At 70.3% G+C, this 57671-nt stretch carries 43 protein-coding genes and 2 pseudogenes (1 of these 45 cut by a window edge); 25 read left to right on the plus strand and 20 right to left on the minus strand.

Features of this window, described 5'->3' with window-relative positions:
- Positions 1-79: 79 nt before the first annotated feature.
- Complete coding sequence (locus tag ACFXC1_RS41125) at positions 80-526, minus strand: RICIN domain-containing protein (RefSeq protein ID WP_381252748.1); 447 nt, start codon at positions 524-526, stop codon at positions 80-82.
- 83 nt (positions 527-609) lie between these two features.
- On the minus strand, positions 610-1377 hold the full coding sequence (locus tag ACFXC1_RS41130; RefSeq protein ID WP_381252751.1) for a peptidoglycan DD-metalloendopeptidase family protein: 768 nt from the start codon (positions 1375-1377) through the stop codon (positions 610-612).
- Positions 1378-1540: 163 nt separating this feature from the next.
- Between ACFXC1_RS41130 and ACFXC1_RS41135 the strand changes: the two genes are divergently transcribed.
- Both ACFXC1_RS41135 and ACFXC1_RS41140 read left to right on the plus strand, forming a co-directional pair.
- Positions 1541-2818, plus strand: coding sequence for an SH3 domain-containing protein (locus ACFXC1_RS41135; RefSeq protein WP_381252754.1), 1278 nt, complete (start codon positions 1541-1543; stop codon positions 2816-2818).
- A gap of 92 nt (positions 2819-2910) precedes the next feature.
- Entirely contained in the window at positions 2911-3795 is an 885-nt protein-coding gene (locus ACFXC1_RS41140) for a M23 family metallopeptidase (RefSeq protein WP_381252757.1), read from the plus strand.
- 28 nt (positions 3796-3823) lie between these two features.
- Here ACFXC1_RS41140 and ACFXC1_RS41145 read toward each other — a convergent pair whose 3' ends face one another.
- Positions 3824-5239, minus strand: a complete 1416-nt coding sequence (locus ACFXC1_RS41145; protein ID WP_381252760.1) for a serine/threonine-protein kinase — start codon at positions 5237-5239, stop codon at positions 3824-3826.
- Positions 5236-6021 (minus strand): FHA domain-containing protein, encoded by a 786-nt coding sequence (locus ACFXC1_RS41150; protein WP_381252763.1) that lies wholly within the window; start codon positions 6019-6021, stop codon positions 5236-5238. The genes ACFXC1_RS41145 and ACFXC1_RS41150 overlap by 4 nt, the downstream gene beginning before the upstream one ends.
- A gap of 455 nt (positions 6022-6476) precedes the next feature.
- Between ACFXC1_RS41150 and ACFXC1_RS41155 the strand changes: the two genes are divergently transcribed.
- On the plus strand, positions 6477-7238 hold the full coding sequence (locus tag ACFXC1_RS41155; RefSeq protein ID WP_381252765.1) for a hypothetical protein: 762 nt from the start codon (positions 6477-6479) through the stop codon (positions 7236-7238).
- 78 nt (positions 7239-7316) lie between these two features.
- Here ACFXC1_RS41155 and ACFXC1_RS41160 read toward each other — a convergent pair whose 3' ends face one another.
- Positions 7317-8891, minus strand: a complete 1575-nt coding sequence (locus ACFXC1_RS41160) for a peptidoglycan-binding protein (RefSeq protein ID WP_381252767.1) — start codon at positions 8889-8891, stop codon at positions 7317-7319.
- Positions 8892-10059: 1168 nt separating this feature from the next.
- Between ACFXC1_RS41160 and ACFXC1_RS41165 the strand changes: the two genes are divergently transcribed.
- Positions 10060-10254 (plus strand): LexA family protein, encoded by a 195-nt coding sequence (locus ACFXC1_RS41165; RefSeq protein ID WP_381252974.1) that lies wholly within the window; start codon positions 10060-10062, stop codon positions 10252-10254.
- Between the two features lie 91 nt (positions 10255-10345).
- Here ACFXC1_RS41165 and ACFXC1_RS41170 read toward each other — a convergent pair whose 3' ends face one another.
- Entirely contained in the window at positions 10346-11464 is a 1119-nt protein-coding gene (locus ACFXC1_RS41170) for a fatty acid desaturase family protein (RefSeq protein WP_381252770.1), read from the minus strand.
- Between the two features lie 7 nt (positions 11465-11471).
- Entirely contained in the window at positions 11472-12527 is a 1056-nt protein-coding gene (locus ACFXC1_RS41175) for a ferredoxin reductase (RefSeq protein WP_381252773.1), read from the minus strand.
- 87 nt (positions 12528-12614) lie between these two features.
- Between ACFXC1_RS41175 and ACFXC1_RS41180 the strand changes: the two genes are divergently transcribed.
- From ACFXC1_RS41180 to ACFXC1_RS41195, 4 genes are all read left to right on the plus strand, one after another.
- Entirely contained in the window at positions 12615-13754 is a 1140-nt protein-coding gene (locus ACFXC1_RS41180; RefSeq protein WP_381252776.1) for a PucR family transcriptional regulator, read from the plus strand.
- Between the two features lie 87 nt (positions 13755-13841).
- Positions 13842-14180, plus strand: coding sequence for a thioredoxin family protein (locus ACFXC1_RS41185; RefSeq protein WP_381252778.1), 339 nt, complete (start codon positions 13842-13844; stop codon positions 14178-14180).
- Between the two features lie 434 nt (positions 14181-14614).
- Complete coding sequence (locus tag ACFXC1_RS41190; RefSeq protein ID WP_381252781.1) at positions 14615-16024, plus strand: diacylglycerol/lipid kinase family protein; 1410 nt, start codon at positions 14615-14617, stop codon at positions 16022-16024.
- On the plus strand, positions 16017-16643 hold the full coding sequence (locus ACFXC1_RS41195; protein WP_381252783.1) for a phosphatase PAP2 family protein: 627 nt from the start codon (positions 16017-16019) through the stop codon (positions 16641-16643). Before ACFXC1_RS41190 ends, ACFXC1_RS41195 begins: the two co-directional genes overlap by 8 nt.
- A gap of 236 nt (positions 16644-16879) precedes the next feature.
- On the opposite strand, the gene ACFXC1_RS41200 is transcribed toward ACFXC1_RS41195, so the two are convergent.
- Entirely contained in the window at positions 16880-17785 is a 906-nt protein-coding gene (locus ACFXC1_RS41200; protein ID WP_381252786.1) for an NAD-dependent protein deacetylase, read from the minus strand.
- 401 nt (positions 17786-18186) lie between these two features.
- Here ACFXC1_RS41200 and ACFXC1_RS41205 point away from each other — a divergent pair, with 401 nt between their 5' ends.
- From ACFXC1_RS41205 to ACFXC1_RS41245, 9 genes are all read left to right on the plus strand, one after another.
- Positions 18187-18465, plus strand: coding sequence for a hypothetical protein (locus ACFXC1_RS41205; protein ID WP_381252788.1), 279 nt, complete (start codon positions 18187-18189; stop codon positions 18463-18465).
- A gap of 65 nt (positions 18466-18530) precedes the next feature.
- On the plus strand, positions 18531-19085 hold the full coding sequence (locus ACFXC1_RS41210; protein WP_381252791.1) for a GNAT family N-acetyltransferase: 555 nt from the start codon (positions 18531-18533) through the stop codon (positions 19083-19085).
- A gap of 666 nt (positions 19086-19751) precedes the next feature.
- Positions 19752-20756 carry a chitinase gene (locus ACFXC1_RS41215; RefSeq protein ID WP_381252797.1) on the plus strand — a complete coding sequence of 335 codons (1005 nt, stop codon included), beginning with the start codon at positions 19752-19754 and terminating at the stop codon, positions 20754-20756.
- Positions 20757-21038: 282 nt separating this feature from the next.
- Positions 21039-21251 (plus strand): hypothetical protein, encoded by a 213-nt coding sequence (locus tag ACFXC1_RS41220; protein ID WP_381252798.1) that lies wholly within the window; start codon positions 21039-21041, stop codon positions 21249-21251.
- Positions 21252-21258: 7 nt separating this feature from the next.
- Positions 21259-21525, plus strand: coding sequence for a hypothetical protein (locus ACFXC1_RS41225; protein ID WP_381252801.1), 267 nt, complete (start codon positions 21259-21261; stop codon positions 21523-21525).
- Positions 21525-21659: a hypothetical protein gene (locus ACFXC1_RS41230; protein ID WP_381252804.1), complete on the plus strand. Its 135-nt coding sequence runs from the start codon at positions 21525-21527 to the stop codon at positions 21657-21659. Before ACFXC1_RS41225 ends, ACFXC1_RS41230 begins: the two co-directional genes overlap by 1 nt.
- Before the next feature lie 517 nt (positions 21660-22176).
- On the plus strand, positions 22177-22668 hold the full coding sequence (locus ACFXC1_RS41235) for a YbaB/EbfC family nucleoid-associated protein (RefSeq protein ID WP_381252806.1): 492 nt from the start codon (positions 22177-22179) through the stop codon (positions 22666-22668).
- Positions 22665-23000 (plus strand): hypothetical protein, encoded by a 336-nt coding sequence (locus ACFXC1_RS41240; RefSeq protein WP_381252809.1) that lies wholly within the window; start codon positions 22665-22667, stop codon positions 22998-23000. The genes ACFXC1_RS41235 and ACFXC1_RS41240 overlap by 4 nt, the downstream gene beginning before the upstream one ends.
- 1 nt (position 23001) lies before the next feature.
- A complete protein-coding gene (locus ACFXC1_RS41245) occupies positions 23002-34851 on the plus strand; it encodes a hypothetical protein (RefSeq protein ID WP_381252811.1) in 11850 nt (3949 codons plus the stop codon).
- A gap of 449 nt (positions 34852-35300) precedes the next feature.
- Here ACFXC1_RS41245 and ACFXC1_RS41250 read toward each other — a convergent pair whose 3' ends face one another.
- Positions 35301-35897, minus strand: a complete 597-nt coding sequence (locus ACFXC1_RS41250; RefSeq protein ID WP_381252813.1) for an NADPH-dependent F420 reductase — start codon at positions 35895-35897, stop codon at positions 35301-35303.
- Between the two features lie 42 nt (positions 35898-35939).
- Positions 35940-36758, minus strand: coding sequence for an inositol monophosphatase family protein (locus tag ACFXC1_RS41255; protein WP_381252816.1), 819 nt, complete (start codon positions 36756-36758; stop codon positions 35940-35942).
- A gap of 138 nt (positions 36759-36896) precedes the next feature.
- Between ACFXC1_RS41255 and ACFXC1_RS41260 the strand changes: the two genes are divergently transcribed.
- Positions 36897-37808, plus strand: coding sequence for a LysR family transcriptional regulator (locus ACFXC1_RS41260; protein ID WP_381252818.1), 912 nt, complete (start codon positions 36897-36899; stop codon positions 37806-37808).
- 558 nt (positions 37809-38366) lie between these two features.
- Here the strand turns inward: ACFXC1_RS41260 and ACFXC1_RS41265 are convergent.
- Positions 38367-38921 carry a dihydrofolate reductase family protein gene (locus ACFXC1_RS41265; protein ID WP_381252821.1) on the minus strand — a complete coding sequence of 185 codons (555 nt, stop codon included), beginning with the start codon at positions 38919-38921 and terminating at the stop codon, positions 38367-38369.
- Positions 38922-39016: 95 nt separating this feature from the next.
- Positions 39017-39736, minus strand: a complete 720-nt coding sequence (locus ACFXC1_RS41270) for a helix-turn-helix domain-containing protein (RefSeq protein WP_381252823.1) — start codon at positions 39734-39736, stop codon at positions 39017-39019.
- Between the two features lie 183 nt (positions 39737-39919).
- Between ACFXC1_RS41270 and ACFXC1_RS41275 the strand changes: the two genes are divergently transcribed.
- On the plus strand, positions 39920-40357 hold the full coding sequence (locus tag ACFXC1_RS41275) for a type 2 periplasmic-binding domain-containing protein (RefSeq protein ID WP_381252826.1): 438 nt from the start codon (positions 39920-39922) through the stop codon (positions 40355-40357).
- Between the two features lie 24 nt (positions 40358-40381).
- Positions 40382-41029: a TAXI family TRAP transporter solute-binding subunit gene (locus ACFXC1_RS41280; protein ID WP_381252828.1), complete on the plus strand. Its 648-nt coding sequence runs from the start codon at positions 40382-40384 to the stop codon at positions 41027-41029.
- Between the two features lie 4 nt (positions 41030-41033).
- Here ACFXC1_RS41280 and ACFXC1_RS41285 read toward each other — a convergent pair whose 3' ends face one another.
- The 5 genes and pseudogenes from ACFXC1_RS41285 to ACFXC1_RS41305 form a co-directional block, all read right to left on the minus strand.
- The gene (locus ACFXC1_RS41285) at positions 41034-42344 is read right to left on the minus strand and encodes a HupE/UreJ family protein (RefSeq protein WP_381252830.1); all 1311 of its coding nucleotides are present in this window, start codon (positions 42342-42344) and stop codon (positions 41034-41036) included.
- A 2-nt stretch (positions 42345-42346) separates the two neighbouring features.
- Positions 42347-43348: a DUF3500 domain-containing protein gene (locus ACFXC1_RS41290; RefSeq protein WP_381252832.1), complete on the minus strand. Its 1002-nt coding sequence runs from the start codon at positions 43346-43348 to the stop codon at positions 42347-42349.
- A gap of 339 nt (positions 43349-43687) precedes the next feature.
- Positions 43688-45349 carry a carboxylesterase/lipase family protein gene (locus ACFXC1_RS41295; protein WP_381252834.1) on the minus strand — a complete coding sequence of 554 codons (1662 nt, stop codon included), beginning with the start codon at positions 45347-45349 and terminating at the stop codon, positions 43688-43690.
- Between the two features lie 323 nt (positions 45350-45672).
- Positions 45673-46128, minus strand: coding sequence for a hypothetical protein (locus tag ACFXC1_RS41300; protein WP_381252836.1), 456 nt, complete (start codon positions 46126-46128; stop codon positions 45673-45675).
- Positions 46129-46171: 43 nt separating this feature from the next.
- Positions 46172-46641 (minus strand): annotated as a pseudogene (locus tag ACFXC1_RS41305) (transposase); the annotation flags it as partial.
- 384 nt (positions 46642-47025) lie between these two features.
- Between ACFXC1_RS41305 and ACFXC1_RS41310 the strand changes: the two are divergent.
- Positions 47026-49197 (plus strand): NEW3 domain-containing protein, encoded by a 2172-nt coding sequence (locus ACFXC1_RS41310; protein WP_381252838.1) that lies wholly within the window; start codon positions 47026-47028, stop codon positions 49195-49197.
- Between the two features lie 411 nt (positions 49198-49608).
- On the opposite strand, the gene ACFXC1_RS41315 is transcribed toward ACFXC1_RS41310, so the two are convergent.
- Together ACFXC1_RS41315 and ACFXC1_RS41320 are read right to left on the minus strand one after the other, a co-directional pair.
- The gene (locus ACFXC1_RS41315; RefSeq protein WP_381252841.1) at positions 49609-50289 is read right to left on the minus strand and encodes a polysaccharide lyase family 7 protein; all 681 of its coding nucleotides are present in this window, start codon (positions 50287-50289) and stop codon (positions 49609-49611) included.
- Positions 50286-51008, minus strand: coding sequence for an SGNH/GDSL hydrolase family protein (locus ACFXC1_RS41320; RefSeq protein WP_381252844.1), 723 nt, complete (start codon positions 51006-51008; stop codon positions 50286-50288). Before ACFXC1_RS41320 ends, ACFXC1_RS41315 begins: the two co-directional genes overlap by 4 nt.
- A 618-nt stretch (positions 51009-51626) precedes the next feature.
- On the opposite strand from ACFXC1_RS41320, the gene ACFXC1_RS41325 reads away from it, so the two are divergent.
- Complete coding sequence (locus tag ACFXC1_RS41325; protein WP_381252846.1) at positions 51627-53963, plus strand: glycosyl hydrolase family 95 catalytic domain-containing protein; 2337 nt, start codon at positions 51627-51629, stop codon at positions 53961-53963.
- A gap of 116 nt (positions 53964-54079) precedes the next feature.
- Positions 54080-54409 (plus strand): annotated as a pseudogene (locus ACFXC1_RS41330) (LexA family protein); the annotation flags it as partial.
- Between the two features lie 100 nt (positions 54410-54509).
- Here ACFXC1_RS41330 and ACFXC1_RS41335 read toward each other — a convergent pair.
- Entirely contained in the window at positions 54510-54950 is a 441-nt protein-coding gene (locus ACFXC1_RS41335; protein WP_381252849.1) for a hypothetical protein, read from the minus strand.
- A gap of 718 nt (positions 54951-55668) precedes the next feature.
- Between ACFXC1_RS41335 and ACFXC1_RS41340 the strand changes: the two genes are divergently transcribed.
- The gene (locus ACFXC1_RS41340; protein WP_381252851.1) at positions 55669-56520 is read left to right on the plus strand and encodes a hypothetical protein; all 852 of its coding nucleotides are present in this window, start codon (positions 55669-55671) and stop codon (positions 56518-56520) included.
- Between the two features lie 320 nt (positions 56521-56840).
- On the plus strand, positions 56841-57671 hold the beginning of the coding sequence (locus ACFXC1_RS41345) for an NACHT and WD repeat domain-containing protein (protein ID WP_381252853.1). It continues 2622 nt past the right edge of the window; the window shows 831 of its 3453 coding nt (coding positions 1-831); it begins with the start codon at positions 56841-56843; the stop codon falls past the right edge of the window.

A 57671-nucleotide genomic window follows, 5' to 3' on the forward strand; every position in this document is an offset into this window, starting at 1 on the left:
ACAGAGCGCGGCCCGGGTCCCCCCCGGTGCGGGGGGGTGCCCCCGGCCCGGCGCTGGATGGGGATGGGTGGGGCAGGTGTCAGAACCAGCTCTGGTTCTGACCGGAGTTGCACGACCAGGTGCGGAAACCGGCGCTGCTGTCGTCGATGCAGCGGTTGGTCGCCTGGTTCCTGAGCTCGATGGTGTTGTCGCCCCACTTGTGCACGAGCCAGCTCTGGTTGGTGCTGGAGTCACAGTTCGCGGTCTTGAACCCCTGGTCGCTGTCGTACATGCAGCGGTTGGTGAAGGCGTTCTTCAACTGCACGGTGCCGTCGGCCCACTTGTGGACGATCCAGTTCTGCGGGGTGGAGCCGTTGCAGTCCCAGGTGCGGAATCCGGCGTCGGTGTCGTCGATGCAGCGGTTGGTCGCCTGGTTCCTGAACGTGTTCACGGCGTCGGCCGCCGAGGCTGTCGCGGCCGGCAGCAGCGCGATGGCCGCGGCGGAGACGCCGAGCGCCGCGACGCGGGTCAGGACGGAGACGGACATGGGTGTTCCCTTCGGTGGGGTGGTGGTGCCCCGCAGCCGAGTGCGGCGGGGAGTCGGGTGAAGGCGTTCGGACCGGGGAGCGGTCAGCCGCACTGGCGGCTGACGTTGCCCTTGTCGTCGCCCTTGAGGTAGATCGCGCTGACGTAGCCGACACCGCCCGCGTTCAGGGGCAGTTCGATCCACTTGTCGTTGCTGTAGCCCTCGGCCGTGACGAGCTGGCCGGTCTTCCAGCAGTTCGCCGGGTAGCTCTCGTTGGGGTACACCGTGCTGACGACGGCGCAGGAAGTGGCCGCGCAGGAGCGGACGTTGGCCTGCGCCCAGGCGGTCACGGTGGTGCCCTGCCCGCCACCGCCGCCGGGCGTGCAGGGCAGGTTCACCCCTCGGTCGCGCAGATACGGCACCGGGTCGATGCCGCGCACCGTGGTGGAGGTGCCGATCCTGACCCGCAGATGCAGGTGCGGCCCCGTCGCCTCGCCCTCGCTGCCCATCAGGGCGATGCGCTGACCGGCCTGGACATGCTGGCCGACGACGACGTCCCGCTGGTACATGTGCCCGTACTCGGTCACGGTGCCGTCGTCGTGCAGGATGCGGATCCACTGCCCGTAGCCGCTGGCGGGGCCCGAGTCGATGACCTCGCCGGCGCCCACGGCGTAGATGGGCGTGCCCTGGGCGTTGGCGATGTCGACGCCGTCATGGCTGTCGCTGTACCCCTGGGTGATGACCCCGGCGGTCGGGCACGAGGCGGCGAACGCGGCCGGGGCGGACGGCGCCGCGACGGCGGGCAGGGCCGCCGTCAGCGGCAGCAGGACGGCGGCGGCCGTGACGAGTCCGGCGGACGGGAACAGACGCACGGGGCTTCCTCTCCGGTGACTTCTGGTGGACGGCACGGAAGCTATCCGCGCCCCCTCGGCCGGCGGCATCCGGAACGTTCCGGAATGACACGGCGGCGCGCGGGCCGATAGGGCTGTGGATCGTCAACCGCACCGTTTTCCCGACCAGTTGGAGAGATGCCTCATGCGATCCACCACCAGACGACTGATACGGGGCCTGTGCGCCCTGCTGGTTCTGGGCGGGCTGCCACCGGTCGCCGCCGCTGCCGCCGACGGCCCCGGCCACGAACAGCCCGCCGCCCGGCCGGCCACCGACTGGCGCATCGATCTCGCCGCAGTGTCGGCCGACCAGCACAACATCGCCCATCGCGGGAACGGCACGCTGACCATCGGCGACCGCCGCACCCGCACCACGTCCGCTCCCGGCAGGTCGTTCGCCGTGTACACCGCGCCGGCCCGCGGCCTCGGGCGGCAGGCCGACGCGTTCACCATCCGCCCGCGGGCCCAGATGCCGGCGGGAACGCAGGTGGTCACCGAGGTGCGGGGGAGCGATCACCCCGGACGGTGGACGCAGTGGACGACCCCCGACCGCGCCGGTCGGCTACGGCTGGCGCAGGCCGTCTCCGTCGTCCAGGTGCGGCTGACCCTGCTCGGCACCCGCACCGCCGCCCCCGCGGTCTCGGCCGTCTCCCTGCACGCCGACCTCGCCCAGCCGGCTCCCCCGGCACCCCGCGCACTGACCACGGCCTCCCCGACGTACCGGATCTTCGCCACCCGCGAGGGCCTCGCCGGGCAGACCACGGCCAACGGTCACGTCATCCAGCAGCGCGACCACTTCGTCGCGCTGCCGTCCCGGCGCATGCTCGCCTCCAACGGCGGCCACGAGTACCAGGTGCGGCTGTGCTACCAGCGCACGGGACGCTGCGAGACGGCACCGGTGTGGGACGTCGGCCCCTGGAACACCCAGGACGACTACTGGAACCCGTCCGCGCAGCGGCAGATGTGGCGCGATCTCCCGCAGGGCACGCCCGAGGCGCAGGCGGCCTACCAGTCCGGCTACAACGGCGGCCTCGACGAGTTCGGGCGCCGGGTCGCCAACCCGGCCGGCATCGACGTGGCCGACGGCACCTTCTGGGACGGCCTGGGCATGACCGACAACGACTGGGTGGACGTGACCTTCCAGCCGTCCGGCGACACCGGCGGGCAGACGAGCGTCACGGCGTGGATGCAGGCCAACGTCCGCTCCTGCGCCTCCACTTCCTGCGCCGTGGTCAGCACGGTGTACCCGAACCAGAGCTACCCGGCGAACTGCTGGAAGACCGGCCAGGTCGTCACCGACGAGGGCTACACCAGCGACAAGTGGATCGAACTGCCCCTGAACGCGGGCGGTGTCGGCTACGTCAGCGGCATCTACCTCAAGGGCGACGCGACCGGTGGCGTGACCCGCCAGTGCGGCACCTGACCCCGTAACGTGCCGGAGTCCCTTCAAAGCCCCGGTACGGCACCGTCGTTGCCGCACACCGAGGCGAAGAAGGGACGAGAACCATGAGGCCGATGCCGACGGGAAGAGCGGGCTGGGCGGCGACACTGACGGCGCTGCTGATGACGGCGGGACTGTGCGCGAGCGCACCGGCCGTGTCGGCGGCGCCCACCGCCCGCCCCGACTTCCGGCTGCCGTTCCCCTGCGGACAGACCTGGCAGCTGCAGACGTACCTGGGCCACGACCCCGACGACAAGAAGCTCGACATGTACCACGTCGACGGCCCGACCCTGGGCGCCACCGTCACCGCGTCCGCCGCCGGCACGGTCACGGAGTTCTTCGAACCCGGCGGCATCGAGATCAATCACGGCGGCGGCTGGTTCAGCGTCTATCTCCACATGGACCGTATCGACGTCCACCTGGGCCAGCAGGTCGCGTCGGGGGACCCGGTCGGGTGGCTCGGACTGGTCGGCACGGAGGAGGCCCATCTGCACTACGAGCAGCTCTACGACACCAACGGCGACAACGACGGCGAGACGGACGAGATGGTCCACCCGGTACTCCAGGGCACCGAGTACCGGCTCACCCCCGACGGCCCGTTCCCCCGCGTCACCAGCACCAACGCCTGCGACGGCGGGGGAGGGCAGCCGGCCCGGTACTGGGTGGACACCATCGCCGACGCCACCGGCTATCCCGACGCCGACTGTGCGAAGGACGGCACACCGCGCTGCGCCGCCCAGGGCACCCTGCGCAAGGGCACCAACTACGTCCTGTGCAGGAGGTGGGGCGACGAGGTACGGGTCGGCTCGGCGTACAACCACTGGTGGCTGCTGACCGACCTCGACGAGGTGACACCGGGCGGGCGGGGACGGGCGTACGTCTCCGCCTACTACCTCGACCGATGGGGCAACGACGAGGCGAAGGACAACGACGGCCGGGACATCCCTGTGTGCACCTGATCCGGCTGGATCAGGTGCACATGGCGCCCTATTGGCAGGTGGGCAGGGCGGGCCGGTCCTTCGTCCGCACGGCGGGGAACCACGCGGTGGAGTCGGCCGCGCCGCCCGGCAACCGGACGCGGTACCACTCGGTGGACCGCGTGCCGAACTCGTCGGTCACGGGCAGCCCTTGAGGCAACCGGCACTGCGCCGTGAGGACGTCTCCGTGCCACACGCGAGTGGCCACCACGTTGGTGACGGTGTACGGCGCCAGCGGGTCGATCGCCAGACCGAGGCTGCACTGCTGATCACGGTCGGCGGCATGGGCCCGGCAGGTCGGCTCCACGTTGTACACCGTGATGGAAGCGGGCCCGGCTGTGTCGGAGACGTTCGTGGCATGCACCGAGCCGTCCCGCTTCGCACCGCTGTCGTCCGCGACGTACACCCATCCGGCGACCGCTGCCGCGCACAGGGCGGTGGCCGCCGCCGCGCCGAGAACGGCCCGTCGGCGGCGCCGATCCCCGTGGGCACGTGCTGCACCTGTGCTGCGGTCATGGGTTTCTGCACCGATGCGGGCCAGCAGGACTCCCGCGGTGCAGGCGGCACGTGCCTCGTGGGTGGGGGCGAGGCAGTCGGTCGCCAGATCGCGCCAGAACGGCGGTACGGCGGGATCCAGCCGCAGGGGCACCCGTCCGCCGGCGTACTCCTGCGCCGCGGCTCCCCGAGCGGCCGGGGTCGCGCCGGGGAAGGGCGAGGTTCCGCCGGTGAACATCTGGTGGACCATGATGCCCAGCGCCCAGATGTCGGCGCTCGGCCGCGCCTGCACACCGCGCTCGCCCAGCGGGGCCTTCCAGCGCTCCGGCGGCAGATAGTCGGGAGTGCCCAGGGGCGGCATCCACGCATGCGTGCCGTGGGTGCCGTCGAGCTCCGAGGCCAGCCCGAAATCCGACAGACGAACCGACCCGTCCGCCATCAGGAGAACGTTGTCGGGCTTGAGATCGCCGTGCACCCAGCCCAGTTCGTGCAGATGGGCCAGCCCCTCGCAGATCTGCGTCAGGATCCGCTCGGCCTGCCCGGCCGCCAACCCCGTCTCACTCGCGAGGAGTTGACGCAGACTGCGCTCGGCACGTTCCATCACCAGCACGATCGCGCCGTCGAGTTCGGGATGGTCCGGCTCGTTCAGTACGAGCGAGTCGAGCACCTCGATCAGCCGGGGATGCCGCGCCCTGCGCCCGAACTCGCGCTCGCGGTGGGCGCATTCCAGCAGCCCGCGCGCCTGCTGAGGAGCGAGCCCGGACGTGGGCAGGAATTTCAATGCGACGACCGTCGGGTGGTCGTCCGAACCGCGCACGCTCCGGCCCTCGTAGACCCAGCCCCAGCCCCCGTCCGCGATGGGTTCCCCCACCTCCCAGCCACCGACGCGGAAACCGGCCGGAACACGCTCGGCCTCGGCCCCACGGTTCACCGGCCCACCGCCTGCGCCTGTCCGCCGTTGCCGGAAGCGGCCGACCGTGACGGAAGCAGCCCGAGATGGGACTCGCCGACCACCCCGAAGCGCAGGGCGATTCCGACCAGCGCCTCGCGCTTGCCGTTGCGGCGGGCGCCCCGGCCCACGTCACGCGACTCCGGCAGGACGATGCGGAGTTTCTCCTCGGCGAGGTAGTCGATGTGGGCACTCACCCCACGGGCGGTGAGGCGCGCGCACTGCGGCAGCTGCCGCAGACGTTCGACGATCTCGGGCGTGGTGGGAACGGCCAGCGCGGACTCGTCGCGCAGCCGCGGCTCGCACAGGGCGACCAGAACCAGGAAGTACGTGGCGGTCTCGTCCAGCGAGTACGCGGTCAGGGTCTGGGTGCCACGCCGGCTGCCGACGGGCACATGAGGGTCCAGGTAGACATGGTCGGGGGCGAAGACCTGAAAGCTCACCGGGTGGTCCCGGGTGGGCAGGACCACGCGCGCGAACTCGAAGGGAATGGGCGCCCCGAGGCGGCGTGGCGGCACCCGCAGATACTCGCCCGCGCCCTCCGGGTTCTCCACCAGATAGCTCTGCGTGGCGCTGAGGTTGCTCAGCAGCCAGTGGTCCTCGCTGACCCGGATCTCCCCGGCCAGCCGCGACACCGCCGGATCGTCGAGCCGCAACTCCACGGCGATCGTGTCCGAGCCGCGCCCGAAGCGGGCGACCTCACCCGCGCCGAGCCGTAGCGTCAGCGGCGGGTCCTGCGGCACATGGATCAGTACGCCGCTCATCGCCCCCCGATTCCGACGATTCCGACGCGGATCTGTCGCTCGTTGCCGCCCCCGACCTCCCGGCCCCCGGTCCGGGCCGCTTCTCTTCCGCACAAGGCAGGCACACGAGCGCTGGTCATCGCGCACACCCCGTTTTACCTCGATTCCTTCCGCTCTCTCGCACGCAGTCCGAAGGAGCACACGAGCCCCGTTCGTCAACACCGCTGACGCAGCGCGGCGGTTGCATGCGCGAGGACTCTTGCACAAAGCGCTTCGAGCTGAGCGTCGGAGGCTCCGGCTTTGGCCGATATCCGCTGCTGTCCCGCCCGGTTCCAGCACTGGCTGCGCGGGTACGCCGGCGCGCTCGGCGCCTGCAACTGGCGGGATGTGTCATGCCGATGGCGGCCTGAGAACCATCCAGGTAAGTTGACGATCTTCGGACGCGGAAGCTCCCGGAGTCCCTGAATGCGAACGGCATGATGAACCCCGACCAGCCCTCCGCACGACCTCGCCTCGCCGCCGCACTCGACGGCCTGGCCGCCGTCTTCGGCGGGATGACGGCCCGCCCCGACGAGCACAACTGCGAGTGCCACTGGGGAACCGCCGAAGAACTCGCGCAACTCAAGGTTCCGGATACGGAGCTGGACCTCGACCTCCTGGACCGCACTTGGCAGGCCTCCGACTGGAGCGACCACGCATCCGTACTGCGCCGGATTCTGCCCCAGTTGGCCACGGCTCTGGTCAAAGGCTCCGTCGAGCCGCACGTCGGGTTCGAGGAAGTCGGCCAGTCGTTTGCCCGCGGTCATTGGCAGCAATGGCCCACTGCGCAGGCTGAAGCAGTCAGGGACTTCCTGCACGCCTGGTGGGCCGACACGCTCACCGATCCCGGTCCGGCAGTACCCGCGTACGAGGTCCTGGCACTGATCACCGAGGCATCCGCCACGCTCACCCCGTGGCTCACCACATGGGAAACGCTGACCGACCACCCGGCCGACGACCACCTGGCCGAAGCGGCGGCAAAGTGGGAGTACGACCTGCTCGGAGACCAACTCCCCTGGGACTCCTGGGAGAACGAGGACGAGAAACGCACCGAGCTGACCGCCTGGCTGGCCCGCAACGCCCCTGCCCGGCTCCGGGCCCACGGCGCGTCAGGAGAACTGCTTCACCGAATACGGCTGCTGGGCCTCACTGGCGACGACCGCTGGGAGGACCCTCATCGGCCCGGTTACCGCTACTGATCCACCAGTCCTGGAACGGCCGGCGTGTGCGAGGCGAACGCCCCGCCCCGCACACTCGCCCCCGAAGGGGATCCGCGGTCAGCTGCCGACGAGCATCTGCCAGGTCTGCGGTCCGACCTGGCCGTCCACGCCGAGGCCGTGCGCGGACTGGAAGGCCCGGGCGGCGGTGTTGGTGCCGGATCCGAAGCTGCCGTCGACAGTGAGGCCGTAGCCGAACTTGTTCAGTTCCACCTGGGCGGCGCGGACTGCGTCGCCGGTGGAGCCCTGCTGGACCTGGACGATCAGCGCGGACCAGGTGTGCGGGCCTATTTGGCCGTCCACGCTCAGGCCGTTGGCGGACTGGAAGCTTTTGGTCGCCGCGAGGGTGGCCGGCCCGAACTGGCCGTCGGCGGTGATCGAGGCACCGTGGTAGCGCAGCAGGTACTGCGCGGCCAGCACATTGTTCCCGGTGTCGCCGTCGATGACATTCGGCCAGGGCGGCACGGCGGTGCCACCGCCCGTGGCGCCGGACCCGGTACCCACGAGCATCTGCCAGGTCTGCGGTCCGACCTGGCCGTCCACGCCGAGGCCGTGCGCGGACTGGAAGGCCCGGGCGGCGCTGACGGTGCCGGAGCCGAAGCTGCCGTCGACAGTGAGGTTGTAGCCGAAGCGGTTCAGCTCCACCTGGGCGGCCCGGACGGCGTCACCGCTGGAGCCGTCCTGGACTTGGACGATCAGCGCCGACCAGGTCTGCGGGCCGATCTGGCCGTCCACGCTCAGGCCGTGCGCGGACTGGAAGCTCTTGGTCGCCGCGAGGGTGCCCGCCCCGAACTGGCCGTCGGCGGTGATCGAGGCACCGTGGTAGCGCAGCAGGTACTGCGCCGCCTGCACACTGGGCCCCGACATGCCGTCGGTGATGTTCGGCCAGGACGGCAGGATGACGCCGGTACCGCCGCCGCCCGTGCCGCCCCACTGCCCGTAGTCGGCGGCCATCGCCTGGTCGAGGTCCGCGTCGTGCCCGGCGACCGAGATGCCGTTCTGGACCTGCCGCAACTGCGCGCGGCTGTCCCAGTTCCCGCCGGACCACGCGTACGTCTGCCAGCCCCAGGCTATTTTCCCGTTGTCGAAGAGTTCCTTGATCACGTGGTAGCCGCCGTACGCACCGGTCCGAGACCGGCCGATCACCGAGGCGACGCCGTCGTAGTAGGAGTTGAGCGCGGAATACATGGAGGGCTGAAGGTCGAAGTCGACGCTGAAGTAGATCGGCCGCGACGACGGCATCCCGTTGGCCAGCGCCTGCCGCTGCGCCTCAGTGGCGTGCCCCGCCCCCTGGGCGTACGGGTCGGAGGGGACCCCGCTCTGCCAGTCCTGCAGCCCGTCGGACTCCCAGTTGGAGACGATGCCCAGATCCGCGGCGGTCAGGGCCTGCGCCTCGGACAGGGTGAGGACCTTCGGGTTCGGCAGCCAGCTGAGGTAACGGCATACGAAGCCGTAGCCCGCCGCGGCGACCGAACCGGCGGTGAGCGACGCGTCGGAGTAGTCGATCCCGTAGCCGGTCGCCGCGGACGCCGACTGGGCGAATCCAATGCCGGTCGCGGTCGCCACCGCGGCGCCGCCGACGAGGGTCAGCAGCCTGCGGCGGGACAGTAGTTGGTTGCTGTCAAACAGGTTCATGACACGTTCCCATTTCTGACGTCTGGTTGCGGTGAGCAACGCGGGAGCCGCTGAGCGACGCAGCATTCGAGTCCTGCCGAAGCCAACTGTCCAGCGCTTGGGCGGTGTTGGTCGGAAGCAGCGCTGCAGGTGATCTTTGGGCCCCGGCCCGCACCGCGTCCACAGAGAGTCGGGAACTGGTGGGATCGCGGGACGGCACCGGCGCCGACCTGCTGGGATCTGCGGAAGGCTGACGGTTGAGTGGGACGGTTGGGGTGGGGTCGGCCGCCGAACAGGGCGGCTGTGCGCTGGTGCTGCGGAAGCGGCGGGAAGCCGCCCAGAGGTGCCCGGGGTGTTCGAAGTCGAGCGGTGCGCTGGTTCGGCTTGCTGACGCGGCGTCATGCTCGGTGTTGGGGCGAGGGTCGAGCGGCTGGAGGACAGGACACTCCGGGGCCACCTGGCCACGGCCGATGAGAGGGCTCGGCGGTGGCCAGGCCCCGCGATCTGCCGTATGGCGAGAGCGGGTTGGAGTTGTGCCGGCGCAAGCGCCGTCGGCGGTGCCGGGAGCCCGGCTGCCCGCGTCCATCCCACTGACCGTCGTCCAGCGCATGTCTGCTGCCACGCCGGAAGCAGGCACACGATTCTGAACGGACACAATGCGTCTGTGGAAAGGGTTGCCCGGGCCGGCGGAGCAGTTGGGCGTCGCACGTGGGCCAGAGCCAGTTCCGGGCGCTTCGCCCGGTTCCACCGGTGCGCGATCCGCCGGTGCACACCCGTCAACGGCCGGGCTCCCAGCGAATGTTGATGTGGATCCCGGCTCATTGCGCCTGGGCCAGGAGCCGTGCGATCCCTGCCGGGCCAGAGGTGTCGCGGGTGGCCAGGGGGATCCTGGTGGATCGGCAACAGGCCACGCCGGCCCGACATCACTCATTCAAGTTCAGTAGCCCCATGGTCGGCATGGCGACGACGCCACCGTCCTCCTGGCCGAACGGTGCATCGTCGATCAGCGCGGACGGAACCGTAAATCGTCCATCTGGCGAGCCTCGTCACGCACGCGTCGCCTGTCGGTGCGTGTGGAGTCCGCCCTCCGTCGGCCCGGACAACACCCTGTCAGCCGCCGCAGACGTCTCCCGGGCCCCGGGCCGTCGAGGCGCAGCTGACGCACCGTCAGGCGTCCATCATCGGCTCCATCAGGGAGGCGGCCGACCGGCAGGGCTGTCCACCGTCGATGCGCGAGATCGGCCAGGCCGTGCACCTCTCCAGCAATTCCTCGGTCGCGCACCAGCTGACGGCTCTGGAGAGCAAGGACGCGTCCGGCCCAGGTGGGCGCCAGGAGCGAGGCGCAGGTCGACGTACCGCCCGTCGGAGTGGTGCCGGCCGCTGACCGCCGACGACGAGTGCTTGAAGCCGTACCTGGTCGTGGTCGACGTCAACATCGTTCGCGGCTGCCGCCAGCGGCCTGCCAATACCGGGAGTCAGGCCGCGACGAGCTCCCGCTCGCGGTCCGGCGTCTCGGCCTTGGTCGTCTTGTTCGGCAGCGAGAGCCGGAAGACCTTGTGCCACGCGGAGAACACCTGCTTGGGCAGCGGCCCGGTGACGTACTCCAGCTCGTACTTCTCGAACAGCGCGCGCACCTTCACCGCCACCTCGGCGTACCGGTTGCTCGGCAGGTCCGGGAACAGGTGGTGCTCGATCTGGTGGGAGAGGTTGCCGGTCATGAAGTGCATGGCCTTGCTGCCGCTGATGTTCGCCGAGCCCATCATCTGGCGCAGGTACCACTGGCCGCGCGTCTCGCCCTTGATGGACCGGCGCTCGAAGACCTGCACGCCCTCGGGGAAGTGCCCGCACATGATCACCGAGTGGGACCAGATGTTGCGGACCAGGTTGGCGGTGAACGTGGCGCCGAGGGTGGTGAGGAACGACGGGCCCGACAGCAGCGGGTGAATCACGTAGTCCTTGAGCACCTGCTTGCGGATCTTGCGGCCCACGGCCCTGGCCCGCTCGCGGAACTCCGGGTTCTTGCGGCGGCGCTTCTGCAGGTTCTTGCCGAGCTCCAGGTCGTACGCCGCGATGCCGTACTCGAAGAAGCAGGCGTTGAGGAAGTTCCACAGCGGCTGGCCGAGGTGGAACGGATACCACTTCTGGTCCTCGTCGACGCGCATGATGCCGTAGCCGAGGTCGTTGTCCTTGCCGATCACGTTGGTGTACGTGTGGTGCAGCTCGTTGTGGGAGTGCTTCCACTGGTCGGCCGGCGAGACGTGATCCCACTCCCAGGTGGTGGAGTGGATCTTCGGGTCCCGCATCCAGTCCCACTGGCCGTGCAGGATGTTGTGGCCGATCTCCATGTTGTCCATGATCTTCGCCACGGAGAGACCGGCGGTGCCGAGTACCCAGGCGGGCGGGAAGAACGAGAACAACAGCACGCCCCTGCTGACCAGTTCGAGCCTGCGCTGCGCCGAGATGACCTTGCGGATGTACGCGGCGTCCTTCTCGCCGCGGCCGGCGATCACCTCGTCGCGGATCGCGTCCAGCTCGCGGCCGAGCTCCTCGATCTGCTCCGCGGTCAGGTGGGCGGTGGGGTCGATGGCGGTCAAGATGCTCCTACCGTTCGATGTCACAGGGGCCCGCGGCGGCGGACACGCAGGTCTGGATGAGGACGCCCGGCTCGGCCTCGGTGATCTCGCCGGTGCGCAGGTCGCGGACGGCGCCCGACTTGAGCGGCGAGACGCAGCCGAAGCAGATGCCCATGCGGCACCCGGAGGGCATGAGCACACCGGCCTCCTCGCCGACGTCAAGCAACGGCGTGGCGCCGTCGGCGTCGATGGTCCTGCCGGTGGCGCTGAACGTGACCTCGCCGCCGTCGCCGGTGACGACGATGCCGGGGCGGAAGCGTTCGGTGTGCAGGCGCTCATGTACGCCGTGCTCGGTCCAGTGCTCTTCGGCGGCGTCGAGCAGGCCCGCGGGCCCGCAGGCCCAGGTCTCGCGCTCGGCCCAGTCGGGCACGAGTTCGTCGAGACGGGCGATGTCGAGCATGCCGTCCGTGTCGGTGTGCACCTCGGTGAGGCGCAGTTTCTTGTCCGCGACCAGGCCGTGCAGTTCGTCGCGGAAGATCACGTCCTGCGGCCGTGGCGCGGAGTGGACCATGACGACGTCGTCGAACTCGGTGTCGCGCAGCATGCCCATCACGGGCGTGATGCCGCTGCCGGCCGTCAGGTAGAGCACCTTGGCGGGCCTGGCCCGCGGCAGCACGAAGTCACCGGTCGCCTGGTCGAGATGGATCAGCGTGCCCGGTCTGGTCCTGCGGACCAGGTGGTTGCTGACCTTGCCGTCCGGGATCGCCTTCACGGTGATCGTGACGCGGCCGTCCTGGCGGTCGGTCGGCGAGGTGAGGGAGTAGGCACGCCACAGGCGCACCCCGTCGACGTCCACCCCGATCCGCACGTACTGACCGGCCGTGTGGCCGCGCCAGCCCCGCCCCGGCCTGATCACGACGGTCGCGGCGTCACCCGTCTCCGGGTGCACGGCCTCGATGCGCCCACGCAGGTCGGCGCCCGCGCGCAGCGGGCTGACCAGGTCGAGGTAGTCCGACGGCAGCAGCGGCGTCGTGACCATCTCCAGCAGTTTCCACGCCCTGCTGCGAAGGGCTGTACTCGTCATGACTCCAGCCTGCTGTGCCGGAAGGCGTAAAGTCCTGTCCGTAGGGCGTGAATCTGATCGGCAGAATTGTTCGCAGGGAACAAAATCGTGAGCCATGCAATCCAGAGGGCCGGTGAACTGGCCCTGGACGAGACGACGGTCACAGCACTCCGGGCCGCGCTGACGAGCACCGCCGACGAGGTCGTCCAGGCGATCATCGACGAGGTCCCGCCCTACGCCAACGCCCTGTCGGGCCCCATGGGCGGCACCATCCGCCGGGCCGTCCGCACCGCCCTGGGGCACTACCTGGACCTCGCGAGCGGCATTGCCACGGGCGGCGACGGCGGTGACGCGGCCTACGACCTGGGCCGCGGCGAGGTCCGCGACGGCCGTTCGATGGACGCCCTGCTCAGCGCCTACCGCGTCGGCGCCCGCGTGGCCTGGCGATGCCTGGCGGCGGGTGCCGTACCCGCGGGCCTGCCCGCCGCCGAGGTCGCGAATTTCGCCGAGCTGACCTTCGCCTACATCGACGAGCTCTCCGCCGCGAGCGCCGCGGGCCACGCCGACGAACTGGCCGCCCGGGGCCGGGCCCACGAGCGCCACCTGGAACACCTGGCACGCGACCTCCTCGCCGGCGCGAGCCCGGACGTACTGCTGGCCTCCGCGCAACGGGCCGGGTGGCAGCCCCCGGTCTCCCTGACCGCGGTCCTGCTGCCCGCCGCCCAGGCGAGGCCCGCCTACCGCACGCTCGACCCGAGCACCCTCGTCCTCGACGATCTTCCGGATGCCACCGGTGTGCTGCTCGTCCCCGACGCCGACCGATCCCATCTCCTGCGGCAGCTGACCGACCGCACCGCCGTGGCCGGCCCGGCCCGGCCATGGACCCGCGCGTCCGCCTCGTACGCACGAGCCGTACGCGCGCGTTCCCTCTCCTCCGACATCCGCGACACCGAGGACCACCTGCCCGAGCTGGTACTGAGCGCCGACGCGGAGGCCTACGCCGACCTGCGGGCCCGAGCCCTCGCACCACTGCGGACCCTGCCTGCCGCGACCGCGCGGCGGCTGGAGGAGACGTTGCGGGCGTGGCTGCTGCACCAGGGGAGGCGGGACGAGGTGGCGGCGGCGCTGTTCGTCCATCCCCAGACGGTCCGGTACCGGATGTCGCAACTGCGGGAGCTGTTCCCGGATCTGGCAGCGCCACAGCGGGTCCTTGAACTGACGCTGGCGGTCGGTCTTCGGGGCAGCTGACGCATAGGGGCACTGTGATTCGGGGGCTGCCACAACGCACGAGGGATGATGGGGACGGAATGACGGAACGTGAGGTCAGGAGCTTCCATGGCGCAGAGGGTTCACCGACCCCGTGAGGACGCGGAGTTCGATTTCATCCTCGGGATGAGCCGGGTTCCCGTCCTCGCATACTTCACCGGGACGTGGCCCAAGGCAATCGAGCCCTGCCGGGTGATGGACCTCGTCGTGGATGGCATCGCCGACGACTACACGGGCCGCCTGACGGCCGTCCGCGCCGACATCACCCGTTGTCCGGCTGCGACCGAGCGATACGGGATCACCGGAGCCCCGTCCTACGTCCTGCTGAAGGAGGGAGAGGCGGTGGCGCACGGCACGGGGCCCATGACCGTCGCCGAGGTACGGGAGATCCTGGACGGCCACCTCTGAGCGGCCACTACGGCACGCGGCCGCGACGCCCGTCACGTCGGGAAGTTCAGGGCTTGAGGTATTCCGGTCAGGGGCAGGGCGGAGCGTCGGATCCGGTGTCCGACGGGGTCGGCGGGAGCCGGCCTGTACTCTTGATCCACTCTGCGATGGGTGTCGTCGAGGCTCGGTCGATCACCGATGGTTGTGAGGAGACGGGGTGGCGGACAGGGACAACGAGGTCGGGAAACGGCGGACTCCCGGTATCAGCGGACCGAGACGCCACCGCGCCCTGCTTCCCGGCTTGAGCTCGTGCCGCCGACCGGGCCCGGTCGGCGGCGAGGCGGGACACACCGCGTACGTTGCATGGACACCGACAGGAATCGCCGGAGTGACGGGCCGACTGGGTACCCGCCGCGATGGTGGCCGTCAGCCTCATCCATGACCGGGAAGCGACAGTGAACGAGACCGGAACGACGCGCGAGACGGAACGCCACGGACCCGACGCGGGTCTGGGCTCGGCGCGGGCCCTGGCGCGTCTCGCCCTGCTGTGCGTCGCGGGAGCGGTGGCCGCGGTCGTGGCGGGCACCGGCCATGGGTTCATCCTGCTACTGGGTCTGGCGGGCCTCGGGCTGGCCGGCGCGGGTCTGTGGTGGGCGTTGGCGCACCGCGGAATCGCCCGGCTCCTCGGTGCTCTGCTGGCGGTCACCGCGCCCGTCGGTGTCCTGGTGCTGTACGCCGTGTCGGGCCTGTGGGTGGTCGCGGTGGTCGCCCTCGCGGCGTGGACGGCCGCGCTCGGCTGTGCGCGCAGTGCCCTGCGCCGGCTGCGCAAGCCCCACGGCATGCACACCCGCACGGTGCGCCCGCCCCGCCGGGCCGTGCTGATCATGAATCCGAAGTCGGGTGGTGGGAAGGTCGGGCGGTACGGACTCGTCGAGCGGGCCGAGGCGCTCGGTGCGCGGGTGATCCTGCTCGACCTCGACACGGATCCGGATCCGGTGGCCCTGGCCCGGCAGGCCGTCGCCGAGGGAGCCGACCTGCTCGGTGTCGCCGGCGGCGACGGCACCCAGGCCCTGGTGGCGGGAGTGGCCGCCGAACACGGTCTGCCGTTCATGGTCGTGACGGCCGGCACCCGCAACCACTTCGCCATGGACCTCGGCCTGGACCGGGACGATCCGGTGAACAGCCTGGAGGCGCTGGCGGACGGTGTGGAACTCCGCGTCGACCTGGGTGACATCTCCGGCCGGCCGTTCGTCAACACCGCGTCGTTCGGTACGTACGCGCACATCGTGCAGAACCCCGACTACCGCGACGCCAAAGCGGTTACCGCGCTCGACCAGTTGCCGGACCTGCTGGCGGGCGAGGCGGGCGCCGCACTCAATGCCCGGACCGACGAAGAGCGGTTGGAGGCCCCGCAGGCGGTGCTGGTCAGCAACAACCCCTATGCACGGGCTGATCCGCTGACCGGTGGCCGCAGGGAACGGCTGGACACGGGCGAGCTCGGCGTGATCGCGGTCCGGGTCGGGGGCGCAGTACAAGCCGCCGAACTGGCGCTGTTGGGGGAGCGGGCCAGCGGCATCACGACCCTGACGTCCCGCAGCGTCGTCGTGGAGTCCGACGAGGAGACCATCCCGGTGGCCGTGGACGGCGAGGCACTCGTCCTGCCTCCGCCCGTCGTGTGCTCGATACGGCCCGGCGTGCTGCGAGTCCGCGTGCCGCGGGAACGTCCCGGCGCACCGTACGTCGCCCCGACCGTCGACTGGTACCGCGTCGTGCGCCTCGCCTTCGACCTGTCACCCCGCGCACGCGAGAGCCACGACCGGGCAACCTCCGCACGCGACAAGAACCAGGAGCAGAGCCATGATTGACCGTCGGACTCGGCAACAACGAGTACCGCAGGGCCTGTTGCGCGACCTCGCCAGCCTCGACCAGGCCCTCTACGAGGCCGTGACGGTCACCAGCACACCCGCACTGGACTCGGCGCTGCGCCGGCTGTCCGCGGCGGCCGACCACTCCAAGATCTCCCTCCTGATCGCCGCCACCCTGGCTCTTCGCCCCGGCCGCTCCCGCCGCGCCGCGGTGCTCGGCGTCGCGGCGATCGGCGTCGCCTCCACCACGGCCAATCTGCTCGGCAAGCGTCTGGTGCGGCGGCCACGCCCGCACCGTGCCGAGGACTCGCCGTTCCCTGGTCGGCATGTCCCCATGCCGGCGTCCGCCTCGTTCCCCTCCGGCCACACCGCCTCCGCCGTCGCCTTCGCGGCGGCGGTCGGTCCCGCGTTCCCGGCCGTCACGGTCCCTCTCGGCCTGCTGGCCTGTGCCGTGGGCTACTCGCGCGTCCACACGGGGGTGCACTACCCGGGCGACGTCGTCGCCGGCGCCGTACTCGGAACGGGCGCGGCCGCCGCCGTCCTCGCGGCGGCCGCACACTGGGACCGCTCGGGCGGCGGCAGTGTCGGGCGGCTGACCTGTGGTTCTTCGGCCCGGTGACGGGCCGTGGTCCGGGCGCTCGGGCGCCCGGACGGCAAGCGCCGCCCGAACACCGGGTCACCCCACTCCATAGTTGAGCGCGTTCAACTGGCTTGCGGTGATGGGTCGCGCCACCCGGAGAGGATGCAGGGGGGAGAGGGCCACCGCCGTGACGGGCTCGCTTCTCATTCCGCGAGGCCGTGTCCGCAGCGGAGGTTTTTCGGCCGTCCGTGGTGCCTTCGGCCGGATCGGAGTGATCAACCGGAGCCTTCCGGCTGGTCGTCGAGCGGGATGCCCAGTCGTTCGGCCACGGCGGTGAGCGCCGGCCCCAGCGGCAGCTCGACGCGGGCGACGGCATGCGTGTCGCCCCGGGTCGCGTCCCGGTTGATGATCAGTACGGGCTTGTGGGCATCGGCCGCCTGGCGCACGAAGCGCAGCCCGGACATCACCGTCAACGACGAACCCAGGACCAACAGGGAGGAGGCGTCCCGGACCAGCTCACGGCACCGCTCGACCCGCTGTGGTGCCACGGACTCGCCGAAGAACACCACGTCCGGCTTGAGAACACCGTGGCAGACCGCGCACGACACCAGCCGGAAGCCGGCGACCTGGTCGTCGGTGAGGTCCGCGTCACCGTCCGGATTCAGGCCGGCGGCCACCGGCCGGTAGTCCGGATTGGCTGCCTCCAGCCGCCGGGCGAGATCACTGCGCGGACTGACGGTGCCGCAGGTGAGGCAGACGACCCGGTCCAGGCCGCCGTGCAGCTCCACGACGCCCTCGCTGCCGGCGCGCCGGTGGAGGCCGTCGACGTTCTGGGTGATCACCCCGGTCAGCAGCCCGTGTCGCCCGAACGCGGCCACCGCCCGGTGCCCGGCGTTCGGGCGGGCGCGGCCGAAGACGCGCCAGCCCAGGTGACTGCGTGCCCAGTACCGGCGCTGTGCCTGGGCGCTGCCGACGAAATCCTGGTAGAGCATCGGAGTGTGCCTGCTGAGGCTTCCGCCCTCGCCCCGGTAGTCGGGAATGCCCGACTCCGTGGAGATGCCCGCGCCGCTGAGCACCAGCACACCACCGGCGCTCAGCAGATCGGTGACCACGCCCAGATCTGTGGTGCCCGGAGGGAGGTCCCCGGGTGGGGTCCAGCTGAGAGTGGGACGCATGCGCATTCCGCCAGGGTACGGAAGCTCGCCGCCGTGTGGACCGGTGCCGGAGCCGGTGACCGGTTCCTACTGCGCGGCGCGGGGGCGTTTCGAGATGCGTCGTTGCCCTGTGCCCGTGATTTCCCACGGCACGGTGGTCTGGGGCGCAGGCGGCGTCCGGCGGGTGGCCGTCCGGAGTGTCGGTCGCATTCGGGGCTCAGCCGGATGACCGTGCTGGTGTCGAATCCGCACCACGCCGAGGCGGGCCAGGACGCGGGTGAACTCGGCTGGCCCATCGTAAGTGCGGCGACGGACGGCGTGGATGTGATCGTCTCCGCCAATCAGTGTGCGGGCGGTACGGGGCCTCCAGCGACATCCGTCCCGACGCTGGGGTCGAGGACGTCGGTCGTGCGCTCGGAGCCGGCGCGGTGGGCGTCACCCCGTCGCTGTACGGGATGCGCGTCCGCACGAACGCGCCGGGCGGGACCTGCGACGTACTGGCCGAGTTCGCCCGTGCCCGCTTCGGGGCGTCGTTGGTGTCGGGGGTCGGCCCCGGCCGGGGCAAGGACGTGCTGCCGCTGCCTGTCAGCGGGATCGAGGCCGGCATCGACGCCGTCGCTGTCAGGAAGTCTTCGACTGCGCGGCAGATGAAAACAATGACTCCGTCCGCCACCGGCATTGTCGAGACGGCCTTCACCGCCCCCTGAGTCGCTAGCCGACGAGGCCGTATAACCGATTGCCGCGGGTCGGTCTGCTCGGATAGGAATCTCGCATGCTGAAGGGTGACAAGGTCGGGCTCAGGGCCCGGCACGAGGACGACATCCCAGTCCTGCACTCGGAGCTCTACGACGACGTCGTCACCCAGGCACGGGCCAACGGCCAGCCGTGGCGGCCGATCACGCCCGGCTCCAAGGACTCGCAGTTCGCGGTGGACGACAAGGAGCGGGGGAATGCGCCCTTCTCCGTGGTGGACTTGGACTCCGGCACCCTGACCGGCAGCGCGGTGCTGTGGGGTATCGACGACCACAACCGGACCGCGCACATCGGCCTCGGGCTGCTGCCCTCCGCTCGGGGTAAGGGCTACGGCACCGACGTGGTCGCGGTGCTGTGCCACTACGGCTTCGTCGTCCGCGGCCTGCACCGGCTGCAGATCGAGACGCTGCCGGACAACGAAGCGATGCTGCGCTCCGCCGAGCGCAACGGCTTTGTCCGTGAGGGGGTGCTGCGTTCGGCGGCCTGGGTGATGGGGGAGTTCGTAGACGAGGTGCTCCTCGGGCTGCTGGCCGAGGAATGGAAGCCGGGTCAGAAGAGCAGGCCCGGTACGTGACCGCGAGTGTGCCGGACCCCGACTCGTGTCGGGGCGTTCGGACGAGCCGGATGTTCGCGTCTTCGCCCTGACGACACCGCGCCCGCTTGCGGGTGCGAGTACGGAACGGTCGGCAGGAAGTGGATCGTAGTGGCGAGGGCGGCGGCAGTGCCGGGGTCGTTTTGCCATCGCGGAGGGCCTCTCCTCACTCCTGCTTCGGCGGGACACTCGCGGCACACCGTCGCCGACCGTGTCCCGTCCTGCCGCCCGGGAATGCACGGTGGGGCGGTGTGGTTGGAAGAACCGTGGGAGTGGAGGGGACAGTGTCCCCGGGCCTCACCTATTGCCTGCGGGGACGATCGTCCGGCTGAAGCCCCGCAGAGCACATCGCCGCGTAGGCGACCGCCCTCCATTCCCGCAACGCGCAGACGCGGCCCCGAGTGCTTCGATCGCCTCGGGGCCGCGGTATGTCCTCTCCTCTTCCGCGACCGCCTGACTTCTCCAACTGGCCGTCGGCACAAGGGTGTAGCGACCGCCTGTTGTTGCCGCGGGGGTTGACGGGCGTATTGGTCTAGGCCTTAATGGCTTCAGTCTGTTCATGTGAACGGAAATTGTTCATGTCGATGAACAGGTGTGGTTTCCTCTACCCCCACCAGCGCACTGGGTGTGCTGCGTCCTGGAGGACTCATGCGTCGAAAGAGCAGCTACACACTGGCCGTTGCCGTGACCGCCGGTGCGGCGGTGGGAGCCGTCCTCGCACCCTCGGCATCCGCCGCCCCGACAGCGGCGAACCCCGGACCCGGCTTCCCCGCCCGGTACTCGGCACCGTACGCCGAGACCTGGAACTCCCCGTCCGCCCTCGCCAACGCACGCAATGCCACCGGTCAGAAGTACTTCACGCTCGCCTTCGTCATCGCCGGAAACGGCTGCAACGCGACCTTCAACGGAGACACGTCCATCACCGACTCCTCCTGGACCGCGGCCATCAACTCCACGAGGGCGGCCGGCGGCGACGTCATAGCCTCCTTCGGCGGCGCCTCCGGCACCGAACTGGGCGTCGCCTGTACCTCGGTGTCGTCCCTCAAGGCCCAGTACAAGCGGGTCATCGACAGTCTCAACCTCACCCGCGTCGACCTCGACATCGAGGGCTCGACCCTCAACAACACGGCTGCCAACGACCGGCGCAACAAGGCCCTGGCACAGTTGCAGAGCGAGTACGCGACGGCGGGGCGCCGGCTCGACGTCCAGTACACCCTCCCGGTCAACCCGACCGGCCTGGAGCAGAACTCCGTCAACCTGCTGAACAACGCCAAGAGCAACGCCCTGACGGTCAATCTGGTCAACATCATGACCATGGACTACGGCCCGGCCATGGACATGGGCAAGGCGGCCACCGACGCGGCGACCGCCCTGCACGGCCAACTGGGTCGGATCTGGACGACCAAGAGCTCCGCACAGCTGTGGGCCATGGAGGGGAACACCCCCATGATCGGCGTGAACGACAGCACAGCCGAGGTGTTCACCACCGCCAACGCCACCAAACTCGCCAACTTCGCCGCGAGCAAGGGCATCCAGGAACTGTCCTTCTGGTCGCTGGGCCGCGACAAGGCCTGCGCCACCAATGGCCAGCTGTCCGACACCTGCAGCGGCACGTCACAGAGCGCGTACCAGTTCACCCGCACGCTCCGCTGACCCGGCCCATACGATCCCTGGGGCAGCGGAGTGCGGCGCACAGCGGCCCCGCTGCCTGGTGAAGACGGCGCGCAGAACATCGGATGGACCGTGTACTGCGCGTCTCTTCAGCGGTCCGATCCAGTGTTCGCAGCAGTCACATTTGCGGGTCGCGGCCTTCAAGTTCCGGGACAACGGTTCTCCGCCGCCCCTCCTCTCCTGCGACAAGGGGCTCGAGGGGCAGGTTCTCCAGTCCCGCGCGCACCCCACCAGTGCGGGCGGCTGACCGCGCCGGCCCGTCCAGTGCTGGAACGGCTGTCCGGCGCGGCCTCGATGATGGTCATCCTCCATGTGCTGGAGGAGGGCAGCGCCCGGGTGATCGACGCGGTCAGACCCGAACGGCTTGCCATGATCGGCCACTTGCGCGGCGAGCTGCTGCCGGTGGGACGGGTCGCCGGGCCACTGGCCCCGGTCGCCGCGCTCGAACCGGACGCGCAGACACGGTGGTTGGACTGAATCGGCGATGAAGCTGCCGACGTGGCACGGGAGTTGGCCGGGGTGGGACGGGATCGACGTCGCCCTGGAACGCGGTCGTCACGACAAGCTGGTGGCCTCCGTCGCCCGGGACGTGGTGCCCGACCCCGGTGCTCCGGTGTGCGCGCTGACGGTCGTAGGACTGGACACCGCGTTCGACGGACCGGAACTTGCCCTTGTGGAGCGGGAGTTGCGCGCGGCAACGGACGAACTGGTGACGGCCCTGACCGTCGGCACGGCGGAGGCCGGTCGGTGATGGGCCTGCTGGTGCTGGATCGTCGGCAGACGGCCGCCGCGCTGCGGCCCGACGCCGTCCTCGACGCTGTGGGCCGGGCCCTGGTCTCCATCGCCGCGACAAGGTCTCCGTCCCGGCGCGGATCGCTGGGCTGACACCGACCCGCCTGCTGGGCCGCGATGCCCGGGCACGCCTCCGGTCTCGGGCCGGCCCTGGTGGCACTGTTCGACGAACACGACGGGCGGGCATTGGCGCTCGTGGACGGCGACTCGCTGACCGAAATCCGCGCGGCGGCCGTTTCCCGCGGTCGGGCTGTCGCCGGGTCTCTCGCCGCTGATGTGCCGCCACTTCAAGTCGCTCTGGTGCAGGGGAAGTTAATCCGGATGCGGATCTTCATCCATTGCACGTCATGTCCCGTTGGGAAGGACGTCAACCAGCTCGGCCATGATCGGACGTCTGCGGGCCCGAGCCGCGCGCGTCCTGTTTCAGGGCGAGTGATGCGGGCCCCCGGGTGCGTACGGACGGGACCTCTGGTGCGCGCCGACGTGACTGCCGCCGGTACATGTCCGTGTTACCGACGCGGGCCCCCGCCGGTACGGGCGACCCGGCGTTCGCGTTGGTCCCCGCCGTGGTCACCTCCGGTGAGTGGAGTACGAGGAAGATGGAGGCCGCATGACCCAGGAGCCCGAGTCCGGCCCGGACGGTTACGCGGAACAGCTGGAGCGACGCTTAGCCCGGGCCAGAACCGAACTGGCGGCAGCCGAGCGGGACGCGGCACGTGCGGAAGCCGACATGGGTGACTTCTCCGCGGCCACGGTCTCCAAGGACGGCTCCGTCGAGGTCACCGTGGGATCCCGGGGCGAACTGAGCGACCTGCGGTTCCTGGGTGACAAGTTCCGTGAGATGTCGAGCGCGGAACTGGGCGCGGCGATCATCGAGGCGGTCGAAGCGGGCCGCGCGCAGGCACGGCGCGAGGCGGCCCGCCGCTTCCGGCCGCTCGACGCCCCCGGCCCGCAGGTGCCCGAACTCGCCGGACTCGACATCGACTGGGCCCGCTTCGTGGGCCCGTCCGCCCCTGCCCGGAGCAGCTCCGGCAGGCCCCCCGCACGCACCCGGCTGCACGACGAGATCGCCGACGACGAAGAGGACGGAGGCACCCGATGACCGGTCCGTCCTACACATCGAGCCCCGAGGCCATCATGGGCGGTACTCGCGTCATCAAGGACCTCGGCAGCTACGCCGACGAGGTCGGCGCGTCGGCCCATGCCGCTCTGGCCGACACCAGCTGGACCGGCGACGACAGTTACGGGAAGCAGCTCAGGAAGGAGTTCGTCCAGACCCGCGACTCCGTCCTCGCCACCATCGACGCCATCGCCGCAGGCATCTCGGCAGTGGGCGACGGCACTCTCGACAACCTCCGCGCGATCCGCAGCAACCAGGGCGGGATCATCGACGCCATCCACGAACAGCAAGGGCGGACCGGGAGCCGACCGTAACGTGGCCATCGTCGTCTCGCCCAAGCTCAACTGGCTGTTCTTCATCCTCATCGGGGAAAAGTTCCTGGAGGCCAACGAGGACCACGCCTACGACACCAGCCGGTCCTTCGACCAGCTCCACCAGCACGTCGGCGCACTCAAGGCACGGGCGAAACAAGCCGTATTGACTGTGGGGGAGGGCCTCCCCAAGGGAACCGCCGACCAGTTCATCGGGGCGATCAACCAAGTCCTGCCCTATCTCGACAAGTTCGAGGCCGACCTGGACAACGTGACCAAGAACCAGGTCAACATCGCCATGCAGATCCGCGAGGCGAAGTGGAACATCATCGCCGAACTCGTCCGGCTGTTCATCGAGCTCGCGATCCTTGCGGTGATGTCCTTCTTCACCGGCGGCGCCAGCGCCAGTGAGGCGGCGGTGGCACGTGCCCGCAGCCGCGTCTTCATCCTGGAGGTCCTGCTCGAACTCTCGCGCCGCACGCACCTGTTGCCGAGCTTCCTGGAGGCCGCCGAGGAGGCCTTCATGACGCTCGCGGTCCGGTTGGCCATGATGGTGGGTGCCCCCAAGGGGCAACGGCCGAAGTCGATCGACTGGGGCGACATCGGTCTCAGCGCCGCGTTCGGCGCCGTCGCGGGGTTCCTCGCGCCGATTCTCACCAAGACGATGAAGAACCTCACGAACAACGTCAAGAACATCGGCGACCTGGGGAAGAAGTTCGACGACATCAACGTGGGCGGGGCGAAGCCACCGAAGTTGAACGACACCGACCTGAACCTGACGAACAAGCCGAAGCCCGGTCCTACGCCGGGACCCGGTACCCATGTCCCCAAGACGACCCCCACAGTCACCCCGCATGTCACGCCGACACCCCACGGCGACGAGAGCTTCTCCGCCAAGGCGCTCGACCAGAGCGGTGAGTTCGTCGCGGACGGCGCCTCGGAGACGCTGGCCGAATCCCTCGTGATGGGCGCGTTCTTCGGTGACTTCACACCGAGTTGGCAGACGTTCGTCGGGGCGGGCCTGAGCGAGCGGTTCGAGGCGGGGGCCGAGCACGCGGTCACGAACAGTGCCGACTGGCTGAAGAACTTGGGGAACCCGCCGACGATCTCCACATCGGTCTCCGACACCGGCAACGGAGGCACCGGCACCGGAGGCACCGGCAACGTCGGTCAGAACTCCGGCCCGAGCAAGAGCGGCGGCACCAAGTCCGGTACGGGGAACGGCCCGCAGCCGCCCGTGGACCCGAACACGGACACCGGCAACCACATCGACACGGACACCGGCACACCTACGAAGGCGCCCCCGGTCCGTGTCGTCGACCCGCCGCCCCACACGTCCGTCCCGGTCATTCCGCCTGTGGTGGGATCGTCGACGCCGGTCATTCCGCCGGAGGTTGGGGCGCCCGCGCCGCCGAACCCGCCGACCGTCACCGGCGGCAGTGCCACGTCAGCACCGCCCGTCGTGACGCACGGCGGCAACGACAACGGCACCGACCCCCCGCCGCAGACGCACGACGTGAACACCCCCGAGGCGGAGCCGGCCCCGCCCCTGGACCAGGACCCTGTTGTCGACCCGCCGGCCACGGAGTTGCCGCCGCCCGTGGTGACGTCGACCCCTGTGACGCCCACCGCCGGGACCACTGTCCATCCTGCGGTCACCCACAACGGCGTTCCTGAGCAGGGGAGTTCGATCAACGACACGGGCACCGGCAATCTGCCCTCGCACCCTGTTCCAGCCCCGACTCCGACCCGCACCCCGACGACGGACACCGGAACAGGCACCGGCACCGGTACTGGCAGGGGAAAGGCCGTGGCTTCACCAGCACCGGCCGCCACAGACCCGGACCCCGGCACCCACCCCGTCGCGCTCGTAGGAGCGGCCCACGACGCCCATGCCGACGCCGTACAGTCGCTGCAGCACGCGGTCGACACCGCCGAACGGCTCCGCGTGCGGGTGGAGGCCGGCGAGGGATCGAGCCGCGACGTCACCGCACTGCACGACGCGGACGACATGGTGCGGCAGGCCCAGGTGGACCTGTCACGGACAGAGACCCGGCTGCGCGCCATGGGCGAGGTGCCGGGTTCCCCCGCCGACGCCGCCCTGGACCTCGGCTCCGACGCGTCGGCACCGCCCTCCGCCATCGTCCCCGTGGTGCACCGCTCCGACGCCCAACGGCACTGGATCGCTTCGCAGTTGACGGACGACGACCTGCCCGACGACTTCACCGCCGCCGGCCTCCCGACCGTCGATGTCGACGTGGACGTAGCGGCCCTGTCCTCCACCGGAGCCGCCCTCACCGTCGAGCAGCAGACCCAGGCAGTCATGGGGAGCGGCAAACTGTCCCTGCTGGAGACCGGACTCACCCCCTTGCAGCAGGCCAAGGCGCTGATGCTGCAACCCGGTCCGTGGTCCGGGCACCTCGACACCGCCGCCGCCACGGCCAGCAGGCGCCTGTGGGACGACGCGTTCACGGACTTCGCGCTGAGCACGCCCGGGCCGAATCCGGACACCGCACGCCAGTCGTGGGACACCGCCACCGCGCTCGTGCTGCCCCTGGAACTGCACCCCGTGCTCGCGGACTCGCGTCACGCGATCGAGTCGTACCGCGACGCGGTGCGTCAGGTCGCCGACGTACTGGCCGCAGGCCGGACACGTGCGGAGGCTGCCTCGCTCGCCGACAGTCTCCGCAGGAGCCTCGGCCTGCCGCAGCGGCTGCGCGGCGGTGCCCCCAAGCCCGAGGAGTCCTCCGACGTTCCGCAGCCCGTGGTCACCGTGGGCGCCGGGACACCGCTCGTCGCGACGACGTCCACCACGACCGACGCGACGACCACCGAGGTGCAGGTCGACGGGCTGGCGAAGTCCGCTGACGGCAAGCCGACTTCGGTGCCTCCGCACGGCTCGGACGACCCCCCGGAGAGGCTCCGTCGGCAGCGCCCGCCCCGCAAGGGCGCCCCGCCGAACCGCCGTACCCCTCCGCTCCAACCCATCGACGAGGACGCCGAGGCCGAGTTCACCGCACCGCCCGTCAAGAGGCCCGCCACGCCCGGGCCGACCTGGGTGGTGCACGACCTGGACTCCCGTCGGCCGCCGCGCGTCGACCTCGACCTGCCTCCCGCGCCGTACAGCGGCGGCGGACCCGCGTCGTTCACCGACGGCGCCAAACTGCCCGTCTACATGGGTGGCATCGGCGAGTTGCTGCGCGGGCTGCCGCGCAACCTGCTGCGCCGCTCCTACACCCTCGGTCAGGGGGACCGCGTCCTGCGCGGCGCCGACCGCGTCGTCGAGCAGCTCGACCTCAACCTCCGGCAGCCGCCCGGCGTCCGCCCCCGTCCCGCGCGCCCCGGCGGCAACCGCGCCGGCGACGGGCTCCTGGACGACGTACGGCACGCTCTCGTCCACAACCCGAGCGGCTTCTTCGGCGACGGGCAGCAGTTCAACTACCGCACGGTGGACGGCAAGTCGCGGGTTCTGACGGTCACGGCCCGTCCGTACGGGCAGTGGGAGAGGTTCACCTTCGGCTACGCCAACCCCGTGAAGATCGACACGATGCAGCGCAACACCGCGCTCACCGGCCGGGTCGCGGTGAACAGCACGTCGACCTCCCTCGCGCCCACCGCGCCGCTCGGACCGGTGAAGACGCTGTTCGCGCCCTGGGGACGGGTCTTCGCGCAGTTCTCGTGGACCAAGCGGGTCGAGTACAACATGCAGAACCTCGTCGTGAACCAGAGCGAGACCCGCACGACCGACGGCTCGCACGCCCATCTCGACGACGTCTGGTACGAGTTCAAGGTCACCGATCCGGCCGGACGCCCCGTGGGCCGGACCGGCAAGGCGATCCGGCCCGCGTCCGGCACGCGGGGGCAGGTCGCGTTCGGTTTCGCCGTCAGGGACGGGCTGTTCGTGCGCATCGCCGACAGCCTGACCCGGCCCAAGCCGCCGGCCGACCGGCTGCCGCCGCGGATGCGGCTCGACCGCGGCTCCCACTACCGCATGATGAACACGGAGAGCTTCGGCCCCGTCGCACACATCCGGGACTGGGCGCTCCAGCAGATCGGCACCGACACGGACAGCATGGCCGGCAAGCAGATCAACTCGTTCTTCTCCACCGACGGGTTCCACCGCATGAGCCGGGTCATGGCGGCCGGGACGGTCACGTCGCCGCCCCTGTTCAAGGACGACGCGGGCCGCGAGCCGCTCGGTGTCTTCTCGGTCCGGGTGGAGCCCGGCGAGGCCGTCCTCATCAGCGAGACCACCGCCGCCGAACTCCGGGACATCTCCCAGACGACGGTCCGCAACGAGCGCACCACCGGCCGCTCCTCGGGCGTCGACGTCGGTGGTGCCATCGGACCCGCCTTCCAGCTTCTCGGCATCGACCAGGGCAAGTTCGACCTGCGGATGCTCGCCGGTCTCAACTTCCGCTACGGCTCCTCTCACAACCGGGCTTCCGTCACCGGCGGAACCGGCGCCGTGAAGTCCGCCGGGCAGGCCAAGGGTGACCCCACGGGTCTCTACCTGGTCCAGAAGACCGTCACGGTCACCGCACCGCCCGACACCAAGGCACCGCTGCCCGACCGCAGGCGCGACGAGGCGAGCTCGACACCCGGCAAGCTGCGCAAGAACCCGCCGCGGACCTGGAGCGAGGCACCGCGGACCCGGACGTTCCAGACCTGGGCCGTGGAACGGCTCACCCGCACCGAGGCCCGCCGTCTTGCCGGGGAGGCGAGTCCCGCGCCGGGCACTCCGCCCAGGGTGCCGCCGTACCTCACCCAGGACTCGCCGCCCACCCTCGGCATGAGCAGGGTCGAGGAGTTCACGTTCGCCGACGGCTCCTACGTACGGGACATCGACGGCGAGGACCGCACGTTCCTCGACCACTTCGGCGACCAGGTCCTCGAAGAGGTCGCGCGCGCCTACCCCGACCTCGTCGCGCCGCTGTCCGAACTCGATCCCGCCAATCCCCGCTGGCGCAACGCCGACCACTTCCAGATGGCGGTCTCCAACACCCTGGAGGTGCTCAACACCCTCGCCTTCCACAGCATGGCGGGCAACCTGGAGACGATGATGACCACAGGGCTGCGGATCTCCCTGGTCGACTCCCGCCGCGCCACCCGCGCACAGCGTTACGTGTGGATCGACGCCGCCCTGACCGACCGGCGTTTCGAGGGGACGCAGAAGGACCTGCGGCTGCGGTTCAGCGCACCCGGCAGCGAGAACCTCGGCGGACGGCAGAACAGCGCGCGCGCCGCGCACATCGGCGCGGAGGGACTGCTGTCGCTGCGGGACGCGGCGACCGACAGCGCGCGCGGACCGCTGCACGCGGGCACCGGTTCGCTGGGCGTGCGCTGGGGCGGCCGTACCGATTCGGAGAGCGGTTACGGGGCCGCCGTCACGCACGAGGCCATGTCGATCGGCACCAAGGGCACCCACCTGTACAGCTACGAGGTCACCCTCACCGCGCGGCGCGGCGGCTTCCGCCGGTTCCGCGGGCTGCTGCGCGGTGTCCTCTTCCTCAACCTGCTCGGCACAAGGCCGTTCGTCTTCACCGAGCGGGAGAAGAACCTCATCGGCCCGACCGGCTCCGGACCGGTCACGAAGGGGCCCTCCGTCGGACGAGTGCTGCTCGGCGTGCCCGTCGAGCACACGCCCGCCCGCGACACCTCACGCCCGCACCACCCCCTGCACGGTGTGCCCCTCGCGACCACCGTGCAGGCCGCACGGGACCTGGCACTCGCCAAGCGCGGCCTGTTCGAGCGGGCCGGCCGCCGGGGCCGCGAAGAGTACCGGCGCCACCCCTACCTCACCCTCGCGGTCGTCGCGGACCCCGCCCTCGGCCGGGCCGCCGAGGACGTCCTCAAGGAGTCGTCGGGCAACTCCTGGATGCTGACCCACCAGGGCGCCCCCGTCCACGACGCGGCACTGCGCGTGTTCCAGAGCCAGTTCCTGACCGCGAACTTCGACCAGTCGTCCGCCCCGACCGGCTGGCGCGCCTCCGGGCTGTGGGCCAAGGCCCCCTACCTGGACCGCTCCTCGGTCCTCGCCCACCGCAGCCGCCTGCGCCCCGGCAGCCTCACCGCAGTGACGGGCGCCATCCCGATCGAGGCCGAGACGACCATCGGCGGTGCCACCCAGGCCTCGGGACGCCACACCAGCACCAGCACGCTGTTCTTCGGCGGCCAGCTCGTCTACCTCCACTCGCACGACACCGGCACCGGGACCACCGGCAACTACGGCCTCGTCGCCAGCCCCTACCGCCTCGACAAGTCCCGCTTCCGGGCCGTCACCCGGACCGCGCTCGCCGAGATCAACCGCAAGGACCAGGGCCGGCAGGTCCTCGTCACCGCCGACGTCGACCACGAGATCGCCGCCACCTCCACCCTCGTCGGTCAACGCGCCACGGGCGTACGGCGATTGCCCCGCTGGCTCGCCGGCGCGTCCGGGCGGCGGGTCCTCGTCAACGACGGCTGGGTCGGGCACGTTCCGGAGAAGAGCGCCTACCGGATGGGACTTCTCCGGGACCGCTGGGGCGACGTACCGCTCTACACCCGGCGCCGGTGGTCTCCCCAACCCTGGCTCCTGGACCATCCGTTCGGCAGTTTCCCGCTCACCGCGCTCGACACCGCGACCGTACTCAACGACTTCGACCGGCAGTTGAGGCCGCTCGGACTGACGTCCAGTGACCGGGACACGGTGCACCGGCTGATGTCCGAGCGCGTCGTGCGCGCCCTCGGCAAGGAGATGACCGGCGGCAGCTCCTCCGTGCCCGCCCGCGTAGGGCGTTGGGGCTCGTCCACCGCCAACCTGTGGGTCGGCAGCCGCAAGGTACGGGCACGCGCCGAGCTGATCCCGGTGAAGGTGCCCGTCGGCAGGCCCGCACCGGACGGCAGCGGCTTCGGCGGCCTCGGACACAGCGTGGAGTTCGAGGAGCACCGCAGCGCCGCGGAGACCGCGCAGGAGGGCCGCGGCCGCGCCTCCGGCGCCAGCGTCGGCACCACCGTCTCCCAGGGCGCGCACACCGGCAACGACACCGTGCGGATGGCCGGACCGACGTACGCGGAGGTCGGCTCCACCCAGCAGACCGCCGCCCAGAACCAGTCCGAGGGCAGCGTGCGGATCGCCACCGCGACGACGACCCAGGCACACGCCGAATACGTCACCCGCTACCGGATGCGGCTCACCCTGGAAGTCACCGACACCCGCGAACCGAAGACCGGCACCGGCGCCTCCGCCTGGGTGAAGCGGGCCGCGCACCGCACCTGGCGCGGTGTCTCGGGCCGACGACTGCTGCGCGTCAGCTCCGAGGGCGACGTCGGAGAACTCGTCGAGCACTACCCGCTCAGCCTCATGCGCCCCGACCCCGTCGACCCCGCCGCCGAACGCGACGACCCGCTGGCCCCGCCCGCCCTCGACGCCCCCGGACCCTCCCGCCGCGTCGCGCCGCCCGCCACGACCGGCCCCGGCGGCTGGCTCGACACGCTCCACCCCGACGACAGCATGAAGCCGTTCACCATGCCGCCGGACGGGTTCAAGGTCCGCCGGATCGTCGGCGTCGACCAGCTCCACACCGCCAACTCCCTTGTCCTGGCCTCCGCCTACGACACGTCCTTCCCGCTCACCGACGCGGTCGACGACGACCTGATCGCCCGCGCCCAGGACACCCCGCTCACCCGCGCCGGCACCGGGCCCGCCCAGAACCTGGAGGACGGCACCGGCAACGGCGCCCTCAGCGCCTTCTACGACCGCACCCTCGACCCTGGCGGCTACGAGGTGGCGGGCCTGACCGAACGCGGCTTCTTCGGCGGCGCGGACGCCGACCTGCGGATGTACTCCCGGCCGCAGTTCCGGCAGGCCCGGCTGCTCGCCGTCACCGACGGCATGAAGCACGAGGCACCCAAGCGCCATGTGCAGGGCGGTGGCGCGAGCGCCGGGCGCGTCGGGCAGGCCGAGTCGGCGATCGGCGGCGGTCCCGCCACCTCGTCCTCCGCCACCGGCACGAACCAGATGGGCGCCTCGGGACCGGGCGACGTCGCGACCGAGTCCGACACCCTTGCCTCGGGCGGCGACCGCCTCGCGTCGGTGAACGTCAAGCCGAACACCACCCGTACGTTCCTGTTCGCCATCCCCACGACCTGGCTGAGCGTCGCCGCGGTCCACCACCACGTCAAGGACTCCGCGCCGGTGCGGGCGATGCGCAGTCCGTTCGGCAACCCGCAGCGCGCCCCGCAGGCACGCGAGACCGAGACCACCGTCCTGGCCTGGGTCCGCGAGGACGTCGCCCGTGAACTCGGCCTCGTCGGCGACGACGGATTCCCGCCGGTGGCGGCCAAGGCGTGGGACGCGGTCACCAAGGCCGACAAGGAGTGGACGGCCGCCGACAAGAAGTACTGGGAGCTGCGCCGTGACGAGGGCCCGCGCCGCGAGACCGCGCTCACGGACGCCGAGAACCTGCTGACCACCCTTACCACCCGAGATCCCGAGACCCAGCCCCAGGTGATCGCCGCACGCGGCGAACTCGCCCGCCTGGAACAGGAGAACGACGGCGCGGAACCCGCCCACGACGGCTGGGCGGAACTGCACGACGCGGAACGCGACGCCGCACACGACCGCGTGACGGCCCTGCTGCGGGCGGCCGACGACGAGGTCACCGCGGCCCGTGCGGCCCGCGACACCGCGCGTGCCCAACTGGACGCCTTCACCACGGAGTTGGGCGAGCGGCGGGCTTTCGCGGAAGCGCTCGCCGACGAGTACGCGCGGGTCCGGGAAGCCGCCGACCGCCTGACGCGCTGGCACCAGCTCGCGGCCACACCGGCGGGACGCGCCCAACTCGGCGCCACCCCGGAACCGGACGAGGTCGTCTTCCGGGCGCCACCGGCACCGGGCACCGCGAAGGCACCGGAGACGGAGAAGAAGACCACCGAGTCGACCGACAAGAAGACGAGCGACAAGGACGCGGAGAAGAAGGACGCGGAGAAGAAGACCAGCGACGGGGACGGCGAGAAGAAGGACGGTGGGAAGCAGGACGAGGCGGCGGGTAACCCCGCCCTGCGCCCGGCGTTCAGCCGCCCGCCGTGGGAGACGTCCGGAACCCCGGACCCGTCGCTGCGCCGCTTCGACGCGGCCCAGGACCACCGCACCCTGACCGCCACCGATCCCGACGGCCGGAGCTGGGTCTACGACCTGCACGAACCGGACGGCGACGGCAACGGGTTCTTCACGGCGGTCCTCGGCGTCGGTGATCGCGGCGGACCGACGGCGGTGTCGGAAGCCCGCCGCACCGGACTGGCCGGCCGCGTGGCCCGCAGCGTCGACATGCCGCCGGATGTGACGCTCGACCCGCAGGCCGTGTTCCGTACGGCCGAACTGACCAGCAGGCTCGGCGAGCACTTCCGGCGCGACCCCGCCCTGTCCGGCACCGTCGAGGAGAACGGCGGCCGGCTGCCCGACGCCCTGCTCACCGCACTCACCCCCGCCCAGCGGCAGAGTCTCGTACGGCTGCACGTGCAGCGAGCCCGCCGCTGGGACGACGCGACTGCCGACCTTGCCGCGGACCTGACGGCGCGTTCCCTCGGGGTGGACATCACGGTCGTGGGGGAGGACGGCGGCTACCGGTTCTTCCCGGGCTCCGCCGACCCGACGGTCGGCCCGCTCCGGCAGGTGACCGTCTATCGGCGCGGTGACAGCTACCTGTCGGCCCGTCCCCGCTCCGCAACACCGGTGTCGGCGCCGCCCGTTCGGGGCACGGAACCGCCGGGGGGCAAGGACACCGAGGACACGAAGGGCAAGGGCAAGGACAGCGGCGGCAAAGGATCCAAGGGCGACCAGGACACGAAGAGCAAGGAGACCGAGGGCAAGGAGACGAAGCCCAAAGACAAGCCCGACTTGGACGCACAGGGCAAGTCCGTCGGCGACAAGCAGCCGTCGCCCGCCCGGACTGTCCGGGTGGATGGTCGGCAGATGACCGTCCAGAACGTGCGTCCCGACGGCAACTGCCTGTTCACCGCCATCATCGCGGGCATCGGCGCCCAGCACCCCGGCCACACCGTGCGGGGCAGGGCCGTACACACGATGACGGTCACCGACCTCCGCAACGACACCGCCGACTGGTACGGGACGTCCGCCGCCGCCCACCAGCACGCCACGCGGGACCCGTTGGAGACGATCGTCCACGACAGGTACCCGGACCTGCGCAGCCTGCGGCCCCTGCTCGCCCTGCTGGGCCTGCGGACGCACCTCCCGCTGACCCCCACGCAACAGACGCGCATCCAGGCCCAGTTGAAGACCGAGGGGCTGGAGGACGTTACGGCGTCCGAGACGATCGCCCGACGGCGCGCGCTGACCGACCAGGCGCACGGCAACAACGTGCGCCAACTGGTCCTGCGGACCCTGCACGGCCCTGCGACATCGAGATCGCGGGCGCTGTGGCGGGAGATCCGCAGCCACCTGCCGACCGTCGTGCCCGCCACCCCGGCGCAGACCGTCACCCTGGGGGAGCGTGGGCTGGTCGACCGCGCGATCCGCTCGCCCGAACTGTGGCACACGCCCTTCTACGACGATGTACCCCTGCTGCTCACCCAGTCGCTGGGCATCGACCTCGTCGTCGTCCAGCCCGACGGCCACGGCGGATCCGTCCTGCACCGCCTCTCCGAGGACGCCAACGGGCCGACCGTGTACGTCGCTTACAACGGCATCGACCACTACGAGACGTTGCTGCCGACGGCGCCGCAGCCCGGTCCGAACGGTGACCTCACCGCCGGTTTCGGCGACCCCGTGATGCCGAAGCGCGTGAAGGACGAGGAGCGCGACGACGAGGGCGACGTACGGGCGAACCCGCTGTGGATCCCCCTCGAAGAGGTGGATCCCGACCTGCTGATCACCGGCAACCGCGACGCGGTGTGGCTGTACACGGTGACCGACGACGGCCGTGTCCTGCTCGGCAGCGAGGCGCCTTCGCAGGTGATGGCGCAGGACCGGTTCGACGCGCTGCTCGCCGGTGTCCGCACGCGACGCCCCGAGGTGACGGCGGAGTCGCTGCGGGCGGAGATCGACGGCCTCGGGCACACCGGGATCGCCGCCGTGTTCGAGGAGGGCGGTCGTACGCGGCCCGGCGCGAGCCGGGTGTCGGGCGAGTTCCGCTGGAGCGAGAGCCTGCGGTCGTGGACCGTGAACGACAAGTCGGGCCGTTACATGAGCAAGTCGGTGCGGCCGGGCGTCGACCCCGCGGTCGCGGCCGGCTGGCTGGACAACGTCGCCGGACTCTTCACCGACCGTCTCGGTGTCCAAGTCGCCCCGGACCAGGTGAAGTCGAGCGCCACGAAGGCTCCCGAGCCGAAGCCTGGGGACACCGCAAACCGGTCCGCTTCCGTACCTTTGACGCTGCGTCAGCCCGCAGGCGGCGGCGACTGGCTGCCGTCCGCGCTGGTCGACGCCCTGAGGCAGAAGGTGGCCGACCTGTTCGGCCGACCGGGACTCGGCGGCCTGCTCGGGGGACCGGACCCGTCCGACGCGCTGCACCGCTGGACCGAGTTCCGGCTCGGGGCCCCGGACGCCGCGACGCGGGTGCCCCGCCTGGCCGCCGCGGACTGGGCGGGGCCGGCGCGCACGGCGGTGCCGCTCGACGACCTCGCCGCGGTGGGTGTGACCCCGACACCCGACCAGGCCGCGTTCGCGGCGCTGACCGGCGCGCTCCCGCTCGGCGACCTCACCCTGACGCTCGCGCAGCGCTACCGGCTGCTGCGTCGCTGGGCGGACCGCGACGAGCTTCTCACCGAGATCGCCGCGGGCACCGCCGCCCGAGATCTGGGAATCGTCCTGACACTGGTCACCGACGACGGGACGGTACGCCGCTTCGAGCAGTGAGGGCCGCCCCCGCCCTGACGGGGAGATCATCACGTGCTTCCCGGATCTCGCCGTGCCGACCGATGCCCGGCTGCTCACCGCAATCGGCGATGATCGCGCACGGTTGGACACGGTCCGCGATCTGAAGGTTCACGCCGGAAGCGCCCAGCAGCACGCACGGAGCAGCCGGACCGCCTGCCGCGGCAGAGGAATCCGCAGCATGGGCCCCTGGAGCGGCGGAAGTTGCCACCGATCGCCATGTACGCAGAGTCGGCCGAGAACACCGACAGCGTGTGGCCGAGCTCCTCGGCGTCGAGGTCGAGGTGGGACCGGCGCATCGCGGTGGACGTTACGAACACCACCTGTCCGAAGCCCAGTTTGACCATGTCCGGGAGTGTCGGCCGGGCGCCCGTGGGAGGGGGCTGGGCGGAAACTGCTCATGTTCTGTGCGGGATCTGCCCCGCTCTGTGTCAGCGGGCGATGGAGAGCGCGAAGGGCGTGAATCCGCTGGACCGGATCACGTGGGGTACGAACAGGATGGCTGCCTCGGTGGCGCGGGCGGTCCGGATTCCGCCGAGGTCGGTGATCCACTCCTTGCGCCAGCCCAGGTCGGTGAGCAGTTCGCGCACGGTCTGCTTGGCCTGCTGGTCCTCGCCGGAGAGGAAGGCACTGGGCGCCTGGGTGAGTGCGGCGGGCGCGGTCATCACCGTGAAGAGCATGGTGTTGAGTGTCTTGACGACTCGCGTCTCGGGGAGCGACTCCTGGAGTTGTTCGGCGAGGCTCGAGCCGGGATAGAGCAGGTCGGCGGGGAGTCCGTCCGGTCCGTCGACGGTGGCGTTGGAGACATCGACGAGGATCTTGCCCCGCAGTTCCACGCGCAGCGCGACGAGCCGGTCCAGGGAGCTGTCGCCCGGCGTGGCGTTGATGACGACCTGAGCGGTCCGGGCGGCGTCCGCGGCGGCACCCGGAGTGCGGTCCGCCACGGTCACCTCGTGCCCGGCCCGGGTGAGGGCTGCGGCCAGGCTGCCGCCGACGCGGCCGTTTCCGAGAACTGCGATCGTGGTCATGATGATCTGGTCCTTTCCGTGCTTGCGGGGCGGCGTGTGCGATCAGCGCGAGAGCGTGGCGGCTGCCTCGGCGTGCACACCGGGCGCGGCCGCCAGGAAGCTCTCGCTCGAAGGCGTCCAGGGCCGGCCCTCCACGTCGGAGATCCGTCCGCCGGCCTCGGTGACGAGCAGCGCTCCGGGAAGCAGGTCCGCGCGGGCTCCGGCGAACTGCCAGAAGACGTCGATCCGGCCGGCGGCCACGTTCAACAGGTGCAGGGTGGCGGGCACCGAGGTCCGTACCACGAGCGCGTCGAGGAGCATCTCGGTGATCGAGGAGCCGACGCGCCGTACGACCTTCTCGTCCTCGTCCGGCCTGGCCTGGCTCGTGGCCACGATGCCCAGACCGAGGTCGACGGTGTCGGAGACGTGCAGGGGCCGGTCGTCGAGGTGAGCGCCGGCGCCGGCGAGCGCGGTGTAGGTCTCGCCGGTCAGGGGCAGGTGGACCACGGTGAGGACCGGCTGGTGGTCGCGCACGAGAGTGGCGGTGACGGCCCAATCGGGCAGGGCGTGCAGGTGGTTGACGTTGCCTTCGGCCGGATCCACGACCCACCATTCACCGGCCGGCAGCGCACCGCCCGCGAGCTCGTCCTCCACCCAGCGAGCCTGCGGGCGAAGGAGCGAGAGGCGGGGGCGCAGGACATCGAGGACAGTGTCGTCGTTGACGGCGAGCGCCCGCATCAGCTCTTCGCGGGTCTGGTAGCGGACCACGTCGCCGAACCGCTCCCGCAGCGCCGAACCTGCCGTACGTACGGCAATCGCGGTCTGTGCGAGCAGGTCGGCGTCGGAGGCGGCGACGTCAGTGGTCTGAAGCGTTTCGGACATGGTGGTGCTCCCGTCTGAACAGGGGGATGAGGTAGGTCGGGCCAAGCCGCGCGTTCCGTCGCGCGCTCTCTTGTCTCGAAGGTATGCAGCACCGTCGTTAACTTCAACTGCATGTCAAGCACGGCTAGGATTACTCTCATGCAATTGGACTTGAACCTGCTCGCCGCGTTCGACGCGCTGCTGGAGGAGGGCAGCGTGGCCGGGGCAGCCGCGCGCCTGCACGTCACGGCCCCCGCGATGAGCCGGAGTCTGGGCCGGATCCGGCGCACGACCGGAGACCAGATCCTGGTGCGCACAGGGCGCACGATGACACCGACGCCGTACGCGATCGCCGTGCGGGAGCAGGTGCACGAACTGCTCCAGCAGGTTCAGCGGGTGCTGGCACCGAGCCGCGAACTCGACCTCGCGACGCTGGAGCGCACCTTCACACTCCGCTGGCACGATTCCCTCGTCGCTCTCAGCGGCCCCGCACTGCTGGCGGCCGTACGGAGGCAGGCGCCAGGTGTGCAACTGCGCTTCGTCGCCGAATCGAGCATCGACACCCCCGAGCTGCGGCGCGGCGAGGTCGACCTGGAGGCGAACGCCAACCGCCCGAGCGCACCGGATATTCGTGCCGAGCACATGGGCGAGACCCGCCTCGTCGTCGTCGCGAGGCGGGGGCACCCCCTCACCCGCGTCCGGGCCGTCACGGCCGAGCGGTACGCGGCTGCCGAGCACATCGCCGTCTCGCGACGTGGAAACCTCAGCAACGCCGTCGACGACGCCCTCGCGCGACTCGCTCTCACCCGCCGTGTGGTGGCGGCCGCTCCCACGGAAGCGGCCGCGCTGGAGTTCGTGCGCGGCTCTGATCTCCTGGTCACCGCCCCCGAAGCCACCACACGCTCCGCGGTCGAGGGCCTCGGCCTGGTCGTGCTCCCCCTGCCGCTCGAACTGCCGTCGGCAGCGGTGTACCTGTCGTGGCATCAGCGCTACGACACCGACCACGCCCACACCTGGCTGCGCGGGCTGGCGCGTACCGCGCTGACCGATGCGGCACGATCGTCAGCGTGAAGTGCGCCGTCGGGAAGACGACCGTGACGGTTGCGACGAGCGGTCTTCGCCAAGTTGGACCCTTCCCGGGCGGGTTGAGGGCAGGGCGTCGCCGGCCGGCCGGCGACGCACGGTGACGGCGGAGACCGAGTCGGCGATCGGCCGGGCGGCGACCTCGCGGGCCGGTTCCGGGCATGACCGGCGCGCGCCAATGGCAGACCGCTCGCGGTCGGACAGACCGACCAGACCGTGACCGGCGAACCGGCCGCGGACCGTGTCCAGATGTAGTTTCGTCTCACGGGCGATCCGCGCGCTGGAGCGCCCCCGGCCGCGTGCGATACCGCATGGGCACGCATCGCAGCCAGCACTCGCACTTGTAGCCGCAGGCCATCTTCTTCAGCCGTTCACGCTCGGAGGCGCGCAGGACTATCGGCCGGGCGGCGGTAACGGGCACAGCAGGCAGGCGGGCCGATCGGCAGAAGTGGATCAGGACGGGGCAAGGCCTGCCGCACCGGGTTTCGGCCCGCCGTTTCCTGCTGCTGGGGCGTCTCGCCGGCTCCCGCCCGCGAAGAGCGGCGCTCAGCGCGTCGGACGGTAGGTCGCGATGATCACTCCGCTGCTGGTCGGCTGGGCGCTCACCAGCTGCAACTTCTTCAGGGGCGCGTCGTCGGCGAACAGCTTCTTGCGGCCCTCGCCGGCCACCACCGGGTGGATCAGCAGGACCAGCTCGTCCAGCAGGTCCTGCTCCAGCAGTGAACGCACCAGCGTCGGGCTGCCCGCGACGGTGATGTCCTTGCCCTCGCCCGCCTTGAGCTCCTCGATCGCGGCCGCCGGATCACCCTTGATGAGCGTGCTGTTCGACCAGTCCTCCACGCTGTCCAGCGTGGAGGAGACGACGTACTTGGGCGAATCATTGATCCACTTGGCGAAGCCGGCGTCCTCGCCGCTGGTCACCGTCGGCCAGTACCCGGCCCACTCGGTGAAGGTCACCCGTCCCAGGAGGATCGTGTCGGCCGTCTCCAGCGTCTTGCCCAGCGCCGCGCCCATCTCCTCGTCGAAAGCGAACTGCCACTCGTTCGGCGACTGGGCGACACCATCGAGCGAGACGAACAGACCCGAAACGACCTTGCGCATGATTCCTCCGTGATGAGTTCGGGGTCCTCCGACCGGTCCCGGCCGAACAGCGCTCCGGCCGGGGCGGACCGACACCGTCGGCTACGTCAAGAAGGCTATGCGGGCACGGGGGAGGAGGGCTTGTACAGAAGCGACAGCGGCTCCGCCTTCTCCGGAGCAGTCAGCTCAGTGGCTGTCCGGCCGATGAACCGGGTCAAGGACCGCGCGAGGTGCGGCTGGTCGAAATAGCCCAGCTCGTGCACGACGTCCTGCGCCGCCACCCCCTCCTGGATCAGAACCGCTGCCTCGCGGGCGCGGTGGATCTGCCGGATGGCACCTCGGGTGAGGCCCGTCGCCGCGACGAAACGCCGCTGGAGGGTCCGCTCGGAAACATCAGGGGTCGTGCCGCCGAGCACCGCGGGCACGATCGGGTCGCAGTCCACGATGCCTTCACGCACCATGCGCCGCACGAACGCCTCCGCATTGTCGTAATCGGGCACGTGCCAGGCGGAACCTTTCAGCCACACCGAGCGCCGCGTCACGTCGGGTATCTCCGCGCTGCCACCCACGAGCGGGCCGATCGGCACGTGAGGCATCGAGGTGCCGAGAGCGAAGCTGATACCGAAGAACGTGGCGTCCTTGGGAACGGGAGCCGGACAGGCCCGGGGCTCCGGGCCCAGCACGGCCGCCTGCACCTTGCCGTCGTGCTCCCAGAAGACAAGCTCCCAGTGCGATGCCGCGATCGACGTCATCCGGCCGACCTCGGTGCTGCGGCTGTGCCATACCCTCTCGATGTACGGCAGCTCCGACGGCCGGCTCTCGATCTCCAGACCCAATCGGATCAACCCCCGTTCACCGCTGCCCGAGCCGCCAGTGTGTCACGTCGTCCGGACGGCCAGAGCGCGCGAGATGCGCGCGGCGGTCGGCGTCAACGCTGATGGCCGATGACCGTACCGAAGCGACCAGGCACCATTTGCGTCCGAACCGGACGCCGCCGACGTCGGCGAAGGCGGTGCGCGGTGAACGGCCGCGCCGGCGCTCGCCGGTCGTCGCACGGGCGGGCGCTCCCCGTTTCGGGGCGGGCTGCCGGCAGAACACCGGCCCGTGGACCCGGCGGCACGGCGGTGCACCATGTCCCGCCGCCCCCGGTCGATCGCCGCTCCGTTCTCCACGCCGCCCTCGGCACGGCGGCCGTCGCAATCATCGGCGGCGCGCTCACGGGCGACGCCTCCCGGCAGCGTCCCGAGCCGAGCGGTGTCCTGCGCTTCGCGACCCGTGAGCCCACGGCGTTCTACGAGGCTTTCGGCCGCCTCTTCGCCGTGGAACTTCAGGCGGCTTGTCCCCGTCTGAGCTGCCGCGCCCGCACCACCGCAGGCAGCGTCACCGACACCGAACTGTTCCGCGACCACCGCGCCGACCTCGCACTCGTCCTCACCGACACCGCCCGGGCCGCGTAGGGCACCGCCCTGTTCCCGCACCCCGTGCCCCTGCGCGCCATCGACAGGGTGTACGAGACCTACCTCCAGTTCGTCGTCCGCGCCGACTCGCCCGTGCGTACCGTGTCCGACCTGGCCGGACACACCGTCTCGCTCGGCGCGACCGGAGCAGGCGCGGCCGTACTCGGCGAGAGGATCCTGCACGCAGCGGGTCCTTCCCCCGGCACCTGCGTTCCCGTACGCCATCTGCCGCTGGCCGACGCGGCCGACGCCATGCGGAGGGGCTCGGTGGAGGCCCTGCTCGGCGCGGGCGGTGTACCGCTACCGCTTCTGTCCGAACTCGACGACCGTTTCGGTCTGCGGTTCCTGCCGCTGGCCGAGCCGCTGCCCCGGCTCGGCGGCCAGGGCGGACGGGCCGGCTCGGGCCTGGAAGAGGTGTGCCTGCCGCAGGGCGCGTACCGGGCGGCGGGCGGCGTCGCCACCAGCGGCGTGTCCAACCTGCTGGTGTGCCGCCCCGACCTTCCCCGCGGTGTGGCCGAAGCGCTCACCCGCCTGCTGGTCCTGCGCGCGACCGCACTCGTTCCCGCCAACGCCGTCGGCACCCAGTTCCTCGACATCGGCAGTCTCATCGGCACGGGGGACATCGCGCTGCACCCCGGGGCGATCGTGGCGTACCGCGCACTGCACGGCTGAGCCCTCAGGCCCTGGTGGTGCGTAGGTCAGGCATGGACCAGCTGGCCGCCGCGACGGCCGCGAGGGTTCCGGCGACAAGGAACGGATGGGCGATGAGCGCGTCGGTGACGTGGTTGAGCGGGTTGTTCGCCAGCAGGGTGGTGCGCTCGGCGAGCCACGCTGCGGCCAGCACGATGCCGATCGTCGCGATGGTGAGGCGAACCGCCGGGTAGATCCGGGTTCTGCTGAGGATCAGCAGGGACGGCATGAGCAGGGCGACGACCATGAGCTGGGTCAGTTCGATGCCGAGGTTGAAGCCGAGGAGGGTGGTGACCAGGGATCCGCGGCCGAGGTCGAGGTCACCGAGGAGCGCGGCGAAGGCGAGGCCGTGCATGAGCCCGAACCCGGTGGCGATCCACGCTTCGCCGCCGGGGACGAGGGGCCGGACGGCGTGGATGCCGGAGACCAGGATGGACAGGGCGATCAGGCTTTCCACGACGCGCGTGGGAGCGCTGATGTAGCCGAGGGCGGCCAGCGCGAGGGTGATGGAGTGCCCGATGGCGAAGGCGGTGACCACATGCACGATACGGAGGCAGCTACGGCGCAGGTCGTCGGCGCGTACCCAGCGGCCGCGGCGGGCGAGGAGCGGTGCGGGGAGCAGGAGCATGATGAGGAAGAGCAGATGGTCGGCGCCTTCGGCGATGTGCCGGATGCCCAGGTGCACGGCGGCGGCGAAACCGTGCTCGGTGGAGGCGCCGGCGGCCGGTATTGCGAGCGTGTGCTGCTGCCAGTCGAGCACGCCGACGGTCGTGTAGCTGTGGGAGCCGTCGGGGCGCAGCGAGACGAGGATCTGGTGGGACAGCAGGTGGTGCACGATCGCGTCGTAGGTGAGCCGGAAGTCGTGGACCGTGCCGGTCGGCGGCCTCAGCATCAGGTCGAAGACCAGGTGGTCGACGCCGTCGATCCGCCGGACCCGGCCGCCGCTGACCGCGGTGGTCCACCGTGTGCCGTCGGAGTCGGCCGCCGAGGTGTGGCCGAGCACGTAGCGGCGCAGCTCCTCGAGCTTGGCCGGATTGACGACGGTCTTCGGGGTGAGGGGCTGGTCGAGGGCGATGGCGAGCCGGTCGATGGGGAGTTCCACCTCGCCGGTCACCTGGTCCGGTGCCGCGTCGAGCAGGATCGCGGTGGTGCTGAGGGGGTGGGCGCTCGCGCGCGTCGGTTCCGTGACCGTCAGGACGGCCGTCAGGGCCGCGAGACACGTGAGCAGTGTCCCGGCGCGGGCCGCACACCTGCGGAGAGGGCCGCGCCGGGAGCGGGAATGTGCGAGGGCGGCCATGGTCACTTCGGCTTGCTGCTGCCGTAGTCGTTGGTCTTGTCCCGGTAGACCGAGTGGTAGTGGATGTTGGGTGTGCTCTGGCTGCGGGTGTTGATGAACTCGATCCACACGCTGGGGCCGTCGATACGGATGTAGCTGTTCTCGTCGGTCGGTCCGGTGTTGTTGGACCAGCCGATGCGGGTCTTGTCCAGCTCGGACTCGTACTTGGCCATCAGCTTGGCGGCGGCCGTGTCGTTGAGGTCGCCGACGTAGGTCTTGATCGCCGCGGTGACCAGCTTCTTCTGGGCGGCGGTCAGCTGTGATGCCAGCAGCCCCTCGGAGGCGGGGAAGGTCCCCGAGTCCTTGCCGGGGCCCATGACCAGGTCGTCGAACGTGCCTGAGGTGATCTCCGCGGCTTTCTTCTGCTTGGCGTCGAGCCCCGCCAGCATGGCGAACATGGCGGTCGACTCGGCCTTGACCGGCTCGACCGTGGTGCCGTCGGACTTGAACGACGTCGGCTCGGAGCCGACGAACTGCGGCGTCTGACTGACCTTGTCGCCGTTGTAGGTGAGGTTGCGGGCCAGGTGATGGCCGCCGAACTGGACCATGAACGGCTGCGACGTCGAGGGCGTTCCGTACACGGCGAAGTAGTAGTCCTTCAGGCTGCCGAAACCGTCCGCGCCCTGGCCCCCGAGCCGGTTCAGCTCGTTGTCGGCCTTCCGGATGTCGGCGTCCTCCTGGGCACCGCTGGGGCTGAGCGCGACCTGGAGCACGGCGTCGGCGGCCTTCTGCTGCGCAGTGGTGAGGGCGGACATCTCGATGCCTTCGCGGGGCACGGTGGTCGCGGGGAAGTTCGACCAGGTCTGCCGCGACTTGTTGTCCGAGAAGTCGTACTCGACCTTCTTCCGCTCGGTGTCGTCCAGCGTGGCCAGGAACGCCTTCACCGCCGTGACGACCGCAGCGGTGTTGGCGCCGCCCGGGCTTGCCCCGTCGCTGTTGAGGTTGACCGCCGTAACCTGCTGCATACCCATACCACCCGAACCCCCCTGGCCGTTGCTCTGTTGCGCCGAGGGGCTCGACGACGACGTGGAATCACCTGAACCGCAGCCGCTGACGACGAGAGTCGCCGACAGAACGGCGCCGGTTGCGAGGGCAAGGTTCTTGCGCATGAGCGGAGGAGCTCCTTGATTTGCGGAAGGGGAGAAGGAAGAGAGAAGGTCAATTCGGAGTCTTTGTCTATCACGCCGTAATAGGGATCCGGGCTCTCCAGTGCCTCTCAACTTCCTATGATGTGGCCCTGCACGGCGAAACTTCGACCCCTTTAACCCGTATTTAGGACCGGTTGGTCGAATCTGGCGGCAGAGTCACCAGGCCGGCTGGCTGGGGAAGTAGTCCTTGACGTAGAAGTCCAGTTGTTCGCCGGTGGCGTCGGCGATGGTGCCCCAGTTGTCGCCGAGTTCCATGGTGGTGTGGCGGCCCGGTCGGGTGGGCTGCCAGCGGGTCAGGCCCCTGCCGTTGGGGTCGCCGTGGGTCGCGAAGTTGACCACATATTCGGAGAGGGTGTCGGCGATCTTCTGGTCGGTGTCGGTCCACCCGCTGCCGCTGGAGTAGAGGTTGTCGAAGACGTACTGGATCTCCGAGCCGTGGTAGGCGCCCCGGTCCTGACCCGGCGGGGCGTGCGTCCAGAAGTAGGTGAACACCGGGCTCTTGGCCTTGCTCAGCCACTCGGTGGCCCACAGCGTGGTGGAGATGCGGGAGCTGTCCCGGGCGGAGGCGTTGGTCTGCTCCCAGGCCTCGGTGTCGGTGCTCGCCGGGTAGAGCTCCAGGAACCGGTCGTCCAGCGAGCCGTACTTGGCCTTGGCCATCGCCTGGTACGCGGCCAGTGTCGTGTCCGCGGTGGGGGTGGCGCCGCTCTCGTCCTTGTTGTTGCCGGTGATGATCGGGACGTCGTTGTGCAGGCCGTGGGTGAGCGCCTCCTGGTAGCTGCGGGGCTGCACATAACCGTCCAGCACCGGGCGGAACAGCGGTGGGTTGCCATTCATCGGTGCGGTCACCGTGGTGTCGTTGGCGTTCTCGCCCGCGATCACCTTGCTGTAGTCCAGGGCGCGGGCCTCGGCGACGGTGCTGACTCCGAGGGCCGCGAGGTAGGCGGTGCCCTGTGCCTCGGCCCCGGAGAGGGTCGGGCGGTAGGAGGTGGCCAGACCGGCGGTCTCGGGATCGTGCGGGGAGCGCGCCCCGCTCTCCGCGATGGCCCCGTGGAACAGCCCCCTGCCCAGCGGGGAGTACACCAGCTCCAGGACGGAGGCGGAGCCCGCGGACTGCCCGGCGATCGTCACCTGGTCGGGGTTGCCGCCGAAGGCACGGATGTTGCGCTGCACCCACTTCAGCGCCGCGATCTGGTCCAGCAGCCCGTAGTTCCCGGAGGAGCCGTGCGCGTCCTCGGCGGTCAGTTCGGGGGTGGCCAGGAAACCGAGGGCGCCTTCGCGGTAGTTGAGGGTCACCACGACCAGACCCTTGGCGGCCAGGCCCGCTCCGTCGAAGGTGGGGTCCGCTCCGGAACCCATGGAGAAACGGCCGCCGTAGATCCAGACGAACACCGGGCGGCGCTCGCGCGAGGACGACGCCGCGGTCCACACGTTGAGGTTCAGGCAGTCCTCACTCTGCGCCGGGGTGGAGGTCGAACCACCTGGTCCCATCGACGGCTGCGGGGGGATGTCACCGAAGGCGTCGGCCTTGCGCACACCCGACCAGGACGCGGCGGGCTGCGGTGGCCGCCAGCGGTTCGTCCCGGCGGTCGAGGCCGCGTAGGGGATGCCCAGGTAGGCGGTAACACCGGAGAGCTGGGCAGCGGTCCCGGAGAGCAGGCCGGTGGAGGTCCGCACGGGGCCGGGCAGCGGTCCGGCCCCGCCCGACGTGGTGGAGGACGACGCGGCGGTGGCCGCGAAGGCCGGGTTCGCGCCGCCGGCGAGGGCGCCCACTCCTGCGGCGGCGGCGAGCGTGCCGCCGAGGAACAGACGTCGGCTCACCGTTCCGCCACGGGGGCGCTGTGTCTTTTCCGGGGTCAAGGGATCCTCCGATTGGCTTCTCTTCGGGCAACTCGGACCGGGTTAATGGAACGACCGGTCTCAAAGCTTTCTCGGGACGGTAGTCCCGGCCGACGAGGCTGATCAAGGAGAATGCTTTGGAATCATCCGTTCTTCAGGAAATCGATAACAGACTCACAGAGTCGCGCCAGATGACCGCCTGTGAGGTATCCCCTTGGGAGACAAGGTTTCGGCGTAGTTGCGTGACATCCGATTCGCGACGATTTGCCAGGTGATCCGAGTGGACTACCGTGGCTGCCGTCGCATCAGTGCTGATCCCGTATGCCTTTGAAGCACCCGAGGCGTAGCGGCCTACCCCCGACCACCTCCCGCGAGGCAGGCGGGGACGGCCAGAGGGTGACCAACTTGTGCAGCCAGCCTTCGGCCGCCCACCGCTTCAGGTAGTCGCCGTCGAGCAGGTGCCCCCCATGGCCGGCGGCCCACCGATCGTCCTCGTAGGTGAACTCCTCCACGCTGATCATCAGCCGGGCCGTGCGTCCAGGGCCGAACGGCACCGCATCCCACGGGGGAGCCGTGTCCCGCAGCGGAGCCGAACCCGTGTGGGCGGCGATCTCAAGCTTTTGGCCACCAGGGTGCCAGGCGAACACCCGGGGTCTTCCCTCCAAGGTCTCGGAGATCACGCGCAAGAAGCCCTCTCGCAGCAGTATCCGTTGCGCCGCCTTCGACGGCCCCCACTCGGAGGCGAGGTTGGTGACCAGCACCTGGCGGCGGACGGTGGTCCTCAGGTCTGCTGTGGGCCGCCGCTCATGCGCCGCGCCAGGACGGGGTGGAGGCGCCGGTCAGTCGACGGGTCATCACATCGCTTGTCGCCCAGTACACCCGGGACTCGGACGTGGTAGGCCGGGTTGCGCTCGACGACCTCCACCGCGATGCCCAGGCCGGGGCGGTGGTCGACCACGGCCTTCTTGAACCCCGCTGGTCCACCAGCGCCTTCGTCAGCGTGGAGGTCCCCGCGGCGACCTTGTCCAGCAACGCGGTACCGAAGGCGTTGTCATGCACGGAAGCGGCCGGCACCACCACGGCGATCACCAGGCCCAGCACGTCAACGGCCAGCCCCCGCTTGCGACCCGGCACCTTTGTGGCCGTGTCCCGCCCGGTCGTGGCCGCGGGTACGCATGCGGCGGCATGCAGACTTGGGTGTCGAGCACCACCAGGCCCGGGTCGGCCAATCGTCCCCGGCGCGCAGGCACCTGTCGGCGCAGCAGGTCACGTATCCCCCTCTGGGGAGGCAGCCGATCGGTGGGTCTGTCTCACGCGCCGGGCCGCCCCGCGCGTCGCTGCCGCCGACTCCGACGCGGCCCCTGGGCCACTCGACTGCAGAACCCTGGTCATCGCGTGACGACTCTTAGTGATACATCGGATGAATGTGTTGACGTGGTGGTGGATCGCGCATAGAACATGTGCGGTTCGACCGGTAAGGACATGGCAAGTTGCCACCGGCCACTCTGAGGAGCCGTTCGATGTATGCGAGATTGATCAGATGTTTGTTGCCTCTGCTGCTCTTACTTGGGCTTGTGGCGGGAACGTCGCCCGCAGTGGCCGCGCCCGCCGCCGTGGTCCCGAGAGACGTTGCCGCCCCTGTTTCGTCCACGCCGCCCATGGGTTGGAGCAGTTGGAGCGCGCTGCGTGAAGGCGGCGGCCTGACCCAGGACGGGATCAGGGCTCAGGCGCGGGTCATGCACGACAAGCTGCGGCGTTACGGCTACCGCTACATCAACATCGACGCGGGCTGGTCCGATCACCTGGACGCTTACGGGCGAAACGCCTGGGACACAACGCGCTTTCCGGACGGAATCCCCGCGCTCGCCGCCTATCTGCACCGGCTGGGTCTCAAGTTCGGCATCTACCTCACGCCGGGCATCCCGATCGAGGCGTATCAGAAGAACCTGCCGGTCCAGGGCACTGCGTACCACATGCAGGACATCGCGGACCCGACACAGCCGGGCAACACCCACAACGACTCCTACCGCATCGACTTCAGCAAGCCTGGCGCGGCGGAGTACGTGCAGAGTTACGCCGACCTGTTCGCCTCCTGGGGCGTCGACTACATCAAGATGGACTTCGTCGGCCCCGGCGGCGGCCTCGTCCCCGCCGACAACCGCCCCGAGATGCGGGCGTGGCACCAGGCGATCGTGGCGACCGGCCGTCCGATGCACCTGGAGCTTTCCAACTCGCTCAGTATCGCCGACGCCGCCACCTGGCAGGCCACCAGCAATGGCTGGCGCACCGGCGGCGACATCGAGTGCTATTGCGGCGTCAACGGATCCAGTACCCCGTTGACCAGTTGGCAGCGGACGTCGGCCCGGTTCGACCAGGTCGCGGCCTGGCAACCGTTCGGCGGCTCCGGCGCGTTCAACGACTACGACTCGATCGAGGTCGGCAACGGCAGCGACGGCGGGCTCACCCCCGACGAGCGGCAGACCCAGCTGAGCCTGTGGTCGATGGCCTCCTCCCCATTGCTCCTGGGCACGGACCTGACCAGGCTCGACGACGCCGATCTGCGGCTGCTGGCGAATCGTGACGTGATCGCCGTGGACCAGGACGCCGTCAATGCCTCTCGGGTGAGCAAGAGCGCGACCGCGCAGGTCTTCGCGAAAACGGAGCCGAACGGCGATGTGATCCTGGGGCTGTTCAACACCGGGTCCGTCGCGCAGACCGTAACCATCGCCGCGGACACGGCCGGCCTGCCCGCGTCCTCCTCGTACCGCCTCGACAACCTGTGGACGCACGAGGTCACCCGGTCCTCCGGCGACACTGTCGCCGCTTCGGTGCCCGTGCACGGCGCAGCGCTGTTCCGGGTACGTCCGTGGGCCGCAGGCAAGGAGCCGGGGCGCCCGCAGACCGGCCTCACCGTGACAGCCCCCGGCACCCTGGGGACCGGTCAACAGACCACCGTCAACGCGGACTTCACCAACTGGGGCACCGCCGTCGCGACCGGTGTCCACGTGGCCCTGCCCGTGCCGAAGGGCTGGACAGCCACCCCCGTCTCGCCCACATCCTTCGCCTCCGTCGCGCCTGGCGCGACCGTCCGCGCCACCTACCGCGTCGCGCCGCCGGCGTCCATCACCCAGCTCTTCCCGACGGTCCGACTCGACGCCGTCGCCCACTTCCGCTGGAACACCGGCACCGGCACCGGGACACGTGCCACCGGCTCGGCCGCCGGGCACACCTCCGTTCTGCTCGACGAGCCCGTTCAGGCTCCGTTCCACACCTATTCCTCTTCGCCGGAGCCCGCCGACTTCTCACAGGTCGGCTCCGCCCTCGGTATTCGCGCGGCCGGCGCCGGCGTCTACGGACCCAAGAACGAATACGGCGCGCTCTATGTCCCCGGCGCGGAACACGACGGCTCCGTCACGACCGTTCGTGTCACCTGGCAGCGGTACCAGAACTCCGGGGCCAAGACCGGAATCATGGTGCGCAACGACATCACCGGCGCGAGCGACTCGCCGGGCTTCGTCACCGTGGGAGTGAGCGCGAAGAAGGGCTACTTCATGCAGTGGGACGCCGACGGCGACGGGCGGCTCGACGCCGGCACCGCACCCAACGGCTCCGGCGTCGGCAAGCCCCTCCTGCCCAGTTGGATCCGGCTGGTCCGCTCCGGCACCGCCTTCTCCGGCTACTACTCCACTGACGGCACCAGTTGGACCCTCCTGAGTACCGCGAACGTTCCCTCCACCGCGCATACCCAGGACGTAGGTCTCTTCGGAACCGCTGCCAACCCGGGCTACCCGAGCGAAGACGAATTCACCGACTTCACGACCAGCGGTTGACGTTCTGCATGTGCTGTCGTGGGAGACAGCAGGCTCCGATGTCGCTCCTTGGCCGGCGACCGCGCGCCGGTGAACTCCGGCGGGCGCCTGTCGGCCGTGGACCTTCCGGGACTTCGTGTGCCGAGGTGCCGGCGGGTCGCCAGGCACGAACGAGCCGAAGCAGTCGCATGGTCTGGGTTGCGGAGCAGGGCTGCTTCGTCGTCGGTCGGTTGCCGTCGGTGTCGTAGGCGGCGCCATCGGCGTGGGTGCGGGTGGCTTTTCGGCCGAGTGCGTCGTAGACCCAGGCGGTGGTCGGGTTGCCGTGGTCGCCGGCGGCGACCACCGCCTGGACCGGGTCGTGGGTTCTCGTACGAATAGGTTGGCACGGTGCTGCCGAGCCTGGTCAGTGCCTGTCGTCCGCGTACGGGTCGGTCATCTCGTCCAGTAGTGGAGATTGCGGAAGCGTGCCTCGGCACGGCCCGAACCGTGGTCGTACACGCCGTTCTTGAAGTAGCGGGTGGCAGGACCCCGGTCGGCGACGGTCAGGACGAGGGAGTCGTCGAAGTAGACCTTGATGGTTCCGGTCCCGCTGCTCGCCCGGTGGGCGATCTTCACGTTGAACCAGGTGTCGTAGGCGCCTGTCTTCAACACCGTGCCGTCATAGCGACGCACGGTGCCACCGGCCGTGTCGTAGACGTTGAGCATGATGTCGGTGGCGGGGGTGTCCGAGGGGTGCACGCTGCGCAGGATCTGGACGAAGGAGGAGCCGTCGGTGCCGGCGGGGAGGTAGACGTCGGCGTCCCACAAGTGGTTGCCCGTGGTGTAGTCGACCTTCCAGCGCATTTCCGTGCGCGGGTCGGTGGAACTGCCCTCCTCGAACGGCTCGTCGGTGGCGTACACCCACATGCGGTGGATGCCGCCGCTGTAGCTGTGCCGGTCGCTGAGGTCCAGGTTCCAGGGCTTCTGCCAGCTGTACGTGAAGGCGGTCTGTGTCCAGCCGTCGGTCGGTCCGGCGGCCGGCGCCGCTTCGGCGGGCGAGGCCGGCGGCAGAGTGAGCGCGGCACCGCCGGCCAGCAGGCCGGCACCGGCCCGTATGAGTGATCTCCTGTTCATGAACTCTCCTCTTCGGTGGGGGAGTGGAGGTTGGTCTTGTGGGCCGTCGCCTGTGGACCGGCGTCAATAGAGCGCAGGAGGTCGTGGGAGCCGAAGGCCGGCAGGGCCTGGTGGGATATAGGGGTCACGGACGGCGGCGTCGAGGATCCCGCCGCGCCGGAGCAGGCCGACGACGAACTGACGTACGACCACGCGGGCCTCCGTCCAGCCGCCGTTCTCGCCGTACGGGGGTGGCCGTGCCCGCCGCCGACACGGATGCCGCGGGCGTCGGCGCGCGCCGCGCCGGTGCCCTTCAGCGGTACGCGGGTGCCCCTGATGCGTGCGTTCAGCGCGGCGTGGCGCGCGTGCTGGGGCCGTTGGCGCAGGAGGGCGACGAGCCGGTCGGGCCGGTGGTGGTTCGCGCTCGCTGTCGATCCGTACCCGTCGGTGATCGAGTCGCCCGGCGTGGCGACGCTACCCGTGGTCCTGCGGCCGACCGTGTCCACATCGGACAGGTGGGACCGGGAACCGGTGATCTGGGTGGACGCGGTGCTGACCTGGTCCGCTGTGTGGTCGCCGGTCGGGGCGAGGAACGAGGTCTGAGGCCTCAGTGGTGACACGTCGCGGGGCCCGAGTCGTGGGACGTGTACAAGCTTGTCCAGCGGGTTGGTGTCCGCGAGCACCCCTACGGGGATCGGGTCGCTCATGGCGTCCTGGTCGGCCGGGACCGTGAGGGACACGGCGCCGTAGAAGGAGCTCGAACGCTTCGTTCCAGCCGCGAAGTTCGGGCTTTCCGGGGCGATTCCTGTGCGGTGACGGCCGTGGCGTCGATTTCGAACGGCGCCGTGCCGAGCCGGTCGAAGACGCGGATGCGGGGCGCGTGGCCGCTGACGCCGACGTGGATCACGTTGCCCACCGACTGCCGACAGTTCGGTGGTGGTGGCGGACGCGGGGGCCTCCCACGTGCCGGTCCAGCAGGGTCGGCCGGCGGCGGGGCCGGCGCGGTGTGCTCGCCGGAAACGGCAGGAGGGCCGCCGTCCGTGTTCCCGGGGGAGTGCGGAGGAAGTGCCGGATCGTGTCCTTGCGCATGGGGCGCCGTCCTTCCGGTGGGGGTCGGCGAGGGGCCGAACGCGGAACGCGCCGTGAGGATCGCGAACGCAGGAAACCGCAATACATCGGAGGAGTCAAGGACTTGGGATGGGATTGCGGATGCGTACTCCTCTTCCCAAATAGCTAAAACTGGCCGGTTATTCTGCGTCGACGGTCAATCGGTCGAGGTCATTGACAGGCGCATGGCGTATGCCTACGTTCCTCGATACACCCGATGTATCAACTACCGTCAGTTCTGGAGGACGATGATGACCTCGCAGCCGGGAAAGCACTCGCCGCTGCCTCGCAGAGTCTTACTCGGCACCGCGCTGGGGGGAGCTGCGGCCGCGGCCCTGCCCGTTGGGACGGCCCACGCGGACGAGCCTGCACGGGTGGCGGGGGTGGCCGACGGTGTTCCAGCCGCCCGCGCCCGCAAAAGCCCCTGGAGTCTCCGCGACACCATGCGTACCGACGGTGCTTGGGAAGACTTCCTGCGCGGCCAGGACCTGCTGTGGAGCAGACTGCCCACCCTCTGGCACGAGGGGCCGTTCCTGGGGGACGGCCAGCTCGGCAGCATGGTGTACCAGGAGCCGGGCACCAACCAGCTCCGCTTCACCATCCAGCACGGCCGGGTCCAGGACCATCGGCCCGAGTTCGGCAGCGGCTGGGGCACCTGTCGCCTGCCGGTCGGCCACCTCACACTCGAACCGGTCGGCACCATCACCTCCGTCGACTGGCGGCTGAGCCTGTGGAACGCCGAGCTCACCGGCACAGTCACTACCACCGCGGGCACGCTCACCCTCTCCGCTCTCATCCACGACGAGGTCTTCGCCGCCCGCGTGACTGCCGGCGGTGACGAAGGGGTCACCTGGACGTTCCACCCCGAAGAAGCGCTCAGCCCCCGGCACATCAGCGAAGCTCCGCCCGCGGGCTACACCGCCAACCCGCCCTGGACCACGCGGACTTCCGCCGACGGCACCGAGCAGGTGCTCCAGCCCCTCACCGGAGGCCAGACCGCCACCGCCTACCGCCGCACCGGTCACGACCTGCTGCTCAGTGTCGGACACAGCTCACCCTCCGACACCGCCGCCGAGGCCGCCTCGTTGCGCAACCTCCGGCGCGCGGCCTCGTACACCGCCCTCAGGCGACGGCACACCCAGTGGTGGCACGCGTTCTACCGTAAGAGCTTCGTCTCGTTCCCCGACCAGCGCCTGCAGAGCTTCCACTGGATCCAGCTCTACAAGGTCGCCTCCGCCAGCCGCGCCGGCGGCCCCGTCATGGCCACCTCCGGGCCGTGGCTGGAGCCCACGCCCTGGCCCGCGGTCTGGTGGAACCTCAACGTCCAACTGGAGTACTGGCTCATCCACGGCTTCAACCACCCCGAGTTGGACTCGCTCGCCACCACGCTGCGCCAGAACCAGGAACAGCTCGCCGCCAACGTGCCCACCGCCTACCAGACGGACAGCTCCGGCATCGGCCGGAGCTCCGACATGTTCGCCAACCGGAGTGTGGGAAAACCGGGAAGCGGCGCCGAGACCGGCGACCTCACCTGGGCGCTGCACAACGTGTGGCTGTCCTACCGGCACTCCATGGACAAGGCGCTGCTGCGCGACACGATCTATCCCGTGCTGCGCCGGGCGATCAACTACTACCTGCACTTCCTCACCCCGGGCAGCGACGGCAGACTGCACCTGCCCAGCACGCTCTCGCCCGAATACCCCGTCGTGCCGCCACAGGACACGAACTACGACCTGGCCCTGATCCGCTGGGGCTGCCAGACGCTCATCGAGTCCGCCGAACTACTGGCAGTCGACGACGAGTTGATCCCACGGTGGCAGGAGGTGCTGGCCAGACTCACGCCGTACCCGGTCGACGACAACGGCTTCATGATCGGCGCCGACACCCCGTACGCGCAGTCCCACCGGCACTACTCGCACCTGCTGATGGTGTATCCGCTCTATCTCGTCAACTGGGACCAGACGGGCAGTCGCGACCTGATCGCGAAGTCGGTGACCCACTGGCACGCGCTGACCGGTGCCCACCGGGGCTACAGCTACACCGGCGCCGCCTCCATGTATGCGATGACCGGTGACGGAGACACCGCGATCACGTACCTGCGGAAGTTCTTCGATCCCACCACGCGCTATCCCTGCCGTGCCAACACGCATTACACCGAGGCCGGGCCGGTCATCGAGACGCCCCTGTCCGCCTCGCAGTCCCTGCACGACATGTTCTGCCAGAGCTGGGGCGGCGTGATCCGGGTCTTCCCGGCAGTCCCGTCCTCCTGGGCGGACGCCACCCTGCACGACTTCCGGACCCAGGGCGCCTTCCTGGTCAGCGCCGTGCGAAAAGCCGGGGTGACCCGGTTCATCAGGATCAGAAGCCTGGCGGGCGAGCCGCTCAAACTCCGACACGGCCTCACCGGGACCCTCACCGTGCTCCTGGACGACGGCACTCCCGCCCACACCCACGATCTGGGCGACGGCACCCTCGCCATCGACCTTCCCCAGGGCCGTGAGGTGCTGGTCCACGCCGGTTCCCGTCCCGACCTCGTCATTGCGCCCGTTGCGGTCAGTGAGCCGGGGGCGGCCTGGGGTCTGCCGTAGCGAAGCCGGAAGGCGCGGCAGTGTCGTCGAGTCTCAGACGATCCACCGGGTCCGCGCATCACGAACCCGCACGCACAGCTGTTAACAGCGGGTCTGCCCGGGATTCCGGTGGAAAGGCTGCGGGGGCCACGCCCGCCGCGGAGATGGTCGGGGACGTCTACGCCATGCCCCGTCAAGTCGTCGGCGACGGCGATCAGTTCGCGGTGACGGTCACTGGCGACAGCATGATCGGCGCCGCGATCTGTGACGGCGACATCGTGACCGTACGACGCCAGGACAGCGCTGACCACGGGGACGTCGTCGCCGCGCTCCTGGAGGACGGGGCCACCGTCAGAACGTTGCGCCGACAGAACGGGCAGGTGTGGCTCATGCCCCGCAACCCGGCGTACGAGCCGATCACCAGTGACGGGGCGCAGATGCTGGGCAAGGTCGTCGGGGTTCTGAGGCTGCTCTGGACGAGTAGTTCCGAAGACCTGTCGGGTTGCTGGTTCTGGGGCAGGACGATGGGAGGGTGTCGAGGTCTTCTCCGGCCGAGGCGCGGCGGCGTCAGCCAAAAGCAGGGCTCGTGAGGTCGAGCATCAGCCGGTTTCCCCAGTCGTTGGTGAAGACGGCGCTCATCCCCTCGTAGCGCACGCTGAGGAAGGGGTTGGAGTGGAACATCACGGCGACCCACTGCAACGAGCGGTCGGCGTGGAGACGGGCGAGGTAGCCGATGTTGCCCATCCCGCCGCCCCCGCCGGACATCCACCCTGATCCGTCCGGTAGCGGGCTCTCGAAATAGGTGTCCACTCCGTCGATGCCGTGCTTCTCAACGGCCTGGGCCACATCGAACGGTTCCCCGATACGGAAGGGAATCGGCTGGCCGGCATCTGGGTGGTACGCCCCCGGACCGTCGACATGCAGCCCCAAGCCAGAGTCGTCCGGCCGGTACAGCCCGTCACGGAGCGGCATCTCCCCGGACTTCCAGAGTCCCTCGACGATTCCCATGGCCCATCCCACCGTCAACCAGTACGAGTCGGTTCCGAAGCCTGGCTGCGCACAAGGACAGAAGGTGTCCGAGATCCGGTTGTGATGAGCGACCTGAACACCTCTTGACCGCACCGTACGTGAAGATCGACGACGAGATCAGTGGAACGCGGTGGATGGGACGCCCACCTCTGCTCAGCGACTCCGAACTCGTCTGCCTCGCCGAGTCCCTGAACGAAGATCGAGCGCTGGTGGCTTGCTCTCACGCTCAGCGGAGCGAGGCCCACAGCTCGTCGCGATCCTCGGGATCGGGCTGGTCGGGGTGGAGCATCGTTCGGACGAGCGGTGCACAACGAGGCACAGGCCACGTTCCGTCGACGGAACCTCCCCGAGCACCTGCGGCACACGCTCCCGGCGGGCTGCCAGCGGTCCGCGATGGCCTGTGCGGCGTTGTTCGACGCCGGGGTCGAGCGGGGAGGTGGCAACCAGAACTGGCCGGTCTCTGCGCCGGACGTGGGTTGCCAGGCCGTCGTCACCGACGTGGATGTGGCCGAGGAGGGAGACACCGGCGGCAGCCATATGGGCTTCCACCGCGCGGACGAAGGCGGGGTCGGGTTCCGCGGTCGGCTGGTCGCGGCGTCCGGTGATCATGCCGAGGAAGGCGGAGGGGCGGTGGCAGAGAAGATGAGCGCTGGATCCACGCCTGGGAGCTGCATGCTGTTCGCTACACTCCGTGCGCATGACAATGCGGGGGTGGCGACTGAGTGTCGTAGCGGTGCTGGCGGCGATCTGTGTCTCCGGTCCAGGGAGCCCGGACGCCAACCGTACGGCGTCGGACCTCGGCCCCCTACCGGCCGACCGCTACGCGTACACGACGCAGGACTACCAGCGATCGCAGCGGGCGTCGGCGTTGCTGGTCCGGCAGTGCATGGCGGAGCATGGCCATCCGGGCTTCCCGCTCGACCCCCGTTATCCCACCGACCCCGTCGTCGCCACTGCGGTCGGCACCGACTACGGCGTCCTGGATCTCGCCACCGCCCGCCGCTGGGGCTACGGCTGGGACCCGGCCAAGTCCCTGGCCCTCCTGCCGAAGGGCCGCCGGATGACCAGCGCCGAGTATGCGGACTTCCCCGCCTGCAACGCGGAGGCGAGCCGGCGGCTGCTGCGCGGCATCGACGTCAAGGGGGACTGGCTCTACGCGAGTACGCGGGCGGTCGAGGTCGATAAGGCGGTCAAGCGCGACGCGGGCCTGCGTGCGGCATGGGATGTCTGGTCCCGCTGTGTGGCGGATCAAGGATTCGCGCGCTATCCCGACCCGGTCGCGGCGTACACGGACAGCGCCTGGCCGCGGGGCAGTGACGGCAACACCCGGCATACGCAACGGGAGCGGGCCACCGCCGTCGCGGACGTCACTTGTAAGCAACGCCACCATACGGCCGAGCTTTGGCACGCTGCGCGGGCACAGCAGCAAGCCTTGGACATCGCACGGCACCGCGGCCGCTATACCGCCGGACTGAAGGCGCTGCGCACGTACCGGGCCACCATCGCCGAGGTGCTGCGAAAGCTCGGCCAGCGGGACGCCGGCGCGTGACCGTGAGGCCCGCGAGAGCCGACGGACATGCGGCCGCCGCTCAGCCGAGCGTCCGTGCCCCACGTATTTCGTCACCCGGAGCGTCGCATTTCGCCGGTTCCCCACGAACAGTCACGAGATGGCCGGCGCCGCCGAGTTGCCCGCTCGCGACGGCTGCGCCGCTCCGTTCTCCTGCCGGCGGATCCGTTCCTGTGCCGGCGCTTCGTGCTGCGCGGACCGCCGACTGCCGACGTGCTCCTGACATGGTGACTGGTGAAGTGTCAGGATGCTGATGACAAGGGGCATTTGGGGGATTCATGCGGCAGCGCTCGTTGCTTCCTGTGCAGATTGTTGTGCTGGTCTCGGCGACTCTGCTGGAGGTCCTGGCCAACTTCGCCGCGAACGGGGCGCAGTCGCCGGTCGTCAGGCTGATCAGCCGGATCGCGCCGCTGGCGGTGGTGGTCCTGATCTGTGTGGTGATCGCGGGGCAGGTGGTCGTTCAGAAGCGCTCGAACCCTGCGGCTCCGCGACCTGCCTGGGACAGCGACCGCACCCCCTACCCGGGACTGGCCGCCTTCGACCGTGGCGACGCGGCGGTGTTCTTCGGCAGAGAGGACGAGATCGCGGGGATCATCCGGCGGCTGCACCTGTCCGCGCAGCAGCCCTCGGAGCGGTTCGTCTGTCTGACCGGTACCTCGGGCAGCGGCAAGAGTTCGCTGGTGCACGCGGGCGTGCTGCCCCGGCTGCTGGAGTCCCGGTGGCGGCTACTGCCCGTGATCGTGCCCGGCGCCGACCCCCTGCGGCATTTGGAGGAGGCGCTGGCGGCCGGGCCCCGCGGCACGGCCGCGGTCAGAGCAGGGCGCACCCTGCTGGTCGTCGACCAGTTGGAGGAACTGGTGACCGCCTCGCCAGCGGAGCAGCGCGAGCGCTTCCTGGGCGGGCTGGCCGAGGCGCTGAGGGAAGACCGCCGGCTGTGGGTGATGGCCACCCTGCGGGTGGAGTTCCTGCCGGAGTTCCTCGCCTCGGCACAGCAGGAGCTGTTCACCGCTCCCACCGCCCTCGGCACGATGAGCACCGCCGAGCTGGTGGCCGCTGTGGAGCAGCCCGCCCGGCTGGCCGGTGGCGCGTTCGAGCCGGGACTGGTCGCGCGGATCGTGGAGGACACCGGCACC

Source organism: Streptomyces hokutonensis (assembly GCF_042751305.1).
Taxonomy (GTDB): domain Bacteria; phylum Actinomycetota; class Actinomycetes; order Streptomycetales; family Streptomycetaceae; genus Streptomyces; species Streptomyces hokutonensis_A.

Coding starts and splice junctions, on each gene's coding strand:
- ACFXC1_RS41135 (WP_381252754.1), top strand. CDS start 1,541: ATGCGATCCACCACCAGACGACTGATACGGGGCCTGTGCGCCCTGCTG.
- ACFXC1_RS41335 (WP_381252849.1), bottom strand. CDS start 54,950: ATGGGAATCGTCGAGGGACTCTGGAAGTCCGGGGAGATGCCGCTCCGT.
- ACFXC1_RS41155 (WP_381252765.1), top strand. CDS start 6,477: ATGATGAACCCCGACCAGCCCTCCGCACGACCTCGCCTCGCCGCCGCA.
- ACFXC1_RS41285 (WP_381252830.1), bottom strand. CDS start 42,344: ATGGCCGCCCTCGCACATTCCCGCTCCCGGCGCGGCCCTCTCCGCAGG.
- ACFXC1_RS41175 (WP_381252773.1), bottom strand. CDS start 12,527: ATGACGAGTACAGCCCTTCGCAGCAGGGCGTGGAAACTGCTGGAGATG.
- ACFXC1_RS41160 (WP_381252767.1), bottom strand. CDS start 8,891: ATGAACCTGTTTGACAGCAACCAACTACTGTCCCGCCGCAGGCTGCTG.
- ACFXC1_RS41195 (WP_381252783.1), top strand. CDS start 16,017: ATGATTGACCGTCGGACTCGGCAACAACGAGTACCGCAGGGCCTGTTG.
- ACFXC1_RS41250 (WP_381252813.1), bottom strand. CDS start 35,897: ATGACCACGATCGCAGTTCTCGGAAACGGCCGCGTCGGCGGCAGCCTG.
- ACFXC1_RS41260 (WP_381252818.1), top strand. CDS start 36,897: ATGCAATTGGACTTGAACCTGCTCGCCGCGTTCGACGCGCTGCTGGAG.
- ACFXC1_RS41235 (WP_381252806.1), top strand. CDS start 22,177: ATGACCCAGGAGCCCGAGTCCGGCCCGGACGGTTACGCGGAACAGCTG.
- ACFXC1_RS41290 (WP_381252832.1), bottom strand. CDS start 43,348: ATGCAGCAGGTTACGGCGGTCAACCTCAACAGCGACGGGGCAAGCCCG.
- ACFXC1_RS41240 (WP_381252809.1), top strand. CDS start 22,665: ATGACCGGTCCGTCCTACACATCGAGCCCCGAGGCCATCATGGGCGGT.
- ACFXC1_RS41230 (WP_381252804.1), top strand. CDS start 21,525: ATGGGCCTGCTGGTGCTGGATCGTCGGCAGACGGCCGCCGCGCTGCGG.
- ACFXC1_RS41185 (WP_381252778.1), top strand. CDS start 13,842: ATGGCGCAGAGGGTTCACCGACCCCGTGAGGACGCGGAGTTCGATTTC.
- ACFXC1_RS41150 (WP_381252763.1), bottom strand. CDS start 6,021: ATGAGCGGCGTACTGATCCATGTGCCGCAGGACCCGCCGCTGACGCTA.
- ACFXC1_RS41210 (WP_381252791.1), top strand. CDS start 18,531: ATGCTGAAGGGTGACAAGGTCGGGCTCAGGGCCCGGCACGAGGACGAC.
- ACFXC1_RS41310 (WP_381252838.1), top strand. CDS start 47,026: ATGGGTTGGAGCAGTTGGAGCGCGCTGCGTGAAGGCGGCGGCCTGACC.
- ACFXC1_RS41140 (WP_381252757.1), top strand. CDS start 2,911: ATGCCGACGGGAAGAGCGGGCTGGGCGGCGACACTGACGGCGCTGCTG.
- ACFXC1_RS41200 (WP_381252786.1), bottom strand. CDS start 17,785: ATGCGCATGCGTCCCACTCTCAGCTGGACCCCACCCGGGGACCTCCCT.
- ACFXC1_RS41265 (WP_381252821.1), bottom strand. CDS start 38,921: ATGCGCAAGGTCGTTTCGGGTCTGTTCGTCTCGCTCGATGGTGTCGCC.
- ACFXC1_RS41255 (WP_381252816.1), bottom strand. CDS start 36,758: ATGTCCGAAACGCTTCAGACCACTGACGTCGCCGCCTCCGACGCCGAC.
- ACFXC1_RS41325 (WP_381252846.1), top strand. CDS start 51,627: ATGACCTCGCAGCCGGGAAAGCACTCGCCGCTGCCTCGCAGAGTCTTA.
- ACFXC1_RS41340 (WP_381252851.1), top strand. CDS start 55,669: ATGACAATGCGGGGGTGGCGACTGAGTGTCGTAGCGGTGCTGGCGGCG.
- ACFXC1_RS41215 (WP_381252797.1), top strand. CDS start 19,752: ATGCGTCGAAAGAGCAGCTACACACTGGCCGTTGCCGTGACCGCCGGT.
- ACFXC1_RS41315 (WP_381252841.1), bottom strand. CDS start 50,289: ATGAACAGGAGATCACTCATACGGGCCGGTGCCGGCCTGCTGGCCGGC.
- ACFXC1_RS41225 (WP_381252801.1), top strand. CDS start 21,259: ATGAAGCTGCCGACGTGGCACGGGAGTTGGCCGGGGTGGGACGGGATC.
- ACFXC1_RS41125 (WP_381252748.1), bottom strand. CDS start 526: ATGTCCGTCTCCGTCCTGACCCGCGTCGCGGCGCTCGGCGTCTCCGCC.